The following is a 57,671-nucleotide window of genomic DNA, read 5'->3' on the forward strand; positions in this document are numbered from 1 at the left end:
GCGTACGCGTTTGAGACGCGGCTGGCGAGTTGGTGAAAACTCGGTGCTTGTTGTTTGACGGGTCGGTATCGCTTCGATGAAAGTTCGCTGAAGGGGTGCCGGTCCGTTGCTTTTCCGCGTAGGCTTCAGCCTGATATAAGGTTCGGGCGCAACAATGGCTGGCCGTGCCCGCAAGGGCAGGACCATTGGCGTGTTTGTGTTGGACGCGAGCATGAGGAGGTTGCTCATGGCGCAAACGAATGGAAAAGTTCCGCAGGTTGCGGGTGAAAAAACACAAGTGATGAGGCGTGGCGAACAGGTTTCGCCTAACGCGGCGGTGCCGGGCGGCGCTGGCGTTGTGCCTGGCGCGGCGCCGGCAGTTGGGCGCGCTGGGGCCGATGTCCCGCTGGACGCTGCGTCAGTGGAGGATTCCCCGGCTGAGCAGGTGGAAAAGGAGCGCGAGTTCCTTGGAGGGTTGCTTGAGGGGCTGTCGGTGCCGCAGGTGGCGGCTGGCGCGTTGGCGGCGGTGACGTCGATGCTGCTGTCGTCGAAGATCGGCATTGCCGGCTCGGTCATCGGTGTGGCCGTCGGTTCGGTGGTATCGACGCTGTCGTCGCAGATCTACAAGCAGTTTTTGCAGGCGTCCGCCGACAAGCTGCGCGAGCTGAGCCCGGTGGGCGATGCGGCGGGCGATGGCGTGGAAATGGCGAATGGCGCTGGCATTTCCGCTGGTCAAGCTAGCATGGCGGGCGCTACGCGCGTGATGGACCCCGCGGCGACGCGCTTGATGTCGCAGGTTGGCCAGCCTGGCGCGGCCGCCGGCTTTAGTGGGCCGGAATCCGCCTTTGCGGGCGCTACGCGCGTGATGGATCCTGCCGCCACGCGCGTTATGGGTCGGGATAGCGAAACGAACTTCGGCGTTTTGCCTGGCCAGAATGGCGAAACCGTGGTTATGAATCCCGCGAACGTCGACGGCGGGGCGAATGGCGCTGCGCAGGGCGCGGCGGGCGACGACGCTTTCGCTGGCTTTGCCGGTGCCACGCGCGTTGCGGCTACGGCGGCCGGCTCCGACGTTGCGGGCGAGACGCCCACGCGTACGGTGGACGACTTGCGCGCCGAGGGCGAGACGGGCGTGCTGCGCGGCCGCGCCGAGCATCTGCGCCGCCAACGCATGCAACGCGGGGTCATTGTGGTGTCGGTGGTGTCGTCCCTGGTGGCGGTGCTTCTTTGCGCGGGCATCATCAATTTGGTGACCGCCGGCGAAGGCGTCGGCACGAAGACCGAGCCGCTGTTCAGCGGCACTTCGACCGAGCAGTCGGCCGGTGCCGGTTCCGCGAAGTCGTCCAAGCAGCAGGCGGCAACCAGCGAGGGCGCGTCTGATAGCCAGTCGAGCGAGACGACGCAGAACCAGGGGAATCCGGTTCACCAGGATGCGACTACTTCCGAGTCCGGTGCGACCGATGCTGGGCAGCAGGGCAACGCTTCCGATTCCGCTAGCGGCTCTTCACAATCCGGCAGCTCCGCGGGCTCGGCCAGCGGCAATGCAAACGGGTCTGGTTCTGCTTCCGACTCGCAGGGTGCGGCGTCGGGTTCGGGCTCCTCGGGCTCGGCCAGCAGTTCCTCTTCGGGCGGTTCGGCATCTGGCAACGGCAGCGCCAGCGGCTCGGGTTCGGCCGACGGCTCTTCGCAATCCGGTAGCACTTCGGGCTCGTCGGGCTCCGCGAACGGCTCGTCAACGGGCGCATCCACATCCGACAACGCTTCATAGCAGGGTCACCGTGCTTCGCCAGCTTCTATGGTGTTGGCTGCGGCTGGCGCACGGGCGCTTCCGGCAATGCTACGATGGGCGCGAAACGTTGAAGCTGCGGCGCTGCCTGCCGCGCCGCCCGGAAGGAGAACCATGTCCCCAGATGAGAACGCCGCGCCCGCTGCCCCCGCGCCCTCAAAGCCGGCCGTGCCGCGCACGCGCGAGGATATTGCTGCGTCGCTGAAGGTGCGCACGCGTTGCGGAACGCCCACGGAGAAGCTTGAGGTCATCATGACGAAGGAGGGGCTCGACCGCATCGAGGCGGCCACGGTCATGGTCATCGGCCTGGGCGGCGTGGGCTCGAACTGCGTCGAGGCGCTGGCGCGCGGCGGCGTGGGGCACCTGGTGGTCATCGACCACGACATCGTCAGCCTGTCGAACATCAACCGCCAGGCCATCGCGTACCACAGCACGATCGGGCGCAAGAAACATGAGGTCGTGCGCGACATGGTGCACGATATCAACCCCGACTGCGAGGTGGAGGCGCTTGACATGTTCCTGCGCGCCGAGGACATCGAGCCGCTGCTCAGCCGCTATCTCGGGCGCGTTGACATGGTCATCGACGCCATCGATTCCGTGTCCGCAAAGCTGGCCATCGCCGAATTCGCCGACCGCACGGGCATGCCGCTGATTTCCTGCATGGGCGGCGCCAACAAGCTGCATCCCGAATGCATCGGATTCGCCGACATCTACGAAACGCGCAATTGCCCGCTGGCGCGCGTCATGCGCAAGGAATGCCGCAAGCGCGGCATCCGCCACCTGCGCGTGCTGTATTCCTGCGAGGAGCCGGTGAAGCGCCCGACGCTTGAGGGCGCCAGCCGCCGCGAGCGCACGAACATGGGCACGGCGTCGTTCATCCCGCCGATTTTCGGCCAAACCATCGCCGGCCGCGCCCTGTGCGAGATCGCCCAAGTGCCGGAAGCGTAGCTCGGAGGGGTTGTTGTGGGTGACAAGCTGTTCGACATGCACTGCCATCTGGGATTTTGCGAAGATGCGGCGCAGGCGGCGCGTGAGCTTGCGGCCGCTGGCGTCGGTGCGTTCTCGAACACGGTGACGTTGGCGGAGTTCGCTGCGCAGCAGGTGGCGCTTGCTGGCGCGGCCAACGTGCGCGTGGGCTGCGGCCTGCATCCCTGGTGGGTTGGCGAAGACGCAGCGGCCGACCTTGATGCCTTGTGCGCCGCGGTGGAGCGGCAGCGGTTCGTGGGCGAAGTCGGGCTGGATTTTTCGCCGCCACACGTTGCGACGCGCCAGGCGCAGATGGCGGTGTTGTTGCAGGTGGCGGACGTGTGCGGCCGCGTTGGCGGCAAGGTAGTGTCGCTGCATGCCGTGCGCGCGGTCGACGACGTGCTCGACGTGCTCGAAGGCACCGGCGCGCTTGCCGAGGCAGCGGGCAACGCGTGCATCATCCACTGGTTCTCGGGCACGTCCGACCAGCTCACGCGCGCGCGGCGGCTGGGCGCCTTCTTCAGCGTGAACCCGCGCATGCTGCAGTCGAAGCGCGGGCGCGCCTATGCGCAGGCCATACCCGGCAACCGGCTGCTGCTGGAGACCGACTTGCCCGCGCAGGCAGGTGCGTCCTGGGATGCTGAACGCGTTCGCCAACTGCTTGGGCAAACCGCGTGTCAGCTGGCCGAACTGCGCGGCGAAGACGTCGCCGACCTGCAAGAACGCATAGCGGCAACAAGCCGCGCGCTGCTTGAGGCATAGCGCCCGCCGCGGCCCGCCGCATCATCTATAATGCAAGCGCGATTATGTAGGCAGCATGGCGAAACGGAAAGGATAGCGAATGGCTTACGAGCATGTGACCAGCGCAAACGATGCGCGTTTGGCGCCGTATGCGCGCGTGCGCGACGCCGACCTTGCCGCATGGCCCGCATCTCCCGCCGGCCTGTTCATGGCCGAGTCGCGCGCGGTCATAGCCGCCGCCATCGACGCCGGCGTCCGTCCTCGTTCGTTTCTGGTCAGCGAATCCTGGGCCGACGACGCCGCCCCGCTTGCGGCCGTGCTGCAGGCGAAATGGCCCGCATGCCCGACGATGCGCGTGCCCGACCAGCTGTTCACCCAGGTCACGGGCTATAAAATCGTGCGCGGTCCCGTGGCCGCCTTCGAGCGTCCGGCACTTGCCGACCCGGCGGTGCTGCTTGCGGGCGCGCGTCGCGTGGCCGTGCTTGAGGACGTGGGCAACTACGCCAACATCGGCAGCGCGTTCCGCGCGGCGCACGCGTTCGGCATTGATGCCGTGCTGGTCACGCCCTCGTGCCACGACCCGCTGTTCCGCCGCGCCAGCCGCGCCAGCCAAGGCACGGTGCTGCAGGTGCCGTGGACGCGCATCGGCATGCAGCGCCAGTGGGCCGCCGAGGGCATCCCGCTGCTGCACGCCGCCGGTTTCAAGGTGGCGGCGCTGGCGCTTGAGGACCGCTCGCTGGCCCTGGGCGACCCGCAGCTTGCCGCCTGCGAGCGCCTGGCCATGGTGCTGGGCACCGAAGGCGCGGGCCTGTTCCCGTCCACCATCGCCGCCAGCGACTACACGGTGAAAATCCCCATGACCCACGGCGTCGACTCGCTCAACGTGGCCGCCGCCAGCGCTGTGGCCTTCTGGGAACTGCGCGTGCGATAGGGGCTAAGACGCATCCGTGCGTTGCCCTCGGCTGCTGAGCCGTCTTTCCCGCAGGCTCTTCCACTTTCCCTCGCATCGCGGTTTGCAAATCCTGCCAGGGAGCAAGCCGCCTCACTGCCGGCAGTCGGGAACCGCCCGCGACAACCCTAAGCCCCACTCGGCCCCCGCATGACCGGCGCGCAATTTCTGCCTGGTGACCCGATTCATCGGCGAACGGTTCGCCATTTCAGACTAGGCCAGCGGCTGCCTTGCGCGCAACGTTAGCCTTCGTTAAATCTTCTCATCTGGCTAGATTCCCGCCGGGTTTTCGCGTCCAATAGCGTATGATGGAACGCGTGCTCTCGAGGTGAGGGCGAGTGTTGCCGCCATGCAACGCGCAGTGTTACCCCCGTGCGAAAGCGCGGGAGAGAAAAGAGGATTTAAAATGGCGGAAGGTACTGTTAAGTGGTTTAACCCCGAGAAGGGCTATGGCTTCATCTCTCAGAACGACGGCGAAGACCTGTTCGTGCATTTCTCTGAGATCAAGATGGACGGCTTCAAGACCCTCGATGAGGGCCAGGCTGTGTCCTTCGATGTGACCACCGGCCAGAACGGCAAGCTCCAGGCAAGCAACGTGGTGCGTCTCTAACCCATTGCTTTTCTTAAACAGGATGCTGAAAGCCCTTGCGTGTGCTGCGCAAGGGCTTTTTTGATGCCTGTCGAACGAAGCCGAAACTGCCTGCGGGTTGAGGGGCGAATTCAGCCGAAGCGCGGGCGAACGCGCCCGCTGGTCGCCGGCGTTGCGATCGCCTGCTTGCGGGTGCTTAACGCCGCGCGCCGCCCAAACGCAAGAAAGCCGCCCCGAAGGGCGGCTTTCGCGTACTGCAAGGATTGTGGCTGCTGCGGGCTTGCGCACCGCATGCCGCATCCGTTACTCCAGGTTGGAGCCCTTCTTCTCGGGGAGGAAGAACATGACGATGAACGCCACGATGTAGATGCAGGCAACGCAGCCAATGGCGAAGCCGAAGCCGTGGCCCGCAGCGATGATCGGGATGACCACCGGGGCGGACGCGCCGCCGATGAAGCGGCCGGCGTTGTACAGCGCGGTCTGCGCCGTGCCGCGGATCTCGGTGGGGAACAGTTCGGCGATAAGCGTGCCATAGCCGCCGATCATGCCGTTAGCGAACATGCCCATGAAGAAGCCGCCGAACAGCAGCGCCGTGGGGTCGGTCAGCTGGCTGTAGATGACGATCATGGCAGCGGCGCCGATCTGGAACGTCCAGAACGCGGGGCGACGGCCGGCCTTGTCGGCCAGCCAGCCGAATACCGAGATGCCGATCATCATGCCGATGACGGTGACGGCCGTCCACATGCCGGTGGACGTCAGGCTCAGGCCCAGCTCGCCGTTGAGGTACTTCGGCAGCCACGTCATGATGCCGAAGTAGCCGGCATTCTGCACGGTGCACAGAATAATGATGATGATGGAGTACTTGATGCGCGTGGGCGAGTTGAACAGGCTGGCCAGGTTGCCGTGCTTCTTGCCGGACGCCTTGTGCTGCTCGTAGATGGGCGGCTCGGGCACGAACGCACGGATGATGATGGCGACGATCGCCGGCACGAAGCCGACGACGAACAGGCCGCGCCAGCCGAATGCGGCGATGATGGGCGCGGAAGCCAGCGAGGCAACAAGCACGCCGACCTGGAAGCCCAGGCCAACGGCCGACGTGGCCTTCGCGCGGTTCTCGGGGCTGGAAACTTCGGACGCGATGGCCATGCCCAGGCCGAACTCGGCGCCGATACCCAGGCCCGCCAGGAAGCGGAAGATGGCCATAAGCTCGAAGTTGGGGGCAGCGGCGGAGCACAGGGTGAACACGCCGAAGAAGATAACCGAGTAGGTGAGCACCTTGATGCGGCCAAGCTTGTCGGCCAGCGTGCCGAAGATCAGGCCGCCCAGAAACGCGCCGGCCAGCGTGATGGACGTGAGCGACCCGGCGGTGGTGTTGTCGACGCCGAACGTGGCGATGATGCCGGACAGCGCGAAGCTCAAAATCATGAGGTCCAGGCCGTCGAGCGCGTGGCCGATGGCCGCGGAGAACACGGCTTTGCCGGCGTAGTGCTTCATCTCAGAAGCTTTTTCTTTGTGTGGCATAGTGGTTTCCATCCCATTCCGCAAGTGAATAAACTTCCAATAAAATACTCTGCTATTGAATATTTTCAAGGGCATTTCCTGATATTTTTGCGCTTTGAAACAAAAATATTCTTGCGGACGAATAATGTGGGAATAGCTACGCAGCGCGCTTGGGAAAGCGTGCGAATCGAAGTGGCGGCGAAAGCTCGTGAAACGCCGCAGGTGATTCTACTCCTTGAGGAAGCGAAACGCTAGGGGAAATCGAAGGCTGCGGGACGCGGGCGCGCGATGCCGGCGCAAGGTGCAGGGGCGCTTCGGTTCGTCCCTTGCGTCGCATTTCGCGTTTCTGCCGGTGAAGTGCGGTTTCGGTGTTCGTTTCGGGCGCTGCGGCGCATTGGGCTACCATGCCGATATACGAAAGGGGCAGCTATGCGGCACGCTATTGAAGACGTTGAATACGCGGAATATCTTTTCGACCGGTTCTACGGCATCGGCAGTTGCGAATCCGGCGGCGTCACCCGGCTTGGCTATACCGAAGTCGAGGACGAGATGCACCGCACGTTGTGCGAACTTGGCAAGGAAAAAGGCTACGGCAACTTCGCCGACCAGGTGGGCAACACCTACTTGTACCGTATGCAGTACAGCAAGGACGAGCCTTACTGGCTGGTCGGCTCGCACCTGGATTCGGTGATCGAAGGCGGGCGCTACGACGGCGTGGCGGGCATCATCGCGGGGCTGCTGGTGATGAGCTGGGCCGAACGCGACGGCCTTGACCTGCCCATTCGCGTGGGCGCCATGCGCTGCGAGGAGTCCAGCAACTTCGGCAGAAGCACTATCGGCAGCGGCCTTATCACCAAGGAAATCTACAAGCACGACGTGGGCGAGGCCGTGAACAAGCAGGGCGAAACGCTACACGAAGTGTTCGACCGCAAGGGCTACAGCTTGACGCCCGATCGCATCAAAGGCATTAGCGAATACCTGGAATTGCACATTGAACAGGGAAAAGTCCTGGAAGAGTACGGCGATGCCGTCGGCATTGTGAGCACCATCGCCGGCCCGCGCCGCTTTAAGGTGCACGTGCACGGCAACGCGGAGCATTCCGGTGCCACGCCCATGGGCATGCGCGCCGACGCGCTAGCGGCGGCGGCCGAGATCATCCTGGAAGTTGAGGAGATCGGCAAGTCCGAGGCCATGCACCAGTCCGTGGCCACGGTGGGCGTCATCGTGAACCACCCCAACGCGCTCAACGTCATCCCCGGCGAGGTGGAGTTGGGCGTGGACATGCGCGGCATCGACGTGGCCAGCCTCGACCGCATGGAGGCGCGCCTGAAGGCGGCGTGCACGCGCATCTGCGAAAAGCGCCGCCTGAAGTGCTTCCGCGAGAAAACGTCCGACATCCCGCCTATCGAGATGTCGTCGGAAACGCAGCAAAAGCTGCTCGACGCGGCGAAGCGTTTGCGCATCCCGCATCGGTTGATGATCAGCGGTGCAGGTCACGATGCCATGTCGTTTGCACACATCTGCGACACAGGCATGGTGTTCATCCCGTGCGTGAAGGGCATCAGCCACAACAAGAAGGAGTTCGCCACCATCGAGTCGATCCTGGACGGCGCCATGGTGATGTACGAGCATTTGAAGGAAGAAGCGCAATGATTCTGGTGAAAGATGGTCGCGTCATCGACCCGGTGCGCGGTGTCGACGACGTGCTTGACCTGGTGTTGGACGGCGGCAAAATTGCGAAGATCGGCAAGTACCAGCGCTCGGAGGACTACGAGCGCATCATCGAGGCCAAGGGCTGCGTGGTGGCTCCGGGCCTGGTGGACGTGCACGTGCACTTCCGCGACCCGGGTCTGACGTACAAGGAGGATATCGAAACCGGCGCCGCATCGGCCGCAGCGGGCGGGTTCACCACCGTGGTGTGCATGGCGAATACGAAGCCGCCGGTGGACAACGCCGAGACGCTTGGCTACGTGCTCGATCGCGGGGCGAAGTGCGCCATCAACGTGCTGACGTGCGCCACCATCAGCCGCGGCATGCAAGGGCGCGAGCTGGTGGACATGGAAGAACTTGCTGCCTGCGGGGCCGCGGGCTTTACGGACGACGGCATTCCGCTGATGAACGAAGGCCTGGTCAAGAGCGCCATGGAGCGCGCGGCGAAGCTTGGCCTGCCGCTGTCGTTTCACGAGGAAGACCGCGCGTTCATCGAGTCGCCGGGCGTGAACCAGGGCGCGGTGTCGCGCGCGCTGGGGCTTGGCGGCGCGCCGGCGCTGGCCGAGAACGTGCTGGTGGCGCGCGACTGCATGCTGGCGCTGCACACGGGCGCGCGGGTGAACATCCAGCACATCAGCTCGGCGAATTCCGTGCAGCTGGTGCGCCTGGCCAAGGAGGTGGGCGCACGCGTGACGGCCGAGGCCACGCCGCACCATTTCTCGCTGACCGAGGACGCCGTGCTGGAAAAAGGCCCCCTGGCCAAGATGAACCCGCCGCTGCGCACGCAGGCCGATCGCTACGCCATCATCGAGGGCCTGAAAGACGGCGCGATCGACATCATCGCCACCGACCACGCGCCGCATGCTGCCGAGGAGAAGGCCAAGCCGTTCGCCGAGGCGCCCAGCGGTATCATCGGGCTGGAGACCGCGCTGGCGCTGGGCATCACGAACTTGGTGCGCAAGGGGCATCTGACGGTCATGCAGCTGATGGAGAAGATGAGCCTGAACCCGGCGCGGCTTTACGGCTTGGACAAGGGCACGATTGCGGAAGGCGCCGACGCTGACCTGGTGATTTTCAATGAAGGCGAACGCTGGGAAGTCGGCCTGGAGTTCGTGTCGAAAGCGGCGAATTCCCCGTTTGTGGGCGAAGAACTTTACGGCAAGGTGAAGTACACCATCTGCGCCGGACGCGTAGCGTACGAAGATAGGCAGGAATAGGGGCTTCGCTGGTTGAGGCGTGGCTTTCTTTGCTATGGGGCTTTCCTCACCAGCAGATAGCCTGTGGTGATCCACTGCACGGTGGCGGTGTCGACGCCGAACTCGACCATCAGCGTGGGGAACGTGATGTTCATGGCCGTTTCCACGACCACGCCAGAAAACGACATGATGCCGCACGCAACAACGGACAGGACGAACCGCGCATCAACGCGACGCTCAAACGAAGTGCTCATAGGGTAGTGCTTCTTTCAGGTGCAAATTGCGAACACGATGAGCGGCTCGGGGCGGGTGCCTGCGCGCGAACGACCAACGCCGTGCGGTTGGCCAGCGGCGCGCGACAGCGGCGCTGGCGAAGGCCGCGGTGCGAACCCGCAGCCATCGCGGGCATCCAATGGCCCCGGGCAAACTTACCTTTATGTCTCACTATCTATAATAGGCGCCCGCAAAAGCACGTTCCTGCCCCATCGGCGAACGAACGTTGACGGTTTAGCGAAATGGTCAACCTAAGCGATTTGCTAATCCGCATCGTTGTAACGCGCGCTTTTCGCTATTGCTGACTGTGAGCGTACTTGGCGCTTTTCCGTCTCTTTCAAATTGGTCACACGCTGTGTGACCAATTGATCAGACATTTCTTGTCGGATTTTAGGTGATGGAGGGAAGGGCGCAGCCATGAGATTTTCCAGACGCCGTCTGGAAAATCTCATCTTCGAAAGACTCACTTCGCAGAGGCAGCCTCTCGGTGGGCGGAGCTGCCGCTTGAAAGGCGCTTCTAGCTTTGGCCAAAGCGCCAGCAGTTGGCTTGCTATACTTTGAATTAATTGGCAAGCACCTGGTGCGATAAGATGCCGCTCAAAATTCGCCACCAGATTTGTGACGCCCGCCAAGCTACGTGAGAGGTCGTAAGCGATGGAAAGATACGATTATGCCGTCATGAAAATTGATGAGGACTTCTTTGAGAAGACGCTCGTCGATCATCTGCGCGATGAATTGGGCTATGAATATCTCCATGGCCCCAATGTGCCGCGCACTTCTGATGAATATCGCGATGCGTTTCTTCCCGGTGTCTTGCCAGCTGCCCTTAAACGAATCAACAAAGGCTTGCCTGATTCCGCTATCCAAGAAGCTGTGCTTAAGCTTTCGAATGTCGAAGGCGGTAGCCTTGAGCAGCGGAATGAGGTATTTACTGAGTATTTGCAATCGGGCGTGGAAGTTCGCTACTTCGATGGTAAGGAAGAGCGGGACGACATTGTGCGCTTGCTCGATTTCGAACGCCCAGACAATAACGTTTTCAATGTGGTTGACCAATGGACGTTTGTGGAGTATTCGGAAAAGCGTCCTGACGTGGTCGTTTTCGTGAACGGTATGCCGCTTGTGCTGTTCGAATTGAAAAGTCCTTCGCGGGAAGAAACTGATGCTTCGGATGCATACTTGCAGTTGCGCAACTACATGCACCACATTCCAAGCATGTTTGTGCCGAATGTTTTTTGCGTAATGAGCGACATGACCGAGACGCGTGTTGGAACGATTACCGCTGATGAGGACCGCTACGTTGCGTGGAAGTCAGTCGATGGCGACTACTCCGAAACTAAAGCAGCAACATGGAAAACCATGATTGACGGCATGATGCCGAAAGCGCGTCTTTTGGACATCATTCGCAACTTCGTATGTTTTAACGATTCCGGTGATCGAATCGTGAAAATCCTTGCCGCATATCATCAGTACTTTGGCGTGACCAAGGCAATTGAGCGCGCTGAGGAAGCCGTGAACGGTGATGGAAAGATTGGCGTGTTCTGGCATACGCAAGGATCGGGCAAATCGCTGTCGATGGTGTTCTTCGCACACTTGTTGCAAGCGCGGCTGAACAGCCCCACAATCGTTGTTATCACCGATCGCAACGACCTTGATGACCAGCTGTTTGGACAATTTGGCCGATGCAAGGATTTCTTGCGTCAAACGCCGGTGCAGGCTACTAGTCGTGAAAACCTGAAGGAATTGCTTGTGGGCCGTGAGGCTAACGGCATCGTGTTTACAACCATGCAGAAGTTTGTTGACGGGGATGAACCGCTTTGCGATCGAAGTAACGTTGTGGTGATGGTGGACGAGGCGCACCGTGGACAATACGGCATGACCGAAAAGATAGACGAAAGCGGCAAAATCTCGGTGGGCGCAGCGCGCGTAGTGCGAAAAGCACTTCCTAACGCCTCCTACATAGGATTTACGGGTACGCCAATTGCCTTGCAAGACCGTAATACGCGCGAAATCTTCGGCGATTACATTGACGTGTACGATATGACGCAGTCCGTTGAAGATGAATCCACTAAGCCGGTCTATTACGAAAGTCGTGTTGTAGCGCTAAAACTCGATGAAGGCACCCTTGCTAAACTCGACGCTACCTATGCCGAGTTTGCCGCGCAAGCTGACGAGGCAAGCGTGGAGAAAGCTAAGCGTGATACTGGCGGTCTGGATGCCATCTTTGGCGCGCCGGAAACGGTTGACACTTTGTGTCGAGATATCGTTGAGCATTATGAGAATAACCGCGCCGATGTTCTGGCCGGCAAAGCGCTCATTGTGGCTTACAGCCGTCCGATGGCCATGAAAATCTACAACAAGCTTCTCGAACTGCGGCCGCAATGGAAGGACATGCTGGGCGTGGTGATGACCATGTCCAACCAAGACCCTGAAGAATGGTTTGATGTTTGCGGCGGAGCAAAGCACAAGAAGGAGATGGAGCGGCGATTTAAGGACGACTCGGACTCGCTGAAAATTGCCATCGTGGTTGATATGTGGCTTACGGGCTTTGATGTGCCCGGCTTATCTACCATGTATGTGTTCAAGCCCATGAAAGGCTACAACTTGATGCAGGCCATCGCTCGCGTTAATCGCGTGTGCAAAGGCAAAGAAGGTGGCCTGGTTGTGGACTACATTGGTATTGCGCGCGCCTTAAAGCAAGCTATGAAGGATTACACAAATCGCGATCAGCATAATTATGGCGATATGAATGTGGCGGCTACAGCCTATCCCAAGTTCTTAGAGAAGCTGGACGTGTGCCGTGACCTGCTGTATGGGTTTGACTACCATGACGATATTTTTTCGGGCAATCGTGGCAAATTGGCTGACGCAATTGTCGAGGGCACCGATTGGCTGCTTGCTCCTGCCCGTGTCGAAGACATGGAGGACTTCCTTAATCAGTGTCAGCTCATGAACCAAGCGCTCAGCTTGTGCAAAAGCTTGGTTTCGGAAGAAAACCAGCATGAAGCGGCTTATTTTTCTGTACTGCGTGTACAGGTGCTGCGCCTGACCGGGCGCAAGGGCTCAGGTGGCGGTGGCATGACCTATGCCGAATTCAACCAGCGCGTGACAGCTATTTTGGAGCAGACCGTGCGCGCCGAAGGCGTCATCGATCTCTTCAACGAGAAGAGCGTCGAGATTTCGCTGTTCGATGAAAGCTTCTTGGCTGAGGTTGCTGCCATGAAGGAAAAGAACGTGGCGGTGGAAGCGCTAAAGCGCTTGGTTAAAGAGCGCGTGCGAGCTTACCAGCGCACAAGTGTGGTCAAAGCACGCAAGTTCAGCGAGCTTCTGCAGAGCACGCTGAATGCTTACCTTAATGGCATGCTGAGCAATGCTGAAGTTATCGAAGAGCTTGTGAAGATGGCTAAGGACATGATGGCTGATCGCGATGAGGCCGCCAAGCTTGGCCTGACCGAAGAGGAAATGGCGTTTTACGATGCGATTACCAAGCCCCAGGCAGTGAAAGACTTTTACGACAACGATCAGCTTGTTGCCATAAGCCGGGAATTAACTGAAGCAATGCGAAAGAACGCTACGATAGACTGGCAGAAGAAAGAAAGCGCTCGGGCGGGTATGCGTCGCGCCATAAAGCGCCTTCTGCGCAAGTACAAATACCCGCCTGAAGGCGTGGCAGATGCGACGGAAACCGTCATGGCGCAGTGCGAGCTGTGGGCCGACACGAAAATATACGAGTAAGGAATCTGCATGGCAAAGAAGAAAACGGACAACACCGCGGAAATTGGCTTTGAAGAGCAGATTTGGAAGGCTGCTGATAAACTGCGCGGAAACATTGACGCATCTGAGTACAAGAACGTGGTGCTTGGCCTCATCTTCCTGAAATATATTTCGGATAAGTTTGAGCAAAAGTATCAGGAACTTGTTGATGAAGGTGAAGGCTTCGAAGAGGATCGCGACGAATACACGTATGAGGGCATTTTCTATGTTCCGAAAGAGGCTCGTTGGGAAACAGTGGCTGCTGCTGCGCATATGCCCGAAATCGGCAAGGTAATCGATGAGGCTATGCGCAAAATCGAGGCCGAGAACGATAAGCTGAAGAATATTCTGCCGAAGAATTTTGCTCGTCAGGAATTGGACAAACGACGTCTTGGCGAAGTGGTTGACCTGTTCACCAACGTTCAAATGGCTGAGAAGGGCGACACGCGCGATATCCTAGGGCGTACCTACGAGTATTGCTTGGCTAAGTTCGCCGAGGCGGAAGGCAAGAACGCTGGCGAATTCTATACGCCGGCCTGCATAGTGCGTACGCTGGTGGAAATCATCGAGCCTTATCATGGTCGCGTGTATGACCCGTGCTGCGGTTCGGGTGGCATGTTCGTGCAATCTGCCGAGTTCGTTCGCAGGCATGCAGGCAACATCAATGACCTGTCGATTTTCGGACAGGAGAGCAATCCCACCACTTGGAAGATGGCTACGATGAATCTGGCCATTCGCGGTATTGATGCCGATTTGGGCTCGTGCAACGCGGATACGTTCTTCAACGATTTGCATAAGAATGAGCGGTTCGACTTCATTCTGGCTAACCCGCCGTTTAACCTGAAGGATTGGGGAGGCGATAGGCTGAAGGACGACCCGCGTTGGGACTATGGCATTCCTCCCGAGGGCAATGCAAACTTCGCGTGGGTGCAGCACATGGTGCACCATCTGAACGCAACCGGACGCATGGGCATGGTGCTTGCCAACGGCTCGCTTTCTAGCCAAAGCGGTGGCGAAGGGGACATTCGCAAGGCGCTCGTTGAAGCCGATCTCGTTGAAGGTATCGTTGCCATGCCTGACAAGTTGTTCTATAGCACGGGCATCCCTGTAAGCCTTTGGATCATTTCCAAGTCAAAGAAGCAAGCGGGCAAGACGCTGTTCATCGACGCTCGCGAAATGGGCACGATGGTAAGCCGCAAGTTACGTGAGTTTACGGAAGAGGATATCGCCAAGGTTTCGAAAGCGTTTGATGCCTTCCGTGACGGAGAGCTTGAAGAGGAAAAGGGCTTTTCCAAAGTTGCCACAATCGAAGATATCGCAAAGCAGGACTTCATCTTGACGCCAGGGCGCTATGTCGGCATTGCTGATGTTGAGGAAGATGACGAGCCCTTCGATGAGAAAATGGCGCGACTGACTGGTGAGCTGGCAAAATGCTTCGAGGAATCAAACCGCCTGCAAGAACAAATCAAAAAGAACTTGGAGGCAATCGGCTATGGAATCTAAGGATATAGTTCCCGCTCAGTCGGGAGATATCGTGATTTATCAGTCCGGTGCTGGCTTGCCAGAAGTAGAGTGCACGTTTCATGGCGACAATATGTGGCTCACTCAGGCGCAGATGATGGAACTGTATCAGGTTGCGAAGTCTACCCTCAGCGAGCACATCACGCATATCTTCGAGGAAGGTGAGCTCGATCCAGCGGCAGTTGTTCGGAAATTCCGAACAACTGCCGCTGACGGGAAGAACTACGACGTCTCCTATTATTCGCTGGAGCTGGTTATTGCCGTTGGTTACCGCGTGCGCGGTAACCGTGGGACACAATTTCGCAAATGGGCAACAATGCAGCTGAAGGAATACTTGCAGAAAGGATTCAACCTTAACGACAAGGCGTTGAAAAACGCTGGCGGAGGTACTTACTGGAAAGAGTTGCTTGCCCGCATTAAGGACATTCGATCCAGCGAGAAAATGCTTTACCGTCAGGTGCTCGATTTGTACGCCACTAGTATCGACTACGACCCGAAAACGCCGGAATCGATTTTGTTCTTCAAAACAGTGCAAAATAAGATTCACTATGCAGCGCATGGGCATACGGCGGCAGAGGTTATCATGCAGCGCGCCGACGCATCGCTTCCTTTCATGGGCTTAACCACATTCGAAGGGGATCAGCCTACGCGCGAGGAAACCGAGGTGGCGAAAAATTATCTTAGCGAAAGCGAATTGAAGCGTCTTAACAACCTCGTGTCGGCATTCTTCGATTTGGCGGAAATGCAAGCTGAAGAGCACCATCCCATGTATATGAAAGATTGGATTCGCGAGCTTGACGATTTTGCCGAGAGGTACGGAAAAGGCGTTCTCCAAGGAGCGGGCAAAGCGAATCACAAAGGCGCACTGACGAAAGCGCACAAGGAATACGATAAATATCGAGCACGCATCGCGGACGAAGAAAGCGCCGTTGACAAGGCGTTTCTTGAAGGCATAAAGGGCCTGCAAAAGCAGCTTAAAGGTGGCCGGTAAGTGATGATGTGGAAAGTTGGGCATATGAGGATTAGTTGCTTTGTGGCACTGATCGGGGAAAACCCGGAGGTCGGATATGGGATGTAAGGTTGCTCTAGGAGAGTTGTGCTCTTTCGCTAAAGGCGCAAGTGTCCCGCGTGTACGAATGCTTGACGAGGGGGGCTACCTCTACATCCATTACGGCGATTTGTATCGTGGATTTAGCATTCGAATAGATGTTGATGATTCGCAGAAGCCTATTCCGTATATCAGCAAAGACGAAAAAACTAGACCCACGCAGTGGCTTGAGGACAAAGATATTGTGTATGTCCTTACATCTGAGACTGTTGAGGATCTCGGGCACGCTTTCCTATTTAACAATCCAGGAGGAAAGAAGGCTGTTGCAGGGACAGAAACAACCATTGTACGAGTTACTAGGCGGGATCTTCTTTTGCCTGAGTATCTTAATTGGCTGCTGCAGTCGAACCATTTTAAGCGTGTCCTTAAGCAATATGTTAAGGGGATGAAGGTGTTCCGCGTTCATCCTAATGATTTGGCTCGTATCGAAATAGACCTACCGTCACTCGACAATCAGCGTCGAGTTGTGGCGGTGATGGACTCGCTATTTGACCGAGAGCTGCTCAACAATCGGATAAATGGCTATTTAGCTGCGTGAGGTCTACTTTCGAAACGTCGATTTCACCCGACATGAGTTTGGGGAGAAGAGCGTCACGGAGAGCGGCAAGCTTACGATTTTCTCGTTTATTGCAATCGATCTGTTTGAAAGCTGTTCCAATTTGAGCGGCAATTTCATTCCCGCATTCATCCGAAGGTACTAGTACAGCAATTTGCTCAAGGTCTACTGGTCTAATCGACGGAATGGTTGAAGTGCTTGTTTCGGCAAGCTGTTGGAGCGTCTTGGTAATTCTCGCATCTGTAAGTGCGAGGTAGACAAGCGGGGACATGATCGTATCGTTTGGTCGTATTACTGCGAAAGCTGTAGAGGCCAACATATGCGGCACCGGACCGTACAGCAATCCATAATGGTTTTGATTGGGCCTAACGGTTGAGTAGAGAATGTCACCGTCGGAGACCTTGCGACGAGCTCTGGCTGGAAGCTTTTCTTCGGCGAGATTGAAGTGCTGAAGCCCTGCCAGATCGTTTAGCATAAGGGCGCTGGTATCAATGTAGCTTACAGCACTCCAGTTTTCTTTAGGCGAATACGTTTCCGGATTGAATTCTGCTAAATCGCGCAGCGCGGCACTATCTGCATGTTCTTGCATTGCGTTCACATACATGGCGCGTGCCAGTTCTTCTAAATAGCCATTTAGCTTAGCGTTCATTTCGATTTTTGCCTGAATAGGAGCCAATATCGATGCGATATTTCGCTGCGCCATTTCGCTGTTTGACGGGATGGCGTAGCTCATGATCGCCGATTTATCACCTCGGGGCATTTTCGTGCCCTTTGAAGTTGCCATGACATAATCGAAAAATGCATCATCGCATAGAAGCCAGTAGAGGTAATCAGCGCTGCAGCGCTGGCTTGGCTGGAATACCAACACGTCATTCGAGCAGTATCCGTCAATATCGGCCTTCCAGATTTTCTTGAAGTATGGCCTAATGTTTGAAACCAACGTGTCGCCTTTGCGGAAGCAGGATACTTTCCCTTCGCTCGGAACAGATGCCGTCTTTGAAACACCGCCGCGATTTGGCCCCATGCTTTCGGTAGAAACATACAGGTCTTCGGCCGTGATTGATGCGGCGCTGGCTTTCTCGTTCCGGTACGAGCAAATCGTTTCGAGAGATTCTGTCATTCCAAGTACCTTCTGTGCGAAGCCTTCACGTTGTTTTGGTTCACCATGGCGTAGTGCATAGTGGTTTCTATTTTCGCATGGCCAAGCAGCTTTTGCACTTGTTCGATTGGCATTCCCTTATCAATGGCATGGGTCGCCAGCGTGCGACGAAATTTATGCGGGTGAACGCAATGAACGCCCGACGCTCTGCCGAGATTGCGCAACCTTAGTTCTACGGCACCTACCGTAATACGCCGACCCGATGGACCGAGCGAAACAAAAAGCGCCGAACTTGCATCAGCGCGGCTTGCAAGATACTCGACAAGATGCAGTTTGGCACGTGCATCAAAGTAAACGGGACGCTGTTTATTTCCCTTTCCCGTCACCAGGCACTCTCGCTCGTGGAAGTTGATGTCCCCTTTATTAAGGCGAACAAGCTCGCCAACACGCATGCCCGTCGATGCCAGCAAATCAACAATAGCAAGATCTCGTTTAGACTCGCAGGCGCCCCTAAGGGCCTCAAGTTCCTCATCACTAAAAACTTCTCTGGTAACTTGCGCGGTCTTGACTCGGCGAATACGACGCACGGGGCTCTTCACAATATAATCCTCGTCCTCCAACCACGAAAAGAAACTCGACATGATACGCCTAATATTATCGATAGTTACCTTACTGGTGTGACGCGTGACCTCATAATCGTTGAGGTACCGCCGCAGGTCATCACTTACCATCACGCCAATGGGCTTTCCGATTGCCGCTAACGCACGAGTAAGCGTATCTTCGTAATATCGAAGGGTACTGAGCGAGCAGCCTTCGACCTCCTTGGCTGTCAAAAACGTCTGTAACAGCGTTTTGTTCGCCTCCTGCTGCTTAGGCTCAAACGCGTGTTTCAATGCATCCCTCAGCCGTTTCAGCTGGCTCGACTTCAAGAATGGTTGCATCTCTAAAAGAATCGAATCAATAGCAGCTTCCATTGCTATCCTTTCATTGTGAGCAAAAGAGACAGTTCGAGCGGCATCCTACTGCATTCCCCTTATAGGGCGTTCTTTAGTTCTAGAATCTGATGTCATTCAAAGGAGGTAGATTTTGAGTGCAAACAGAACTGGAATTTGCCATATTTGCGGCGATGATGGGCCTCTCAGCTACGAGCATATTCCACCTCGTAGCATGGGCAATTCAAAGCCGGTAAAGTCTTATCGCGTTGCTGATATAGCTAAGAAACACGGCACTACTAACGTTCAATTCACTAGCGACATTCACTATCATCAGCACCAACGGGGTGTGGGATTCCAAACGATTTGTCGAAAATGCAACAGCTACCTCGGCAGACACTATGTCAAAGCCTACACAGGATGCATCAGCGAACTTGGCGCGTTGCTTCAAGAAGCAAAGAACGACAAGGACGGCAACGGAATCCACCTCGAAGCTCACAACATTCCGGTTTTAGCATTTACCAAACATGTGATCAGCAATTTTTGCAGCACCACGCAACCCGGGACAATGCTTGATTGCCGAGACTTCCTTCTGGATTGCGAAAACCGCAACCTACCCGACCGTTATCGACTCTTTATGTTTGCTGTCCCAGAGAACGGAACCTTCGTTTCTTCTGGATGGATACAACTTTTACTCAATGAAGAGGGCTTGAAGACGGCAAATCTGGCTTTTATAGCAACATATCCGGTTGGTTTCTACCTTTACGACGCGGAATCTTCCTCCGCGGAGCCCGATTCATCTAGATATGGATGCGAGATAACATCAATGGCAAAACAACCTTGGGGCGCCGAACCGAATTTCAGTATCGACCTGCCATACATGACGATCAGCAATTCCATCCCTGTGCCAATAAGTCAAAACCTCAAGTAAATGGCTATTTAGCTGCATGAGATCGACCTTCGAGACGTCGATCTCGCCAGACATGAGTTTGGGAAGCAGGACGTTCCTAAGGCTGATCAATTGCCGATTTTCAACCTTATTCAGTATCATCTGGTCAACTATGGGCTGCATCGATCTAGTCAGCCCATCGAGAACCAGCTGATTGGGAATTAGCACCTTCGAATCCGCCAGCGCGCTCCGCTTAATGTGCCCCATAGTTGTCGCTCGGTCTTTTGCCATAGCGATAAACTTACGAAGGTGATACTTGGTCCACATGTAATAAAACCAGCTCGGATAAGCTGCAGACGTGACTTTGAACAGATGTTGATTCAGGCCGGCATCTCCTCCAGCCCAAAAATCAAGCAGCAGCGTTCCTGACCACGAAAAGACAAGGTCACCGTCATGGACAAGGACGTCTTCATCAATATCGGACCGGCAACGCTCGGAGTCTGGTCCGCAGCAACCTTGTCCTAGCTCGCGTATCTTAAGAACAGGGAGGCCTGGATCGCCTGCCTTTGGCCGGAACTTCTGCATAGCGAGGCCATTCTTATAGTTAGCGATATCTAGCAGAGATGCTTCGTTCCAACCATCAGCATCTTCCAATAGCTTGCCGAACTTGGCGTCCAGCAACTCAGCTAAATAGCCATTTATCCGAGTGGCTACGATGTTCTTGCTTCTTGCTTCTTGCTTCTTGCTTAGCGACCGTTATGCGGTGAGACTTATCGTTCTTCCTTGTGCGTTCGATACACCTCGTCAAGCGTTTCGCCTCTGTCGTTTACCCATTCTATCCAGCCGTTTTGGCTTCCACCTAGTACGAATGCTGCTGCGGTGCTTGAGCTTCGGAAGGTGATGTCGTCTGTCAGTGTTGCGCGCCCGATTGTGCCGCCGAACAAATCCTCGCGAGCTTTGAGTGCGCCGTTGTTTTTGATGATGGGCTTATCTAGGGCAATTATGCTGCCAGCAAGCACGGTGAAGTGCCCCGTTTCCTTGCTGTAGCGCCCGTTTGCTCGAATGCCGTTTTTCTTGGTATGGAAAGTTTCGACTGAAGAGGGGCCAACTTCCAGACGGTCGAGGTCATAGCCGAGCACTTGCATACGCCACAATACACTTTCGTGCAATCGTTCGACCGACTGTTCTTTGTAGGGGCTTATTCGCGGATTCGGGCTTGCTGCGTTATCCGTTTCATAGCTGCCGTGCGTGCGCACGAAGTCGATGGCCTTGGCTTCAAGAGCGTCAAGGACGTCTCGATCGATATTGTTTTCGTTGTCCAGGAACATGACGGCGAGATTCCAGAATTCCTTCTTTGCCTTGTGGGCTTCAAGGCGTGCAAGTCCCTGGGTCGTTTGCCCAGCATATACGCGGCTGAGCACGCCGTGGTCTTCGTCAAGTAGATAGTAGACGCCCCTGTGTGGCAAGTCGGGAAGAGCTTTTGCTTGCGCAAGCTTCTCGCGTGGAACTACAACGGTAACCAACGATTCACCCTCGATGCGGCAGATGCGAATTCCGTCCGCTTCGCCGTCGATAAGCTGCATGGTTACGGTTTTGAGGTCTATCATTGAAGTTCCTTCGTGTGATGATTGGGCTAAAAGAATTATATAGTCGCAATCGTGTGCGACGGGCGTTCGTTGGGCTTTTATAGCCCGCATCCTTAGGGGCGTGGTTGCTGTTGTATGGTCGAGGCCATTTCGATGTGTTTGCGGCTGTGGCAGATAAAAAAGGAATCGCCAAAAGGCGATTCCTTGATTGAATAGAGGGCTATAGCAAGAACCCGTTGTCTTAATTACTTTCAGCAACTTGATAGTAGTCGGCTACCACTTTCACCGTTGCTGGGGGTTCTTGTACTGACGTGTAGCAATCGAGAACGATGGTCTCGCCGTTTAGCCAGTGGCTGGCGTACATTCCTGTTGTTTCGACTTTCACATTGCTTTCGTCGAACAGCTCGACCTTGAACGAGATGGTGTCGAAATCATATCCAGTATTGTTCGTCACCGTTGCTTTGCCAGTATAGGTCGAATACTGTTCGGTGAATTCTGGGACAATTGATGCTGCAAGCGATTCCACGGCGGCTTTTTCGTCATTCTCACGCGTGACTTTCTTGCCGTGGCTTACAAGATCGTTCAGGCTGTCTTGGTGCGAGCCTGATACGGTGAGTCCGTAATCGTCGACAAAAAGGCGAAGCAGTTCGGTTCGCTTGTCGTAGGCTTTTTGCCAATCTTGCGTACATTTATCCTTATCGGTTTCATAGAGCCCTGCGGCAGTGCGCTGGTCCTTCAGAGCGTTGATGTATGCAATCGCATTTTCTTGCAGTTTGCTGTCTTTGAATTGTGCTGTTTGATATTGCTCAACTTGAGATAGTTCGGCATCAACGATTTTCTCGTAGTACTCAACCGACTTTTCCGCGTTGGGCGACTGATTGACTAGCGTATCGCGAGCTTCGTAGCCTTTTGCAAGTGAGGCGATAAAGGCTTCGTCGGCATATTGAGGCTCGCTTTGATTTGGGCTTTGACTGGTGCAACCTGTCAGCAGGAGAGCGCACGCGATGATCGTGCATAGGGGGATAAGCACGTGCTTCTTCATGACCGCATCCATTTGACTACCTGCCTTAATTCGCTACAACAGCGTCTTTTTGTTCGCTGTCAAGCACATCGGGGTAGACGCTGCTGGAGAGTTCAGCTCCAGATTCGTCAACAATGCTGACGGTGCATTTGACGGGTTGGCCGGCAATTTGCTGGTACATGCAAGAAATGATTCCGGCTTGGAGAGGGGCGAAGGCTTCCCGCAGGCCAACTTGGCTGCTGCTGGTGGTTAGAGTTACGTTGGAAAATTGATCGTCGTACTGAATTGCGGTGATGGTTTGCCAGTTTTCGCTGTTGGGCATGCCGTCAAGCTGATTGGCGACGGTGTCGTGCATGCTATCCACTAAATCGTTGTACTTGTCGATGGACATGGTGACGGTGTACGACCCGTCTTCATTGGCGGTAATGTCCGAGTAGCCTTGCTCCTGCAATTTTGCCTGCACGTCTTCGGTTGCCTGGTCTTGAAAGTACATAGAGGGGAACGTCACCGTGCGAGTTGTTATGGTGGCTGCTTCCACGTTGCTGTTCTCGTCTTGCTCGCTTGTAACGTTGCCCGCGTTTTGGCTTGCGCAGCCCGCCATCGTCGCGCACAACGCACAAGCCACCGCTGCAGTTACAATGCCGGTACGTAATTGCTTCATTTTCATGCTGTTCCCACCTTCTCATGTGTGATTGATACTCTGAATGGTATCGATGTATCGATATTACCTGATGAGAAGCCCTACTGATGCGAAGGGTGCTACTTTGCGCTGTTGGCGGTGCCTAATCTGCTTGAGGTGGTTGTTTGTCGTCGGCGTCAATGAAATTGTTTGCGACTCGCTCTGTGGCATTCATCTCGAAGGGCATTTGGTTTGCGAGGTAACCGCCGTTAGTCCGGTAGTGCTATTATGCACGAGCGGCATAACTCGCCGTAGTCGTTCAGTCCGTTGCTCGTTTCGTTGATGCCGTGCGTCTGTATTTCGTTCGAAAGCGCGTCTTCGATGCGTGTCAACTCGGCATCGTCCAGGTTTTCGAGCGCCACGGGAAACCCTAATGTTCGCAGCAGGTTTTCCTGCGCTTCGGTAAGCGACTTCATTGCGGGTTGGTCTACCGCTCTTCGTTTTTCTTGCCATATGCTCGCACGTGGCGCAACAGCTTCAGGGCAAGCATTGTTGTAAGTGAAGCTATGACAGATATTGCGATTGTTTTCACGGGTTTATTCTCCTAGTTGATGCGTGCGTGCCGGCACTTCTCGAGTTTGCGCCTTTCGCGGCCTGTGCGAAATATCTGGAACGATACGAAGGCGATGATGAAGCCCCTGATGAAGTCTTCCACTGCTGCTCCTTATGCTGCGGGATGGTTGCTTGCCTGTGCTTTTCGCTTTGCTGTCTCTTGATATGCATCTCAGCTTAGCGGCTTTTCGCCTTGCAATCATTAGCCGACAGCTAATGCGTGGCGCTGGCTAGCGAGGGAAATCAACGGAAAAGGCCAGGCCGGATACGCGTTTGGCGATAGCGGAAAGTGGGGCGGTTATGCATAAGATGGGAACCGAATCGGGGCTTGATGCCTTCGCCGGGCGGATGCTTGCTGCCTTGTATGATGTCCGGGATGACGGGGGCAGCTTTGTTGCATCGCCGGCAAGTGCTTATGTGGCCCTTGAGGCGCTTGCGCGCGGCGCCGAGGGCGAAACGTTCGACGAGATTGATGCGACACTTGGCGGCGGCATGGCGCGCAAAGCTGCGCGTGACGCACTGTTTGGGGAGCAGGACGCCTATCAGCCAGACGATTACAGCTTTACGCTGGGCGTCTCAGTGTGGGCCGACCCTAGCAAAGCGCCTTTGCGTAGTCGTACGTTAAGTCGCTCAAAAGGCTGAATGCCGGTGCGCTCGCTGGCAAGCTGCGAAGCGGCGAAGTGCAATCGAAGATGGCGGACTGGATGGCCTGCAACACCGGCGGTAAGTTTGCCATCGCGCCCACTTTCGGGCCGGACGCGTCGCTTGTGCTGTTGAGTGTGCTGCATTTTAAGGACACATGGCTCGACCGTTTCGAGGAAGAAATCGAGCTGGAGTTCAACGCGCCCGGAGCGCCGCAAACCGTGCCCGCGATGGTGGGTCGGGGAAATTGCGGGTGGCTCATCGACGACGCGGATGGCATTGCGGTGCGATGGCCCATGATGTCGGGCGCGTCGGCCGTGTTCGCCATGCCGAGCGGCGCGGGCGAAATCGGTGGGTTTGTCAGCGGCGGAGCGGCGTGGCGGCTCATTGCTCACTGTCGCGACAAACAGGGCGCCGAACGCCCGGCGGGTGGGATCGACCTCATCGTTCCCGTGATTGATCTTGAGGCGGACGGCGTGAGTTTAGCCGAGTTGCTGAAGAGTATGGGCGTGCGCCGCGCGTTTTCGCCTGCAGCGCAGTTGACGGGCATGACGAAAGCGGATGCGAGAGTTGACTCGGTGGTGCAGAATGCGCAACTCAAGCTTGACCTTAACGGCGCGGAAGGCGTGGCGTTCACGTTTGTTGTGGCCGCTGCCGAAGCTGTTCCTGAGGAATGGCCGCCAGAGCCCGTGGAAGTGGTGTTCGGCCGCCCGTTCGCGTTCGCGCTGTTTAGCAGCACCGGCGCGCCTTTGTTCGTTGGCGTTTATGAGGGGACTGCGAGTGAGGATGTGCCGTATGGGCGCCGTCTTGCCAGCGCGTTGAGCGAATCGCGGAAGGACTTTGGGGAAGGCCGGTATTGCTCTAGCCGCGAAGATTTGCTAGCGGCTGCTGCGCAAAAACGGTAGCCCGTTCGTGTCCTGGTCGGAATTCTCTGGGCAATCGGTCGAGGGCACGGTGCGCATCGAATCATCCGGGCAGAAACGCAGTACGCCCCGACCTTCGAATTGGGACACGGGCGTTTCTATTTGCCAGAAGAGGACCAGAGGCTCCTGTTCGAAGACTGCCCTTGACGAGAACATATGTTCGATGATACTATTGGTTTTGTAAATATATCAAGTCTGATTGTGTCGGGAGATTGGGGCGCTGATGGACGTAAAAGAAGCGGTGCAGAAAGCAGCCGCGTATGTTGCGGAGATGGAATGCTTGTCTGGCGAAGGGGTAGAGGGCTCGCCCGTTGATGATGTGCTGCGAACTATTCGCTTTGCGGTCGAGGGAACAAAATTTGATATCGATAAGGGGCAATGGGTCATAGAGGTTGGGTTTGCTCGAAAATGGGACCAAGCAAGTGCGTCTCCGCTTGCGGGGCTTTCGGGTGCCCTAAAAGATAACCGAACGTTTAAAAATGTGCGAATCGACGACACAACTGGTAAGGTCGTCAGCTATGGCGGCTAGGATTGCCCTCGACGCGAATATTTTGTTGGTTCTTGCTTTCGGTTCTGTTGATGCGGGGCTCTTGGGAAAACGGCGTCGTGTTCGGGAATACTGTCCTGATGACTACAAGACAGCGTTGGATGTAGTTTCTGGATATCAGCAAATTGTCGTTACCCCAAATGTCGTCACTGAATGTTCCGATCTTCTTTCGGATGATGGTGATTTTCGCGAAAAGCAATGGCTTAAAGCTTTTCTCGAGCTCGACGAAAGGGCTTGCATCGAAGAATACGTGCCTAGCAAGGAAGCCGCATCGCTAGAGCAGTATCGCTATCTTGGAGTGGCGGATTGCTCCTTGTTGTCCCTCGTTGACGAAGATACCGTGTTGTTGACAGCGGATTCTAAGCTTTATTTGGCGGCGGCTGATTTGAGTCCTCGGTGCATGAACTTCAACCACATGAGGAATTTTCTGTAACTTGATTGCGACGGCATCACGCGAATTTCTGGTGTGCGGTTAGTTCGGTTGGAACCGAGTCGGATGGGGCCGAGCTAATGGGGTATTTGCGTGGTGCGGGTGAGCCTTCCTTGTGTGCGGCTTGCGGTCTGGGTTTGAGGCTGACGGGCTATGCCGGGTTTCGTCGGTTGGGGTGATCAGCGAACGTCTGTTTGGTAGTTTTGCTGTGAACATATTTCTGCGCGGCGAAACATCGTGTTAAAGTTTCACTCTTGGAAAACGGTCGCCGGCAATTCTGGCCCGGCGGCAACATCTTGCAGTGCGGCCTGCCTTGGCGCCGACGCGCTGCTGCGGGCAATAAACGGCAGCCGAAAGGGCGGCAAGCCGTACGGGAAACATCAGCATCGAAAGAGTGAGCATGGCAAAAAGCACGGCCAATTACGGCAACGACAGTATTCGGCAGTTGAAGGACGAGGAGCGCGTTCGTCTGCGCCCTGCGGTTATTTTCGGCTCCGACGGTTTGGACGGCTGCGCGCACGCCGCCTTCGAGATTCTGTCGAACTCGGTTGACGAGGCGCGCCAGGGTTATGGCAACCTTATCACGCTCACCGCTTTCGCCGACGGCTCCATCCAGGTGGAGGACAACGGTCGCGGCTGCCCGCTGGATTGGAACCCCACCGAAAAGCGCTTCAACTGGGAACTGGTGTTCTGCGAGCTGTACGCCGGCGGCAAATACAACAACAACGAAGGCGGCGACTACGACTTCTCGCTGGGCACGAACGGCTTGGGCTCGTGCGCCACGCAATACGCTTCCGAATACATGGACGTCACCGTGTGGCGCGACGGCAACAAGTATCAGCTGCACTTCAAGAAGGGCAAGGTCGTTGGCGCGAAGAAGAAGGCGCTGCAGGTTGAGCCCACGGACGAAACCCGCACGGGTACCACTATCAAATGGCGCCCTGACCTGGAAGTATTCACGTCCATCGATATTCCTGCCGAGTGGTATCGCGAAACGATGCGCCGCCAGGCGGTCGTGAACGCCAACGTCACGTTCCGCTTGCGTCTTGAGGGCTCGGAAGGATTCACTGAAGAGGAGTTCTGCTACCCGAAGGGCATCGAGGACTACGTGTTGGAAAAGGTGGGCGCTGACTACCTGACCGAGCCGTTCTTCATCCAAGCCGACCGCCGTGGCCGCGACCGCGACGACCTGCCCGATTACAACGTGAAGATCACCGCGTGCCTGTGCTTCTCGCGCACGTTCCAGATGCAGGAGTACTACCACAACTCGTCATGGCTGGAAAATGGCGGCTCGCCCGAAAAGGCGGCCCGCAGCGCGCTGACCAGCGCCATCGACTCGTACATCAAGTTGCAGGACAAGTACAACAAAAACGAATCGGCCATCAAATGGCAGGACGTGCAGGACTGCCTGGTGCTGGTGACGAACTGCTTCTCCACGCAAACGTCGTACGAGAACCAAACGAAGAAGGCCATCAACAACCGCTTCATCCAGCAGGCCATGACGGCGTTCTTCAAGGAGCGCCTGACCACGTACCTTATCGAGAACAAGGATGCGGCCAACAAAATCATGGAGCAGGTGCTCATCAACAAGCGTTCGCGCGAAAACGCCGAGAAAACGCGCCAGAGCATCAAGACGAACCTGCAGCAGAAAACCGACATGGCAAACCGCGTGCAGAAGTTCATCGATTGCCGCTCGAAGGACAAAGCGCGCCGCGAAATCTACATCGTAGAGGGCGATTCGGCTGCAGGCGCCATCCGCACGTCGCGCGATGCCGAGTTCCAAGGCGTTATGCCTGTTCGCGGTAAGATTCTCAACTGTCTGAAGGAGGATTACCCGCGCATCTTCAAGTCCGACATCATCATGGACCTGCTGCGCGTGCTCGGCTGCGGCGTCGAGGTCAAAGACAAGCGCATGAAGAACCTTGGCACGTTCGATCTGGACAACCTGAACTGGAGCAAGGTCATCATCTGCACCGACGCCGACGTTGACGGCTACCACATTCGCACGCTGATCCTCACCATGCTGTACCGCTTGGTGCCCACGCTTATCGATGAGGGCTACGTGTACATCGCCGAGTCGCCGCTGTACGAGATCAACTGCAAGGAGAAAACGTACTTTGCCTACACCGACCTGGAGAAGAACAACATCCTGAAGGAAATCGGCGACCAGAAATGCTCCATCAACCGGTCGAAGGGTCTTGGTGAAAACGACCCGGACATGATGTGGCTGACCACCATGAACCCCGAAACGCGCCGCCTTATCAAGGTGGAGCCCGAGGACATGGCCATTATGGAATCGATGTTCAACCTGCTTTTGGGCAACGACGACGAAGGTCGTAAGCGGCATATCGCCGAGCATGGCAAGGAATATCTCGACCAGCTTGACCTGCAGTAACGCGCTCGCGCGCTAAGCGCCATACGCAAATGAAGCACCCGGGTGGCCTGCGCGGCCGCCTCATATACGCATCAAGGGGAAACCGTGGCAAAGAAGAAAACGAAAACCGCACCGAAGAAAAAGCACGTCGACAATCCGAACGTCATCGGCCTGCACTCCGAGGTGGTGGCGCAGCCCATCACGCGCACGCTTGAAGTGAACTACATGCCCTACGCCATGAGCACGAACGTGTCGCGCGCGTTCCCGGAAATCGACGGGTTCAAGCCGTCGCACCGCAAGCTGCTGTACACCATGTACAAGATGGGCCTGCTCAACGGCGCACGCCAGAAAAGCGCGAATATCGTCGGTCAAACCATGAAGCTGAACCCCCACGGCGACGCCGCCATCTACGAAACCATGGTGCGTCTGGCCACGGGTAACGAAGCGTTGCTGGCGCCGTTCGTGGAATCGAAGGGCAACTTCGGCAAATACTATTCGGGCGACTTGAGCTACGCTGCCTCGCGTTATACCGAGGCAAAGCTTTCGCCTATCTGCGCCGAAATCTTCAGGGACATCGACAAAGACCCGGTGGATTTCGTGGACAGCTACGACGGCGCCATGAAAGAGCCGCGCCTGCTTCCCACCACGTTCCCCAACATCTTGGTGTCGGCGAACAAGGGCATCGGCGTTGCCATGGCGTCGGATATTTGCGGCTTCAACCTGAACGAAGTGTGCACGGCCACCATGTACTTCCTGGAAGACCCCGACTGTGACCTGCTGGAATACATGCCTGCGCCCGATTTCTCCACCGGCGGCGAAATTATCTACCGCCGCGAGGAAATGGAGCGCATCTACAACACGGGCACGGGCGGTTTCCAAATTCGCTCGCGCTGGCGCTACCTGCCCGACGAGCGAATCATCGAGGTGTACGAGATTCCCTACACCACGAAAACCGACATCGTCATCGAGCGCATCGTGAAGCTGTCGAAAGAGGGCAAAGTGCGCGAGATTGCCGATATCCGCGACGAAACGGACCTGTCAGGCCTGCGCATCGCCATCGACCTGAAGCGCGGCGTGGACCCCGAAATGCTAATGGCGAAGCTGTTCAAGTCCACCACGTTGCAAGATTCGTTCTCGTGCAACTTCAACGTGCTGGTGGACGGCTATCCGCGCGTCATGGGCGTGCGTCAAATCCTGCAGGAATGGGTGAACTGGCGCGTCGATTCCACGCGGCGCCGCATGAATTTCGACCTGGGGAAGAAAACCGACCGCCTGCACTTGCTGCACGGCTTGGAAGCCATCCTGCTTGACATCGACAAGGCCATCGCCATCATCCGCAACACGAAGCTGGAAGCCGACGTGGTGCCCAACCTTATGAAGGGCTTCGGCATCGACGAGGTGCAGGCCGAGTTCGTGGCTGAGATCAAGCTGCGCAACATCAACGAAGAGTACATCATGAAGCGCACGGCCGACATCGCCAACCTTGAGCGCGATATCGCCGAGCTGCGCGATACCCTTGCCAGCGAGAAGAAAATCAAGCAGGTCATTCATGACGAGCTGGCGCAGGTGAACAAGAAGTACGTCATGCCGCGCAAAACCGGTCTGGTGAACCCGTCCGAGGTAGTCGAGGTCAGCCTGGAACCCGAGGTGGAGGAGTACCCCGTCACCATGATGTTGTCGCGCGACGGCTATCTGAAGAAGATGACCGATCGCGTGCTGCGCAAGGCCACCACGCTGAAGTACAAAGATGGCGACGAGCCGTTCATCGAGTTCGAGTCGTTCAACACCCACGAGCTTTTGGTGTTCACGAACAAGTGCCAGGTGTACAAGTGCAAGGTGTCGTCGTTCGAGGACACGAAGTCGGCCCAGCTGGGGTCGTATCTGCCCACCGATTTGGACATGGATGCCGATGAAAGCGTCACGTGGGTTATCGACCCGGGCGACTATAAGACCGACGTGCTGTTCGCGTTCGAAAACGGCCGCGTGGCGCGCGTGGCGCTGTCGGGTTACGTTACGAAAACGAACCGTAAGCGCTTGAAGAACGCCATCTACGGCGGCAGCAAGCTGCTGTTTGCCACGGTTCTGACCGAAGAGCGCGACTTGGCGCTGGTGTCCAGCGATTACCGTCTGGTGAACTTCAACACATCGCTGCTGAAGACGAAGACCACGAACTCCACGCAGGGCGTGCAGGCGTTCACCGTTAAGGGCACCCGCACCGTTACCATGGTGGGCACGGCCGAGGAATTCCTGGGCGAGAAGGCGCCGCTTGACAAGTTCCGCGCCGCCAGCTTGCCTTCGTCGGGAGCGCCCATGAAGGAAACGGACATGAAAAGCCTGTTCGACGAGCTGTAAGGTGCTTTTGAGTTGCTAGCTTTCGAATGCTTCGTGTAGGATTGCGGCGAAGTCGGCGCCGGGCTTGGCGGCTTGTGCCAGCAGGGCGTCTTTTTGGTCGCGGGTGAGGCGCTTGAAGCGGTATTCAGCGCTCATGGCGTCGTGCTTCGTGGCGAATTGGGCAACGGCCAGCAAGTTGAGCGGCCCGCGGCCGCGCGTGTATTTTGCGCCGGTGCCTGCGCGATGCGCCGCCAAGCGCGCTTCAACGTCGGGCGTGTAGCCGGTGTACAGGCTGCCATCGGCGCATTCGAGCACGTACATGAAGTGCGGCTTTGCCGATTGCTCGGGTGTGGTATTCGGCGCAAGTTTGAGCTCTTTGCCCAGCTCAGTGGCTAGTTCTGGCAGAAGTTTCGCCATGGTGGCGTCGATGGTGCGCTTTTTCAGCTGGCATTCCCAGATCACGTGGACGCGCCAGCCCATGTCGGTCAGCTGGCGTAGGTTTTCTTCGTCGCGCTCGATGTTGCGAGCGAACTTCGCCTGCCAGTAGTCGGTGTTCATCTTCGGCGTGCTGGGGTTGCAGTGCGGGCAGCGGTGCCAGAAGCAGCCGCGTACCTCGATGGCCACGTGCTTGCCTGGCCAGGCGATATCGGGATGCCCCGGCACCTTCCATTGCAGGCGGTAGCCGCCCAGCCCGGCGGCGCGTAGGCGTTCGCGCACCACCAGCTCGGGTTTCGTGTTCGCGCGCTTGTTGCCCTGCATGCTTTTGTGCACCGACCAGCTAGACGCCGCTGGCGCCTCCACGCGCACCGTGGCGTATTGGACGCGCGGGCTGGCGGCTGTGCGCTTCTGCGCGCGCTCGTCGGCGCCGGGCGCGATGGGCACGCCGGCGGTGTCGTCGGCTGTTGCGCCGCGCGCTTCGCCGTTGGCGCTTTCGGCTGTGGAGTTGGTATTTTCGTTCGCGTAGTTGCCTTTGTTTGCAAGTTTACTTGCAATCGTAGGCTTGACTTCCGCTTTCGCGTTGGAGGGCTCGACTTCTGTTTTCGCGCTTTTCACCTGCACTTTCGCCGTGACGAAGCTGCGTTTGATGCCGCTTTGGGGAAGCGCTTCGCCCAGCGTGCCGTCGGCGGCTGCGGCCAGAAGCGGCGCAAGCTCGACGTGCCAGCGTTCGGTCAGCCGGTTGAGGCCCCATTGCGCGTTCGCGGGGCTTGTCGAGGGAAGCACGTGCGCCGCCAGCCCCACCTGCCATTGCAGGTAGCGCTTGTACAGGCGCCCGGCTGTGCCGCCGTTGCACACCACGGCGCCGATGTGCGCCGTTTCCAGCACGCGCTCGACCTGCGCCGGAACCACGTTTTTGATGCTGGCGTCGCTTGAGCCCTTGATGTCGCACGACTCGATGACGTCCCACAGCGCGATGCCGTGCGCCAACAGCAGCTGCTTCTTCGCTGCAATAGACTCGGCAAGCGAGGCGTGGTTGGCGGGGCCTTCGCCTTGCGCCGCTGTCTTGGTGGAACTTGCTTCGCCCCATTTCAGCGTAGCGGCCCGATGAATGCCGTTTACGCTGGTGGGGGGCAAGATCTGCTCGGTTGTCGTGTCGCGGTACGCAGACGCGCCGGCCGGTAAAGGCGTTGTCGCCATCGGCTCGCCCTCGTTTGGCGGAACGGGCTCGTCTAAGCAGGCGGCTATGACGCGCCAGAAGCGGTTTTGCGGGTTTCCGTAGTAGAACGCGTTTTTGCGCGACTGCACCGAGGGGAACGACCCGAGCACGAGGATGCGCGAGCGGTCGTCGAACACAGGCTCGAACCCGTGCGAGATATGTTGGTAATCGGACATGTGGCTAAGTATAGCGAAACGTGCCGAGGTGCTTTCGATAACCATTTTCGGGATGCTACATAAGCCGCTCAGCATGCCAGGCTCGGCGGGGGATAGGGGGAGGGTTCGCGTTAAATCACATACATGAGCCGGTTTTGAACGCAATAGGGTGAAAAAGTCCTTTACGTATGTGATTTAACGTCGCCTAGTCGCGCTAAGTCCCAAACTCGAGGCAATTTTTAACCGATTTCCGTTCGGAAAGTCGTCGAGTTTGGGACTTGTGCCGCCTACGCCGGGTTCTCGTGGATCATGATGTGCTTGACGGTGGGGAAGGTGCGCTCGACGGCATCGTGCGCGGCCTCGGCAATGGCGTGCGCGTCCACCAGGCGCAGCTGCCCGTCCACGGCGATTTCCGCGTCCACGTACACCTTGCTGCCGAACTTGCGCGTGCGCAGGTTGTCGATGCTCACCACGCCGGGCTGTGCCAGGATGCAGTCGCGCACCTCAAGCTCGAACGTGGGCGCGCACGGCGTGTCCGTGACCTTGTCCACGGCGTCGCGCAGCACCTCGTAGGCCACCTTGAAGATGATCAGGCAGATCACGGCCGAGGCCAGCGGGTCGCACACGCCCCAGCCAAGCATGGCGCCGCCGATGCCCACCAGCGCGCCGATCGACGACAGCGCGTCGGAGCGGTGGTGCCATGCGTCGGCCATGAACGCGTCGGAGTTCATCACGCGCGCCCAATGCCGCGTGTACCAGAACATGCCTTCCTTCACCACGATGCTGACGATGGCGGCCGAAAGCGCCAGCCAGCCCGGCGCCGCGGCGGTTTTGTACGCGCCGGTGACGATGGACTCCACGGAGGCGAACCCGATGCCCGCGCCCGTGGCGGCCAAGATGAGGCCAAGCGCCATGGACGCCAGGCATTCGAAGCGCTCGTGGCCGTAGGGGTGGCTTTCGTCGGCGGCGCGCTGCGATAGGCGCACGCCCACGAACGCGATGGCCGTGGCGGCCACGTCGGACAGCGAGTGCACGGCGTCGGAGACCATAGCGGCCGAGTTGCCGAAGATGCCCGCGAATAGCTTGAACGCCGACAGCGCGACGTTGCCCGTCACGCCCACGCCCGCCAACTTGTTCGCGATGCGCCGCTCGTCGGCAGGCGAGGGGGAGAACTCGACGGGTGCGGCCGGCTTGTGGGTATTGGGGTTGACAGGAGAGCTTTCTGCGCCGTTTGTGGGCGCGGGGTGCGGCGAGCTTGCGGCGGGCTTGCCTTCTGCGTCGGCGGTGTGCTGCACGGTCTTCGCCGTCGGGGAATCTTCGTTTATGTCGTTCTGTTTGATGGTGCTCATGGTCGGTCGTCTCCTGGTAGCCGGGTTCGTTACAGCTCTTGCTTAGCTGTGCCGGTTCCAGGGCGCTTACTATATAAAGAAAGCGCGCCCGCGGGAACCAGCTTACTGTCCCGCAGACGCGCGCGTGCGTTTCTGCTGCCTGTTTGTGCAGGCCCGGCTCCATGGCGGCGCGCGCCACGGCCTGATCAGATTGCGCTGTTGAGCTCGCGCCCTGCGGCGGTTCGGCGCCGGCCCTGCGGCCGTGCGCGCCCGCGCCACCAAGACGCAATGCAGTGCAAAGAGCACCCTCATAGTAAGGCTCGCGCCCTGGTATGTCACCGGTTACTTGCCAGTTGTGAAGGCTTTGCGACGCCCCGCCCGGCGCAGCTGTTGTGCAGGTGGTTGAACTTTGCCGCCAGGATGCTGGACTTTGCCCGTTCCTGTGAGGTGGCGGGATTTTGCTGCGGGGATGGATGGGTCCTGCTGCTAGATTTCGTAGAGCCGAGCGAAAGCTCGGTCCGCACAAAAGAGCGCGAAGCGCGACACAGAATTTTGCATCCATGCGGCTTCAAAATGGTGACGCGCCCTTCGGGCGCTGTCTGATTGGGGCGGAGCTCCGCCCCAACGAAATCTGGCAGCCAGTTGGTCGCCTTCGCCATCCTGGCGCTGGCTTGGCGCTACTTTTCCCGCTTCGCCAGTTCGGCGGACATGGCGTCGAGGTCGGCGGCTTGCATGAGGTCGATGAGCTGCTGCTGGGAGTGCACATCGAGCTTCGTATAAATATGGTAGGTATGCGTGTTCACCGTGCCTGCCGATATGAGCAGTTCTTCTTGGATGCGCGCGGCGGTGCGGCCGAGCGACAGCAGGTGGAACACGTCTACCTCACGCTTCGACAGGCCGTAGTAGGAGCCGATGATTCGGCAGCGTTCGAGCAGCGGTTTCTTGCGCTTCGTCGGTGCCGCGGCTGCAGGCGCGGCACCGTCCACGCGTCCTCGCTCTCTTTGCTGCGTACAGCTTTCTGCGTTACAACTTCGGCATCGTTGCAGGTCGTCGGGCACGCTTGCACGCAAGTTCCCATTCGCGTTGCCGCTTCTCGTCGCAACCCCAGCCGGCCCTGCAGCGCCCGCGCCGCCGGATACCCGCCCGGCTGTCGTGTCTCCCTTCACGACCTTCGCGTCGCCCGCAACGCCGCTTGTCACAGCTCCTGTTCTTATGTACCCGCCGGGGGACATGCCCATCTCAACGCCGCTCGCTGTCGCAGCTCCTATCCTCGCACTTCCGTCCGAAGTCGCTGCCATGTTGTTTTCCAGCAACGTCTGCGGGCTTTCGCCGTACAGCTCGGAGTCGTACAGATTCAGGTCGTTCTCGGTGAACACGTACAGGTAGGAGAATACGATGGCGCCGATGGCCAGGCCCGATGCCAGCACCAAAAACGAATGGCTCATGGCGAAGCTGCCGGAAAGCGCGCGGGACAGCAAGCTTCCCGCAATCACGCCGATGGCCAGCGTGGCTCCGCGGCCTATGCTGAACACCTGCACGAACGTGTACTGAAAGCGGTTGGCTGCGTCGCACAGCGTCACCCATACGACGATTTCGAACACCGTGTAGCCGATGGTGACCAGCAGGTAGGGTAGCGAGGTCCCCATGCCCAGCGACGGCGCCACCACGAACCCTAGCACGCACACCAAGATGACCGGCTTGTACAACAGTTTGATGGAGAATCGTTTTCCCAGCGTGATGACCAGGGTGAATAGCGCAACGGCCACCACCGCGCCTATGGCGAATAGCGTCGCGTAGCCCAGGTCGAACGCGTCGGCGCTGTGCACCGAATACGTATCGCGCATGAAGCCGGTGGCCACGCCCAGAATAAGCGCCGCAGTTATGAACTTTGCTACAAGTTTGCCGGGGATGCTCTCGCCCATGGGCTCAGGCTGGCGCTCCTCTGCCTGCGCGAGGGTGATGGAGCTCGCCGTTTTGATGCAGGCTTCGGCGGCGAAGGGCAGGGCGAACACGATGGGCGTGTAGAACGCCCCTGGCGTCAAGAACACCGCCATGGTGGCCGCCGCGGCGATGGCCGTTGCGATAAGCGTTTCCAGCGCGCACGTCCGCGTGTCGGTTGCGCGGTACGCCCGTCCCAGGTCAAGCAGGACCAGCGCCGAACCCAAACCTGTTCCCACGCCGGCGACGGCCACCGTCAGCTGCCCGGGTAAGGCCGCTCCCAGGCTCGGCAACGCAATCGGCGCGATTCCCGCTGCGCACAGCATGGGCCCGACGAGGAACCCTCCGCGCGCGTCGAGCAACGCAGTGACGCGCTGGTGAACCGCTCCGGCGCACAGCAGCGCGGCGGCGAGCGTGATCACCGACACGAGGTAGACCATTTCGCTCGTTTCCCAACGCTGCTCCGGCGCGATGCCGCGGAACAGCACCGAGCTGAAAAACAGCAGGCATATCCAGGTTCTGTTGCAAGCGTAGCCGGCGCAGCGCCAAACTGACGCCGCCCGCGTTTTCGTCATGCCGCTTGGCGCGGCTTCCCCGTTTCCCATTCGCATCCCCCTCTTGGTGCGTGGCGCCCATTGCGCGGCATCAACCTCCCCTTGGCCGCCGCAGCGCCTTTTCCAACATGGCCATTATGCCGTCAAACGGTCGTGAATTTCATCATAAACCCTTTATGATTTTGCGCTGACGTGGGGTTATTTCATAAAGCGTTCATGATGCGCCTGCCGTTTCCGCTCCGTATAGTCGGCCTCGTGAACGGCGATGGGGCGTTGGCCGGCAAGGTTGGCCCGCCGAGGGACACCGCCGTCTTGGGGATACAACCAACGACAGAAGGAGGAGGAAATGGCGAAGCTGAACGTCTCGCGACGCACGTTCGTGAAGATGACCGCGGCCACCGCGGCCGTTGCCGCCGTCGGCGCGACCGCTGGCTCGGCGCTTGCGGAAGAGCCCTACACCGCGGCGGACAGCACCGGGCAGGTGCGGCGCATCCGCTCGTGCTGCCGCGGCTGCGGCAAGATGGAATGCGGCGTCTGGGTGACCGTGGAAAACGGCCGCGCCGTCAAGATCGAGGGCGACGAGAGCGCCCCGCATTCCATGGGAAGCTGCTGCGCGAAGTCGGTGTCGTCCATTCAGGCGTGCTACCATCCCGACCGCCTGCGCTATCCCATGAAGCGCACCCAGCCGAAGGGCGAGGACCCCGGCTGGCAGCGCATCAGCTGGGAGGAAGCGCTCGACACCATCGTCAAGGGCATCGAAAACGTCAAGGCGAAGTACGGCGGTGAGTCGCTGTTCACCATGGGCGGTACCGGGCGCATCTGGTGCATGAGCCCGTACGCCGGCTACGGCAGCTGGTTCATGACGCCGAACACGGCCGTGGCCTGGCAGGTGTGCAAGGGCCCGCGTCACTTCTCCAGCGCGCTTACCAGCGAATACAACCACAGCTGGTCGGCGTCGGTCGAGCGCCCGTCGGTCTACACCATCTGGGCCTCCACGCCCGAGGTGTCCAACTACGACGAGGCCGGCCGCTCGGTCACCGACGAGGTGTTCCAGGCTGACACGTTCATCTCGGTGGACCCGCGCACGACCGCGCTCGGTAAGGAAGCCGATATCCACCTGGCCCTGCGCGCCGGCACCGACACGGCGCTTGCGCTGGCCATGTGCGACGTCGTCATCAAGCACGACCTGGTGGACTGGAAGTTCGTTCGCCGTTGGACGAACGCGCCGTTCCTCGTCGTCGACGACAAGGAGCCCTCGGGTCCCGAGATCCCGCACATCTTCCACGGCCCGAACATGATCAAGACGAAGCTTCTGACCCAGGCCGACCTGCAGGAAGACGGCAGCCCCTACAAATATATGGTGTGGGACAGCGCGTCGGGCTCGCTCAAGTGGTTCAACGCCACCGGTCAGCGCGCCGCGGCCGACCCGACTTACGACCCGGCCGCCGACCCGGAGTGCAACTGCTGGGAAGGCGAGCAGCCGTGGAAGCGCTATGACGGCACGGGCCACAAGGACACCTGGTCGCGCCGCAACTTCAAGGGCATGGAAGGCCAGGCGAACCTGCGCGAGGGCCAGTCCCAGGCATGGCTTCCCGACGAGGACGACTTCGAGTCCATCGACCCGGCGCTGCTCGGCAGCTTCGAGGTGACGTTCAAGGACGGCAGCAAGCACACGGCCATCCCCGTGTGGCAGAAGTTCGTCGACCGCTGCGACGAGTACGCTCCGGAGAAGGCGGCGAAGATCTGCGAGCTTGACTCGGCGCTCATCGAGAAGGCGGCGCTTGCCTACGCCACGCGCAAGGACCCGCGTTGGGGCAACGGCGGCATCCTGTACCAGCTGGCCATCGAGCACCATGGCAACTCCATCATGAACTGCCGCGCCATCGAGCTTTTGACGTGCATCACTGGCAACACCGACGGCCCGGGCGGCCAGCGCGGCGCCACGAAGATCGATGTCAACTACATGGGCAACTTCTCCGACCAGTCCTACAACGCCAACATCGACAGCCAGCTCAAGCACCCCGAGATCATGGCGAAGCAGCTTGGCCGCGACGAGCATCCGCTGTTCGAATGGTGGGGGCTGTGGGGCAACGCCAACAGCATCTGGAAGGCCGGCGTCACCGGCGACCCGTACCCGGTTAAGGGCGGCGTGTGCCAGTCGGGCGACTTCATGAACATGGGCAACACCACCATGGCGTGGGATTGCATTAAGCAGCTTGACTTCTTCTTCGACATCGACCTGTGGCACCATCCCACCTCCGAGCTTGCCGACGTCATTTTGCCGTGCCGCCATTGGCTTGAGGTTCCCTGCCCGCGCCAGTCGCAGGGTTCCGGCGGTGCGCTGGGCGCATGCGTGCCGTGCGTGGAGCCGCTGGCCGAGACGTGGTACGACCCCGAGATTGTCGAGGCGCTGTACAAGCGCGTTGGCATCCCGTGGGGCTGGGATGATGACAACCCGTATCCCACGCTTGAGGAAAAGCTTGACTACGTGGTGCGCGAAGTGGCTCCCTCGTGGAAGGACTATGTGGAGCAGTTCGAGGAAAACGGCTGGTGGGACGTTAAGAAGCTGCGCCCCGACGACTGGGGCACGTACCGCCGCTACCAGACGGGCTTCATGAAGAAGAGCTACACCGAGGCGCCCAACGAGCACAATGTCATCCCCGGCTTCAACACGCCCACGCAGAAGCAGGAGATCTGGTGCACCGTCATGGAGACGTACTGCGGAGCCGAGGACGCGCTTCCCGATTACCGCCCGAACCCCGACAGCCGCGACCGCAACCCCAAGTTGTGGGAGGAGTACCCCGTGCAGTGCCTGACCGGCCGTCGCATCCCCGTGTACTTCCATAGCGAGCATCGCCAGCTGCCGTGGTGCCGCGAAGTGTGGCCCGCGCCGCGCTGCGAGATCAATCCCGACGACGCGCGTGAGTGGGGCATCGAGCAGGGCGACTGGGTGTGGATCGAAAGCCCGCACGGCAAGATCCGCCAGACGGCCGACCTGTTCTACGGCGTGCCGCACGGCGTCATCAACTGCGAACACACGTGGTGGTTCCCCGAGTGCCCCGCGCCCGAGCACGGGTGGCGCTACTCGGCGGTCAATCAGCTGGTGAACAACGACATCGACGACCCCCACTGCGGATCGTCCATCGTGCGCGGCTACCCGGTGAAGGTGTACAAGGCCGAAGAGGGCTGCCCCGATGGCATCATCGCCGACGCGAGCGACCCGCGCCTGAAGCAGTGGCTGCCGGTGTACGAAGGGAGGGATGAATAATGGCGCATTATGCGATTGCCACCGACCTGAACAGGTGCGTTGCCTGCATGGCGTGCAACGCGGCCTGCAAGATGGTCAACAACGTGCCCATTGGGTCGTTCTGGAACAAGGTGCTGCGCATCGGCCCGTCCGAAGGGCTTGAAGGAGGTGACAAGCCGGGGCGCGACTTCTACTACCTGCCGGTGCAGTGCCAGCATTGCAAGGACCCCGAGTGTGTGAAGGTGTGCCCGACCGAGGCCAGCCACGTGATGCCCGACGGCACCGTGCAGATTGACAAGGCCAAGTGTATCGGCTGCCAGTTCTGCGCGATGGCCTGCCCTTACGGCGTTCGCTATTTGAACGAGGAAGAGCGCGTGGTGGAGAAGTGCACGCTGTGCGAGCAGCAGATTGCCCAAGGCGAGCTGCCGCAGTGCGTGAAGAACTGCGTGGGCATGGCGAAATGGTTCGGCGACGCCGACGGCGACATCCGGGACTTCCGGGGTGTGCGCGGCGAGACGATCGGCAGCTTCTGTGAGGAGTTCAGCGACGCCGATGTGCATCACCTGCCCGACGTGGGCAACAAGCCGTCGTTCTTGTACATCCTGCGCGACCATACGTGGAAGGGGGAGGAATGATGACGAATGTGGTTGTTTGCCTCCCTGGTGCGACGACGGCAGGGAAGCGCCTGATGGCGGGTGTGCTTTGCGGCGCCGCGGGTTGCGATGTTTCGGCGGGTTGCCGGTGCGCCCGCCCCGGCGCGGGGCTTGTCGGCGCGGCTGCGTTCGGGAAGGGCGGTGAGCAGTAATGGAACTGCAATGGCCTTTGATCCTTTTCACCACGCTGACGGCGTGGGCCTGCGGCGTGTTCGGCTGCCAGGGCGTGCTGGCGCTGAAGGGCGCTGGCAAGAAGTCGCAGCAGCTGCTGGCCGTGGTGTCGTGCGTGCTGCTTGCGGTTGGCGGCATCTGCGTGTTCTTCCACCTGCAGCACTGGGAGCGCATCTTCAACGGCTTCGGCCACATCACGTCCGGCATCACGCAGGAATTGATCGCGATCGTGGTGTTCGTGGTTGTCGCGGTGGCTTACTTCGTGATGGCGCGCAAGAGCGCCGACGGCGGCACGCTGCCGAAGTGGGTGGCCGTGCTGGCGATCGCGATCTCGGTCGTGCTGGCCGCCGTGTGCGCGCACAGCTACATGATGCCGGCGCGCCCGGCGTGGAACTCCGTGCTGGAGGTGCTGTCCATCGTGGGCGCGGCCTGCCTGCTCGGCCCCGCGACGGTGGCCGTGGTGCTGGCCGCCAAGGGCGAGGACACGCAAGCGCTGGGTATGCCCGCAATCGTCGGTTCCGTCATCGGCGCCGTGTGCACGGCAGCCTACGCCGCCTACGTCCAGATGAGCGCGGGCTCGTTCACCGAGGTGGGCTACTACTTCGACCCCACGCACCCGACCAAGGCCATGGTGGACGCCGGCGCCGCCATCGGCGACCAGGCGCTGCTCCTGTGGCTCGGCGCGGTCGTGGTCGGCGCCATCGTGCCCCTGGCCTGCTGCCTGCTCGCCAGGAAGAAGGGCGACGCGGCAAGCTGGAGGCTCTTCGGCGCGGTTGCCGTGGTCGCCGCCCTGGCCGGCGCCATCTGCCTGCGCGTAGCTTTCTACGGCGCGGGCCTGAGCGTCTTCATGTTCTACTAGGGCGTCGCCGAAGTGGGACGAAGGGACAGTCCCTTCGTCCCACTCTCGGGCGGCTCGATTCCGCCGCCCGGCCCCCGTAGGGCCGAGCGAGAGCTCGGCCCCAACAAGGGAGCGCGAAGCGCGACGCCAATTCTCCAATCGCCCGCGCTCCCTGGAAATCGGTGACGCGCCCTTCGGGCGCTACCTGATCGGGGCGGAGCTCTCGCTCCGCCCTACGGAAGTAGGCGGCTGGCGGGCGATTCCCGTTGCCCGCATGACAAGCGACCTGTCCCCTTGTCAGGTTGGCCCTACGAAAAACGGTCACGCCGGCCGGCCCCTCCCCGGCGGCGTGGCGGCTTTTGAAAACTCAACCCAGCAAGCTGCCCCTCCATATTTCCAGCTTGCTTTTTCAGCGGCCCCTCGTGCCTGGAGACTTTCCGTCCCCCCACCCCTTGCAAACGGGAAAGTCTTCAGGCGCAAGGGGCCGTTTTGCGTTCTGGAGCGTGAGCGGTCGCCCGGCTTGTGCCCTGTCGTTTCGGGCTTGCATACCTATCGTGCCTCGCCTAGGCCATGGGCTTGCGCCTCGCCCGGCGCAGCCATCCGACGCCATTGGGCATTGCCGAGCGCTACCCGCCCTTGCTGCCTTTTCCATCGCCGCGTCAAGCCCTTGTTGCGGACATGTTGGAAAATCGTTCGTTTGCACACCCGTTTGCCGAAAATTCTCGGCGATTTTCGCGGTGGAAAACTGCCCGTTTTTCGCCGCTTGAAAAACCCTGTTCTTCGAATGCCCACCGGGGATTTTGCCGTTTTCCCGTCGCGGTGGAAAACAACTCACACCCCCTATCCATGGATTTTTGAAGCCAAGAAAACACAATATATGGTGGCGAAATGACGTATTATAAGGACACCGACCAAGCGGCCCGAAAGGGACGGGGCCGCAAAATTTCACGAAATTTCCGAACGCGCAGGTCACGCCCTGCCTAGGGTTCTGCGCGCGGAAAATGGTAACAAAGGCAAGCGCCCGCAGGGGCACGTGGAAAGAACGATTAAGGCGCCCGCGCGGGCGTCTGCAGCAAGCAAGAAGGGTGTGAGCGGCATGAAAATCATCAAGCGCAGCGGCTCCGAGGCGACGTTTGACATCAGCAAGATCGTCAACGCCATCAAGGGCGCCAACGGGGAAGTTGCCCCCGAGGAGCGCCTGACCGACGATCAGATCGCGCTGGCGGCCCACAGCGTCGAGTGGCTGTGCAACCGTTCCGGCCACACTGTGTCCGTCGAGGAAATCCAGGACATGGTGGAAAACCAGATCATGGCGCAAGGCCGCTACACCGTGGCGCGCAAGTACATCATCTACCGCTACCTGCAAACGCTCAAGCGCCAGTCGAACACCACCGACGACAAAATCCTGTCGCTTATCGAATGCAACAACGAGGAAGCCAAGCAGGAGAACTCGAACAAGAACCCCACGGTGAACTCCGTGCAGCGCGACTACATGGCCGGCGAGGTGTCGAAGGACATCACCATGCGCCTGCTTCTGCCCGCCGACGTGGTTGAGGCCCACAACGAGGGCATCATCCACTTCCACGACTCGGACTACTTCGCTCAGCACATGCACAACTGCGACCTGGTGAACCTGGAAGACATGCTGCAAAACGGCACCGTCATCTCCGGCACGCTCATCGAGCGCCCGCACAGCTTCTCCACCGCATGCAACATCGCCACGCAAATCATCGCGCAGGTGGCCAGCTGCCAGTACGGCGGCCAGTCGATCTCGCTGACGCATCTGGCCCCGTTTGTCGAGGTCAGCCGCCAGAAAATCCGCCGCCAGGTGCTGCAGGAAATCAACGCGCTCGGCCTTGAGGCCAACACCGACCGCATCGCCGACGTGGTGGAAACGCGCCTGCGCGACGAAATTCGCCGCGGCGTGCAAACCATCCAGTACCAGGTGGTCACGCTCATGACCACCAACGGCCAGGCCCCGTTCGTCACCGTGTTCATGTACTTAAACGAAGCGCGCAACGAGCAGGAAAAGCGCGACCTTGCCATGATCATCGAGGAAACGCTTGCCCAGCGCTACGAAGGCGTGAAAAACGAGGAAGGCGTGTGGATCACGCCGGCGTTCCCCAAGCTCATCTACGTGCTTGAGGAAGATAACATCACCGAGGACAGCCCGTATTTCTATCTCACGAAGATGGCGGCGAAGTGCACGGCCAAGCGCATGGTGCCCGACTACATCTCCGAGAAGAAGATGCGCGAGCTGAAGCTTTCCAAGGGCGAAACCGAGGGCAACGGCGATTGCTACACGTGCATGGGCTGCCGCAGCTTCCTGACGCCCGACCGCACGGGCAACGGCTACGACAACGTGGCCAACGCCGGTAACTACCAGCCGGGCAAGCCGAAGTACTACGGCCGCTTCAACCAGGGCGTCGTCACCATCAGCCTGCCCGACGTGGCGCTGTCTTCGCACGGCGACATGGCGAAGTTCTGGGAGATCTTCGACGAGCGCCTGGAGCTGTGCTACAAAGCGCTCATGTGCCGTCACGAACGCCTGAAGGGCACGCTGTCCGACGCTGCGCCTATCCTGTGGCAGTACGGCGCGCTGGCGCGCCTGAAGAAGGGCGAGCCCATCGACAAGCTGCTGTACGGCGGGTACTCCACCATCAGTCTGGGCTACGCCGGCTTGTACGAGTGCGTGAAGTACATGACGGGTCACAGCCACACCGACGCCGAGGGCACGCCGTTCGCCATGGAAGTTATGCAGCACATGAACGACAAGTGCAACGAGTGGAAGGCCGCCACGAACATCGACTTCTCGCTGTACGGCACGCCGCTTGAGTCCACCACGTACAAGTTCGCGAAGGCCCTGCAGCGCCGCTTCGGCATTATCCCGGGCATCACGGACAAGGGCTACATCACGAACAGCTACCACGTGCACGTCACCGAGCAGATCGACGCGTTCGAGAAGCTGAAGTTCGAAAGCAACTTCCAGCGCTTAAGCCCGGGCGGGGCCATCAGCTACGTCGAGGTGCCGAACATGCAGGACAACCTGAAGGCCGTTATTCGCGTGATGCAGTACATTTACGACAACATCATGTACGCCGAGCTGAACACGAAGTCCGACTACTGCCAGGTGTGCGGCTACGACGGGGAAATCCAGATCGTCGAGGACGACGGCAAGCTGGTGTGGGAGTGCCCGAAGTGCGGCAACCGCGACCAGGAGAAGCTCAACGTCGCCCGCCGCACGTGCGGCTACATCGGCACGCAGTTCTGGAACCAGGGTCGCACCCAGGAAATTCGCGACCGCGTGCTGCACCTGTAGGGAAGCGTCGGCGGCTGCTGGGTCGTTGAAACTTGCGGAATGCGAAGCGCCCGTCCATTGCGGACGGGCGCTTTTTTGCGTTTTGTGGGGCGGCGAAGGTGCGCTTTCAAATTCCGAGCGGGATGGTACCCTTTCATGCGGTGCATTTTTCGGTAGTGCGACGTTGCGGGGGAAGCGAAGTGGGAAAGCAAAGCGGGAAGGGGTCGACGCGGTCGTTCGCTTTGCTGTGCGTTGCTTCGTTTTTCATGTACGGCGTGAACAACGTCATGATTTCGCGCGCGCCGCTTGCGGTGATGGGCATGGGCGCGTCGGCTGCTGCCGCGGGCTTCCAGGGGACGTTCTTCATCGTGTTCGCCATTGTGCTGCGCACGGTGCTTATGCCGCTGACCAGCAGAATCGGCACGAAGCGGCTGATGATTCTGGGTGCGGCGTCGTTTGCCGCGGCTTCAGCGCTGTTCCCGTTTTGCGCGACGTACGGCATGTTTCTGGCGGTGCGCGCGGTGCAAGCGGCCGGCTTGGCTGTGTTCTGGCCGCTTTCCGTGTCCTCGGTGGTGGATGTGTCCGACGAGGGCAACGTGGGCTGGCGGTTGGGCGTTTCGCGGTTCGCTACGTCGGCGTCCATGGCCGTGGGGCCCTATGCGGCGTTCGCGCTTGGCGACGTCATGGGCACCGGCTGGCTGTACGGCGCGCTGCTTTTGGCATCGTGCCTGGCCATCGTGGCGCTTGCGGCCTGCAAACTGCCCAGCGATGCGCATGGCGAAGGGGCCGGTGCGGCGGGCAAGTCCCGCGTGGCTCGGCCGCCTCGGCGGGGTGCGCTTGCGCAGTTCGGGGGCGGCGGTTTGTGGCTGGCGGGCGTCCTGCTGGTCACGCTGGTGGACTCCGCGGCGGCGGGCCTGGTCATGCACTTCTCGGCTATTGCGGTTGGCGAATTCGATGGCAGCCTGAACGCGGCAAGCTATCTTTCCCTGTACAGCATCGGCGGTATGATTGCTAGTTTGCTGCTGGGACGTGCGCTTGACCGGGGGAAATGCGGCATCGTGTTGCCGGCGTGCATCGCATCGTTCGGGCTTGGCGTGCTGCAGCTGGGCTTGCCGCATGCAAGCTTCGTCGGCCTGGCGGTAGGCGGCGTGCTTGCCGGCGTGGGCAACATGGGCGTGGCGCTGTGCTGCATGGACATCATCACGCGCCGCGCGCCGCTGCGCCTGCGCGATACGGCGCTGGGGTATCGCCAAAGCTGCGTGGACATCGGTATCGCCGTGGCCGCCACGGCGTTCGGCGCCGCATTCGACGCCGCGCCCGCTAATTACGTGGTGTTCCTGGCCTGGGGCGCCATCATGCTGTGTTTCGCTGTCGCGGTGTGCATAAACCTCGCTCGCGCCGCAAAGACCCGGGGTGGCAAGTAGCGCAGGGCGCACCGCTGGTAACCTAGGGCAAAGGCAAGGCGGGCGCACTGCTGGCAACCCGGGACAAGGGGAAGGCAGGCGCGCCAGCAAGGCGGGTGCACCGCTGGCGAAACTGGGACGAAAGCAGGGCGGGGCGCACTGCTGGCAAAAAGCCGGGACGGGAGGACGGCGGGTACGTTAGTAGTGTGGGTGTTGCTGACAACCTAGGGCAAAGGGGCAGTCTCTTCCCCTAGCTTCGTTGTTTCGAGTGCTGCAAGTGACCCGAAAAGCCTGGCGAAGGGACAGCCCTTCGCCCTGGTTTTCGTTACCGCTTTGTTGTTTGCCGTTACCTTCCATCTACTGCCGCGCTAAAACGGCCTGTCTCCCACCGCACCGATTACCCTCATCGAACTTGGGCGCGCGAAAGATCAAGTGAAAAGGTGTGGCGGCCGGCAGGGCGTGCTGAAACCGGGACAAGGGGGACAGTCCCTTTGTCCCGGTTTTCGTTGTCGTGTCGTAACTTTTGCGGTGCGTCCGCCTGTCGGCTGGCAACTGCTGGCTGTATTGCGACAGCGCAGTCGAATTCGTGAAAACGTGCACGTTTTCACGAATTTCGGGCATGTTGCGGTGCGCAGGACGCTTTTTGAGCGCTCTTGCACAGCGCAGCTGGCTGTTCGGTGTCGCGAACGATGCGATATGGCGAACGAACGAGCGTTTCTGAGCGTGGTCGGCAAGATTTCACCCGCTGCTAGTGTTCGATGTGCCCCGAAATTCGGAAAATCGTGCACAAAATGGAGTCCTGGAAAACGCTGTGCTTGCCGTAGACGGAGCGGTTACAAAAAGGCTCTGTTAGACCGGATTGGCACATTGCCCCAGCATGCGCTCCACCCTTCGTGCCGCAAACTTTCGTTCGTTTTGGCCAAAAGTGGACAATCCGAGCGAAAGTTGGCGGGCGGGTCGGATGCGGGGGCTTCTGGGAGGGGAACGTCGTGCTTGCTGCGCCATTGAGGTTGCGAGCAATAACGCGAACGGAGAATGCCGTTCGAACTGGGATAAGGGGACGCCTTCTTCTGTCCCGGTTTGCAGCTACCGTGATCGCCCCACTTGCCTTGCCCGCGCCTGTTTGCGGCGGGCTTTTGCGCCGTTTCCTCGCTTGTTTGTTTCGGCTTGTTTGCTTTGTCGGTTTCTCGTTTTCTTCCGGGTACAATGGGTGCAACTTGTGGTGCGGCGCTGCTTGAAGGCGGCGACTGCGGGAAGCGGTGGGCGGTGCTGCCAAGCGGCTGATGTTGCGCGGCGCCACAAGGAGTTGCGGTTGGTGGCCGTTGATGGGGCAAAGGGACTGTCCCTTTGCCCCATCTGACAGAGTAACTTGAAACGCGGCGGCGCCTGATGCTGCCGCTGGTGTCGGGAGGGTATATGGGAATGCTTGCGAAGCCGTTGAACCGCGTGCTGTTTTTCGTGTGCGTGCTGGTCACGGGTGCGCTGGCCGGCGCGTTCGTGTGGGCGTTCTTCTTCTGCATGGACATCGGCATCGAGTTCGCGTGGCATACGCTGCCCGAGGCGATCGGCGCGGCGGTCGGCGGCGCGCTGCCGGGCATGGAGCCGGGGCGCTTCGGCGTGGCGGCGTGGCCGCTGGTCATGTGCGTGGGCGGCGGCCTGGTCATCGGGCTGTACGACAAGTTTGTGGGCTTTGCGCCCGAAGAACTTTCCGACGTTATGGGACAGGTGAAAAGCGAAGGCCGCTACCCCTACGACCACCTGGGGAAACGCTCGATCGCGGCGCTGTTGCCGCTGCTGTTCGGCGGCAGCATCGGCCCCGAGGCGGGGCTTACCGGCGTCATCGCGGGTCTGTGCACGTGGGTGGGCGACCGCATGCGCCGCTTCGGCAGCGATTTCCGCGCCATGACCATGGTGGGCACGCAGGCGGCGCTGACGGCCGTGTTCACCGCGCCGCTGTACGGGTTTGCCGCGCCGCTTGCCGGCACGCCCGACGGGCGCGCGACCGCGGGCGCCGGCGCGGGCGACGAGGTGGACATCGTGCTGCCGAAAGCGCAGAAAACGGCGGTGTACCTGTGCGCGGTGGCCGGCGCGCTTGCCGCGTTCGTGGGGCTTGGCCAGGTGTTCGGCGGCGGGGGAGGCCTGCCGCGCTTCACGGCCGCCAACGTCGGCGCGGCCGAGCTGGCGTGGCTGGTGCCGCTGGCGCTTGCGGGCACCGCGGCGGGCTGGGCGTTCCACGCGTCCGGCGGCGCAACGCAGGTGCTCGCGCGCAAAATGGGCGCGCGTCCGGTGGCGAAAGCCCTGCTGGCAGGCCTAATCCTGGCGCTGTGCGGCATGGCGCTGCCCTACACGATGTTCGCCGGCGAGGCGCAGGCCACCATGCTGCAGACGGCGTACGTGGCCATCCCGGCCGGCGCGCTTATTGCCACGGGGTTCGTGAAGGCAGCCGTCACGCCGCTATGCATCAACCTCGGTTGGCGCGGCGGGCATTTCTTCCCCGTCATCTTCTCGGGTATCGCGCTTGGCTACGGGTTTGCGCTGCTCAGCGGCGTCGACCCGGTGTTCTGCGTGGCGGCGACAACGGCCGCGCTGATGGGCGCGGTCATGCGTCAGCCGCTCATGGCGGCGCTGCTGCTTATCATGTGCTTCCCGCTGAAAGGCGTGGTGGTCATGCTGGCCGCCGCCGTCATCGGCGCAGCCATCCCCCTGCCAAAAGTTCTGCGGGTGAACTAGCGAAAGGAACGTCATGCGGAAGTTGCGGATGCTGATCGAGATTGAGCGCCAGGCGGGGTTTGGGCCGATCACGGCGGTGTTTCTGGCCGTGTTCGCGCTGTGCTCCGTGGCGGTGTGGCTGGCCGACCCGGCCACGAACACGCTTGGCGACGGCCTGTGGTTCAGCTTCCAGGCCGTGTCCACCATCGGCTTTGGCGACATCACGGCCGCCGGCCCGGTGGCGCGCGTGACCACCGTCGTGCTCAGCGTGGTCAGCATCTTCTACATCGCGCTCATTACCGGTGTGGTGGTCAGCTACTGCAACGCCATGGTGCGCGCCCGCCAAGAGGGCACGCTCGCGCACTTCATGGACAACCTCGAGCGCCTGGAGGACATGACCCCCGAAGAGCTGGCCGCATTCTCCCAACGCGTCCACGAATATCGAAACCGCAGGTAGCAGGGGCGCGTGCTCGCATTCAATTTCTCGCGAAAACGTCCACTGTTTGCCAAAATTTGGAGAAGCTGAACGAATCGGGGACAAATTTCGCCGAGGCTGAAAAGCCGCAAAGCGAATCGTGCTTGCTGTTTCGCGAACGCTTTTCAGCATCCGTAAAACACCAGGTCACAGGCTTGCATCACTTCTATGGTTGGCGAAGCCCGTCCTTTGCTGCACGCAGTTTCCCGCAGAGCATTCAGGAACGCAAAAAACTGTCCAACAGTGGCCATAATTTCGCGTTCCTGAACACTGCGATGCCCGGGCTCCTCGGAGGCACCCGGACGTTTTTGAGTGCGCGGAAGTAGGGGGCTGGCGAAGAGCGCGTTAGTGGCCGCTCGGAACGGCCGACGGTGCCTCCGGGTGCCGTTCCGCATGCATAAAACGCCCGGGCCCCTGGTGGGTGCCCGGGCGTTACGTTAGTTCGCGAGCGTTTACCGACTTGCGAGCGTTACCGGCTTGCGGCCTAGTTCCCTGGCTGCTCACCGGTGATGATGGCGTGCAGGATGTTGCGGCGGCTCAGTGCGCCCACCAGCTTGCCGGCGCCGTCGACCACCGAGACGCCCGTGGTGTCTGTGGCGGCGATAAGCTCGACCACTTGCCCCATGGTGGCGTCGTCGCGCACGCACGCGGCACCCGCCTTCGCGCGCTTGCCGTCGCGCACCAACGCCACGATCAGCACCACGGCCACGCCGGCCAAAAGCGCCGTTATGCAGAACGCCGCATGGTAGCCGAAGAACGTGTTCTCCAGCCCGGTCAGGCTGGTCGTGTTCGCCGAAACCGTGGCCGCAACCGACACCAGAAGCGCGGTGCCGAACGACGCGGCCACCTGGTTCATGGTGTTGCCAGTGGATTGCGCGTGCTGGATGGCGTCGTTGGGCAGCGAGTTCACGCCCCACGTGTTCACGGGCGTCATGGTGAACTGCATGCCGATGGCCATGACGGCGTAGACGACCGCCACCGCCACGATGGGCGTGTCGATTTGCAGGCTGACGAACCCGATGAGGCCCACGGTGATGCCCGCGGCGCCCGCCAGCACCGGGCGGCGCACGCCGTGCTTGTCGAACAGGCTGCCGGCGAACAGGCCGGTGAATGCGCCGATGACGGCGCCGGGCAGCATGGCGATGCCGCTGACGGTGGCCGTGTGCCCCAGCACGCCCTGGATGTACAGCGGCATGATGGTCTCCACGCCGATAAGCGCGGCCTGAAGCGGCGCGATGATGATGACCACCGCTTCGGTAAGCGCATAACCCGAGGTCAGCCATCGAACCGTGGTGGAATCAACGCCCATGTCGCCCATGATGGTGGGCAGCGCTGGCGTCATAAGCGTTGCATTCAGCACGGCCAAAAACGCGCCGGACAAAAGCACCGCCATCATGCGGAATTCCTTCTTCGAAATGCCTAAACCCATGAAACCTCCTGTCGGCAACGATGGCGACAGGAGGCCGCCGTCGATTGACAATTAACAAATGACAAATATCAAGCGAAAAGGATACCCCCTCGTTATTGACATTCATCAACCGTACACACAAAATGGCAAAAGAAATGGTTTTGCCAGACCAGGGTCGGATGAAGGCCGGGGCGGGGTTGGACGATCCGATTGCCCGATGGACGAACCCACCCCGTTCCGCCCCGCTCACCGGTCCCAGCCATCGCGCGCGTCGACCCCGGTCTAGCCGAGCTAACAGGATCAATGGCCGCCGCATTTCGGTGCACACCGCCGATGCGCCCGGCCGATAGGTAGGTTCGCATGACCAGCAACGAAAACGCGGAAGATTTACGGGGCCGCCTGGCGCCCGAGGAAGTGGTGCTTGACGCCATGGGCGCCTACGAGGGCCTGGCCCGCTGCGCCATCATGCGCAGCCGCGGTGACGGGCTGTCGAAAACGCAGACGGACATCATCATCCGCTTGTCGTTTTGCGGGAAGTCCAGCATGACGTCTCTGGCCGATGACCTGGCCGTTTCCAAAGAGCACATCACGCGTGCCGTCAACGCGCTCATCGAGCGGGGCCTGGTGGAGAAGCATCGCAGCACCGAGAACTTCCGCCTGGTGAAGGCGTCGCTTACCGAAGAGGGCACGGCCATGGCGCACACCATCCGCATGGCGTCCATCGAACGCCTGAACGAGCGCCTGGCGAAAATTCCGCCCGAAGACCGCGAAGCGCTGCTGGAAGCCTCTGAGCAGGCCCAAGCCATCATCAACAAGATTCTCACCGCATAGCGCAGGGACGGGCGGCGCGGTTGCCTGGGCATGTTATTGCGTTAAATCCTCCCTTGCAGTGCATGGCTGACAACAGCGCTTCTCCCGTACACCCGACACCCCTCGCAGCTCTAAGCTCTATAATCACCGCAATACCATCCGCGAGAGAGCCTGGGCGGGTGGCGGCGCTCTCGCGATGTGGAAGTCCCGTGGCGCCGCCATCCACCCAGGCGGCAGGGACTTCCGCAACCATGAGCGGAAAGAAGAACAGACGGGCCCCGTCCGCCACGCCGTGGGACGACCTGCCCGAAAGCCAGATCACGCCGTCCCAGGCCATCGTGAAGGCGGCCCGCGACGGCATCTGCTCGTTTCGCCGCGAGCGCTTCTCCGGGGACGCCGACTTCTTCAACGGCTACCCCAGGAGCGAGTGCCCGCGCTGCGGCTCGGCCAAGGCCAAGCGCGACGGCGCCAACCGCAACGGGGTCCAGGTCTACCGCTGCCTGTTCTGCGGCAGGACCTCCACACCCCGTCGCCGGCACCATCTTCGACGACTCGAAGCTGCCGGTCGCGGCGTGGGCCGACTTCATCTTGCAGGCTCTCCCTCGAGAGCGAGGCCTACAACGCCAAGCTGCTCAAGGAACTCCCAGACGAGCTCGACCCGCTCGAGCCGGTCAACCGCCCGTGCTTCCTGCTGAAGTGCTTCCCGAGGGCGCACTCCGGCTTCAACAGGGACAACATCCAGGGCTTCCTCAACCTGTTCTCGGTCGCCACGAACCCACCTTCCGACAAACTGGAGAAGGCCGCGTTCGCGCTGGATCGGGCGATGCGATGCCCGAAAACGCTGCGCTTCCGCGACTTCTACAACGTAAAGACCAGGTCAGATGGCAGTGGGGATGAGAATTGAGCCATGCACTGCAAGGGAGGATTTAATTGCGTTTCGTGTGGTGCGTTGCATTTGGTGATTTGTCCGGGCTTCGTGGAGTCGTATCGTAAGGAACCTGATATTTGTCGCTAGGTTTTGCCGATTCCAATTGGCGTTTAAACTGGCAGACATGGTGCAAGTTGCAGCGCGAACGGCGGCAGCGGGCGTGGGCGCAAAAGACGGCAACCGGCGCTGACGCCGCCTGGTCGGCCCCCAACCAGTAAGGACATCATGAGCAACATCGAGAACAAGGCGAACACCGCCGCCACCGAAAACCCCAACGTGGCCGCTTGGCTTGCCGGCGCGCCGGCCGACGTGTGCGACACCACCGAGCGCCTGCTGGCCGAAGTGGCGGGCCTTCGCGCAACGCAAACCATCTACCCGCCGCAGGACGACATTTTAAACGCGCTGGCGTTCACGGCGCCGGCCGACGTGCGCGTGGTCATTCTGGGGCAAGATCCCTATCACGGCCCGGGGCAGGCCATGGGCCTGTCGTTTTCCGTGCCGCAAGGGTGCAAGCTGCCGCCCAGTCTGCGCAACATGTACAAGGAACTGGCCGCTGACTTGGGGTGTTCGCAGCCGGAAAGCGGCGACCTCACGTCGTGGGCGGCGCAAGGCGTGCTGCTGCTCAACACCACGCTCACCGTGCGCGAGCACGCGGCGGCGTCGCACGCCAAGCTGGGCTGGCAGGTGCTCACCGACCACGTGGTGCGCCGCTGCCTGGAGCTTCCGCAGCCGGTGGTGTTCCTAACCTGGGGAAAGCACGCCATCGACCTAGTGGCGAAAGCTCGCGCGCACGTGCAGGGCGCAGCGAGCTCTTCTCGCACGGAATTGCGGACGGTTTCGCATACGGTGTCTGGTGCTCGGGCGCCTGAAATCGTAGCTGCGCCAACGCCCGAGGGCGCAGGCGTCCTCGGCTTGTCGCCTCTTGCAAGCGCAGGCGTTCTTGCGAACAAGTATGTGTTGGCGTCCACGCATCCCTCGCCGCTGTCGGCCAACCGCGCCACGGCAACACTGCCCGCCTTCATGGGATCGCGCCCCTATTCCCAGGTCAACCGCATCCTACAACAAGAAGGCGAACCCCCCATCAACTGGCAAAGCGTCTTGGGGTAGGGACCGTGCCCGCGCGCGGGGCTATCTCCCGAATCTTCTAGGACTCCCAGATCTTCCGAATCCCCCATATCTTCCGATTCCCCGTAGGGCCGAGCGAGAGCTCGGCCCAGCCAAGAAAGCGCTGAAGGCGTTAACAAAATCGCTTGCGAGCAAGCTGCTTCATGAATGATTGGGTAAAGTTTCGACGGTTACCGAAAAAGCGTTCAAGGGTTCTAGACTGGTTTCCTGCGTCATAAGCAAGAGCGGCTCGCTCTATCGTGCAAACATAGTCTGCGACTTGAAGCAGCCTGCGAGCGCTATGGTTGGCATCTCGATAGTCGGCAACGTTTTTAGCCAGAACGAAGTCGAGCGCATCGTGCAGGGCGACGCTGACTGCGCTTTGGCCGTCGTCGTAATAAACGGAAATCGTATCGAGCCCTTGGAAGAAAGCGAGATGATCGAAAACGAGTGCGGCCAAATCGCGACGGATTTTTGATTCCAGCTCTATTTTGTTGTGAGTGTCGGAGGCGTCGTACCGGAGCGAGAAATACGAGAAAGGAAGCGTGCGCACAAGCCGGGAAAACTGAGCCAGAAGGCGCTTTCTATCTCCGGGAGAAACGCTTCGATATGCTTCGTTTCCGTGCAGGAGGTCTTTACCGTGAAACGGTATGTCGTCAAGTGCCGATTCGGCTAGTCTCTTCCGATATTGCTCGATTGGCGTAGCGATGTCTGCGACATGATCGTGGAGAACGACTGCGATGAGGTAGATTCCTTCTGACAAATCCTGATTCCCTGTTTCGTCGATATGCAGGTTCAAGCGATTTGTCACATTGCCTCCGTATATGAAAAAGGCGAGGTACGAACCTCGCCGCTCTGACACCTGCAAGGCAATATGCCTATTCGGTACGTTGATTATCTCATGAAGCATGTCGAGTCAGCAAGAGATGTGGAAGAAAATCATTCAGTGGGGAAGAGCGAGATGTTGCTGGGGCGCCGTGGCGATGTGTGGGCATCCGCGCACAAAATCAGTGACGCGCCTTCGGCGCTGTTTTGGACTGGTTGAGCTTTCGCTCAACCCTACGAAATCTGGTCGAAAGGATTTCTGGCCTGCGGTTTTGTTGGAATTTGCAGCCCAACTCTTGAGGAATCGGGTTGCAAGGTAATCTGACCTGCGGTGTTGGTGAGACATCGAATTCGATCTGCAGCGCTGAGCGAAAGCACGCCTAGCAGAAAGCGCCAAAGGCGTGCCGCTGGCTTTTCTCGTCTGGGGTTGGCACGATTTCGGACTTACCGAATCCCCGAACAATCGCGCGCGAATTTTCGGCACGATTTCGAACTTTCCGAGCTTCTCAACTTGCTCATGCGAACTTTTTGGGCAGGAAGTTGTACTTTCCGAATCTGACAACATCGAATCGAGTGGATCAAGGCCCGGAAAGTTCAATTTCCTGCCATTTTCAGCTTCCCCGATGTATCTACCCCCGGAAAGTTCGGTTTCGTGCCATTTGCACGAAACCGCCGGCGCACTCCGACGCCCGCGCGTTCTCGCGTTGCGCTTCCGTGCGCATACGAAAAACGCCGGTGTGCTCCCGCGCTCCCGCTCCCGCGCTCTTGCACAAACGCCGGCGCTCCCGCTCCCGCGCACCCGCGCCCGCACGCAAAACGCCGGCGCCCCTCCCACACACTGTGCCCGCGCCCTCTCCCAAAACGAAGGCGAGACGGGGTTTGTGCCCCGTCCCGCCTTTCTGCGTCCCGATATCTCAACAGGCTGCCTTTGTGGGCGCGCCCGCTGTCGGTTGGTTTTTGGATGCCGCCCGCGCCTTCTGGTTGCGGCCGGCATCCGATTGCTGGCCGCTTTGCCAGCTTTGCGGCCCATTGGTGGCGGGCCATCGAGCTGGTCGGCATCCGCCGTGCCGCCTGCTCGCAGCTTGCGCGCTGCTTGCAGGCGCGGGCCTGCAGCTCGTCGGCTTACGGTTGCGCGACCTGGGGCCGCGCAACCAACCGCAAACTACCTACTTGCGAATGACCTTCTGGCCGCTCTCAAGTTCCTTGCGTGCCCAGTGGCCCCAGTGGTACAGCGCGTCGGCTTCGGACACGGTGCCGTCGCCGAACATCAAGCGATGCGTGCCGCGGTAGGGCTGGAAAATGCCCGCGCCCAGGAAGATGTGCGCCAGGCCGAACACGGCGATCAGCAAAAAGCCCAGGTCATGCAGCCATAGGATCACGCCATACGCGCCGCCCAGGCTGATAACGGAAGACCCGATCACCAGCAGCACGCCCGTGACGCCCATAAGCGCGCCGGCAAGCCACAGCATGCCGTCGGCGAAGCGCTGGCCGGACTTCACCTCGTCCTGGTCGGGCATGTGAATCCACTTCGCCATGAACAGGTACGGGAAGAACAGCAGCATCCACTTCTTGTCGTCGGAATTCCACTTCGCGAACAGGTTCTTGAAGATGTGCGCCACGCCCTTCGGCGCCGCAATGGCGCTGATGAGCGGCACCAGCACGAACACCGCGCCGATCACGCGATGCGACATGCGGATGGCGAACACGGTGTCCGCGCCTGCGGCCTGGCCCAACGCGGGCACGAACACGAACAGGCCGGAGATGCACAGCAGAATGCAGGCGATGATGGTGATGCCGTGCGTCCAGCGCGCCTGACGCGAGTGGCGCACGATGCGCTTTTCGCCCAAACGGCGCGCGTCGGCTTCGTGCTGCTTCAGAAACTCCCTGTCGGCAGCTAGCTGATCAGGGGAAACGCTCACGGTCTTGCTCATTACCGGCCTCCCTTCTTGCCGATGTTCTCGGTGATGTGCTCCATCACCGACATCTCGTCCTGCCCATCGCCGTGCTTAACCACCGCGCCGGTGGCAACGTCGATGGTGTCCTTCGTGGCCGGGTTGTACGCCAGCTTATCGCGCTTGTAGCCGGCGGCCAGGCCGAACATGGCGGCCAGTCCCACGACGGTAAGACCGCTCAGCGCGCCTGTGATCGGCTTCATGACCTGCGTCATTGCCACCGTGGCCGAAACCTCCGGGTTCTCCGGCAGCTCGTAGCGGTCCAGCGGATACTTCAGCACGTGCAGCACGTGCGCGCCGCCGATCTGGTCGGCGCCGTACAGGCTGGCGTCGGCGAACCCGCGCCCGCGCAGCACTTCCACGCGCTCTTGCCCGTAAGCCAGCATCTCCTCGCGCGTGCCGAAGCGCAGCGCCTGCGGCTGGCATGTGGACACGCACGCCGGCGCCATGCCGTGCTCGACACGGTCGCCGCAGCCCGTGCACTTGTTGATGACGGCGCGACCCAAAATGCCGTTATCGCCGTCGTAGCGCGGCACGTCGTAGAGGCAGGCGTCAAGGCAGTACTTGCAGCCCACGCACCTCGACTGGTCAACTTCTACAAAGCCCGTGTCCTCGTTGCGCACAAGCGCGCCGCCCGAGCACACCGCGGCGCACGGCGCATCTTCGCAATGCATGCACGAACGGCGGCCAAACGCCCACTCAACCGGCTTCTGACCTGCGCCATCGCGCTCGTCGAATGTCATGATCAGGCGCGTGGTGCCATTGAGGTCCGGCGGGTTTTGGTACGTGCCCGTGAAATCTTCCTTCGCGTTCGCGCCCTTCATGTACGACGGCAGGTTGTTCCAGCATTTGCAGGCAACCTGGCAGCCTTTGCAACCCGTGCACTTCGAGGAATCGAACAAAATTGCCATCTCAGTCATCTTTCGCTCCTTCCCCTTATGCCTTCTCGATGTTCACGAGGAACGCCTTGTACTCCGGAATGAAGCTGTTCGGGTCGCCGACGTTCGGCGTCAGGTCGTTCACCATGTTCGTGTCCGATCCGTGCACGCCCGCCCAGCCATAGTGGTGCGTCATGCCCACCAGGTGGCGCTTCTCGCCGTTGATGGTCATGGGCTTCACGCGCTTCGTGACCACGGCGGGAATCTCCACCGAGCCGCGGTTGTTCCACACGTGCACCATGTCGCCGCTCTTGATGCCCTTTTCGGCGCCCAGCTCCTCGGAAATCTCGATGAACTGCGCGGGCATGGACTCGATGAGCGCTGGGCACATGCGCGTCTGGCCGCCCGTCTGCCAATGCTCGGTGACGGAATACGTGGTGGCCACGTACGGGAACTCCTTGCAGTCGGCGTGCGCCGTGGACTTGTTCTCGGCGAACTTGATGCAGGGGTTGGACAGGTGTCCGTTGATGATGTTCTTCTCAAGCGGGCTTTCGAAGGGCTCGTAGTGCTCGGGCATGGGCGCGTCCACCATGCCGTAGCTGATGAGGCGCGCGTTTTGCTCCCACGTCATGAAGAACGCGTTGTTGTTCGGCGGAATCGGCTTGCCGCCCTTGACGGCCACGAAGTCGGCGTTGTCGTTGAGCTCCCACTTCT

45 protein-coding genes and 1 riboswitch (1 of these 46 cut by a window edge) are annotated in these 57,671 nt (G+C 59.8%); of the genes, 29 read left to right on the forward strand and 16 right to left on the reverse strand.

What is annotated here, in order from left to right; translation table 11 throughout:
• The first annotated feature begins 280 nt into the window (after positions 1 to 280).
• The 5 genes from ET524_RS10805 (at position 281) to ET524_RS10825 (ending at position 5,031) form a co-directional block, all read left to right on the forward strand.
• Positions 281 to 1,747 (forward strand): hypothetical protein, encoded by a 1,467-nt coding sequence (locus tag ET524_RS10805; protein ID WP_129425770.1) that lies wholly within the window; start codon positions 281 to 283, stop codon positions 1,745 to 1,747.
• A 132-nt stretch (positions 1,748 to 1,879) separates the two neighbouring features.
• Positions 1,880 to 2,713, forward strand: coding sequence for a tRNA threonylcarbamoyladenosine dehydratase (locus ET524_RS10810; RefSeq protein ID WP_129425772.1), 834 nt, complete (start codon positions 1,880 to 1,882; stop codon positions 2,711 to 2,713).
• A 15-nt stretch (positions 2,714 to 2,728) separates the two neighbouring features.
• The gene (locus ET524_RS10815; RefSeq protein WP_129425774.1) at positions 2,729 to 3,493 is read left to right on the forward strand and encodes a TatD family hydrolase; all 765 of its coding nucleotides are present in this window, start codon (positions 2,729 to 2,731) and stop codon (positions 3,491 to 3,493) included.
• Positions 3,494 to 3,572: 79 nt separating this feature from the next.
• On the forward strand, positions 3,573 to 4,403 hold the full coding sequence (locus tag ET524_RS10820) for a TrmH family RNA methyltransferase (protein WP_129425776.1): 831 nt from the start codon (positions 3,573 to 3,575) through the stop codon (positions 4,401 to 4,403).
• A 424-nt stretch (positions 4,404 to 4,827) separates the two neighbouring features.
• Positions 4,828 to 5,031, forward strand: coding sequence for a cold-shock protein (locus ET524_RS10825; RefSeq protein ID WP_042436473.1), 204 nt, complete (start codon positions 4,828 to 4,830; stop codon positions 5,029 to 5,031).
• 282 nt (positions 5,032 to 5,313) lie between these two features.
• Here the strand turns inward: ET524_RS10825 and ET524_RS10830 are convergent, their stop codons facing one another.
• Positions 5,314 to 6,531, reverse strand: a complete 1,218-nt coding sequence (locus ET524_RS10830; protein WP_201738789.1) for an MFS transporter — start codon at positions 6,529 to 6,531, stop codon at positions 5,314 to 5,316.
• Between ET524_RS10830 and ET524_RS10835 the strand changes: the two genes are divergently transcribed.
• The 3 genes from ET524_RS10835 (at position 6,523) to ET524_RS10845 (ending at position 9,437) form a co-directional block, all read left to right on the forward strand.
• Entirely contained in the window at positions 6,523 to 6,765 is a 243-nt protein-coding gene (locus ET524_RS10835) for a hypothetical protein (protein WP_129425778.1), read from the forward strand. The genes ET524_RS10830 and ET524_RS10835 overlap by 9 nt on opposite strands.
• 174 nt (positions 6,766 to 6,939) lie before the next feature.
• Positions 6,940 to 8,163, forward strand: a complete 1,224-nt coding sequence (locus tag ET524_RS10840) for a hydantoinase/carbamoylase family amidase (protein WP_129425780.1) — start codon at positions 6,940 to 6,942, stop codon at positions 8,161 to 8,163.
• On the forward strand, positions 8,160 to 9,437 hold the full coding sequence (locus tag ET524_RS10845; RefSeq protein ID WP_201738790.1) for a dihydroorotase: 1,278 nt from the start codon (positions 8,160 to 8,162) through the stop codon (positions 9,435 to 9,437). Before ET524_RS10840 ends, ET524_RS10845 begins: the two co-directional genes overlap by 4 nt.
• A gap of 32 nt (positions 9,438 to 9,469) precedes the next feature.
• Here the strand turns inward: ET524_RS10845 and ET524_RS10850 are convergent, their stop codons facing one another.
• On the reverse strand, positions 9,470 to 9,670 hold the full coding sequence (locus ET524_RS10850; RefSeq protein ID WP_201738791.1) for a hypothetical protein: 201 nt from the start codon (positions 9,668 to 9,670) through the stop codon (positions 9,470 to 9,472).
• Between the two features lie 697 nt (positions 9,671 to 10,367).
• On the opposite strand from ET524_RS10850, the gene ET524_RS10855 reads away from it, so the two are divergent.
• From ET524_RS10855 to ET524_RS10870, 4 genes are all read left to right on the forward strand, one after another.
• On the forward strand, positions 10,368 to 13,421 hold the full coding sequence (locus ET524_RS10855) for a type I restriction endonuclease subunit R (RefSeq protein WP_236648312.1): 3,054 nt from the start codon (positions 10,368 to 10,370) through the stop codon (positions 13,419 to 13,421).
• A gap of 9 nt (positions 13,422 to 13,430) precedes the next feature.
• Positions 13,431 to 14,942 (forward strand): class I SAM-dependent DNA methyltransferase, encoded by a 1,512-nt coding sequence (locus ET524_RS10860; RefSeq protein ID WP_129425784.1) that lies wholly within the window; start codon positions 13,431 to 13,433, stop codon positions 14,940 to 14,942.
• A complete protein-coding gene (locus ET524_RS10865) occupies positions 14,932 to 15,951 on the forward strand; it encodes a virulence RhuM family protein (RefSeq protein WP_129425786.1) in 1,020 nt (339 codons plus the stop codon). Before ET524_RS10860 ends, ET524_RS10865 begins: the two co-directional genes overlap by 11 nt.
• A gap of 76 nt (positions 15,952 to 16,027) precedes the next feature.
• Positions 16,028 to 16,606, forward strand: a complete 579-nt coding sequence (locus ET524_RS10870) for a restriction endonuclease subunit S (RefSeq protein WP_129425788.1) — start codon at positions 16,028 to 16,030, stop codon at positions 16,604 to 16,606.
• On the opposite strand, the gene ET524_RS10875 is transcribed toward ET524_RS10870, so the two are convergent.
• Complete coding sequence (locus tag ET524_RS10875; RefSeq protein ID WP_129425790.1) at positions 16,572 to 17,744, reverse strand: restriction endonuclease subunit S; 1,173 nt, start codon at positions 17,742 to 17,744, stop codon at positions 16,572 to 16,574. The two genes, ET524_RS10870 and ET524_RS10875, sit on opposite strands and share 35 nt — an antisense overlap.
• A complete protein-coding gene (gene xerA / locus ET524_RS10880; RefSeq protein WP_129425792.1) occupies positions 17,741 to 18,697 on the reverse strand; it encodes a site-specific tyrosine recombinase/integron integrase in 957 nt (318 codons plus the stop codon). Before xerA ends, ET524_RS10875 begins: the two co-directional genes overlap by 4 nt.
• 112 nt (positions 18,698 to 18,809) lie before the next feature.
• Here xerA and ET524_RS10885 point away from each other — a divergent pair, with 112 nt between their 5' ends.
• The gene (locus tag ET524_RS10885) at positions 18,810 to 19,586 is read left to right on the forward strand and encodes a hypothetical protein (protein WP_129425794.1); all 777 of its coding nucleotides are present in this window, start codon (positions 18,810 to 18,812) and stop codon (positions 19,584 to 19,586) included.
• 728 nt (positions 19,587 to 20,314) lie between these two features.
• Here the strand turns inward: ET524_RS10885 and ET524_RS10895 are convergent.
• From ET524_RS10895 to ET524_RS10910, 4 genes are all read right to left on the reverse strand, one after another.
• A complete protein-coding gene (locus tag ET524_RS10895) occupies positions 20,315 to 21,151 on the reverse strand; it encodes a GIY-YIG nuclease family protein (protein ID WP_129425796.1) in 837 nt (278 codons plus the stop codon).
• A gap of 220 nt (positions 21,152 to 21,371) precedes the next feature.
• Entirely contained in the window at positions 21,372 to 22,172 is an 801-nt protein-coding gene (locus ET524_RS10900; RefSeq protein WP_129425798.1) for an FxLYD domain-containing protein, read from the reverse strand.
• Between the two features lie 25 nt (positions 22,173 to 22,197).
• Positions 22,198 to 22,818, reverse strand: coding sequence for a hypothetical protein (locus ET524_RS10905; protein WP_129425800.1), 621 nt, complete (start codon positions 22,816 to 22,818; stop codon positions 22,198 to 22,200).
• Positions 22,819 to 23,039: 221 nt separating this feature from the next.
• Positions 23,040 to 23,246, reverse strand: a complete 207-nt coding sequence (locus tag ET524_RS10910; RefSeq protein WP_129425802.1) for a hypothetical protein — start codon at positions 23,244 to 23,246, stop codon at positions 23,040 to 23,042.
• 436 nt (positions 23,247 to 23,682) lie between these two features.
• Here ET524_RS10910 and ET524_RS12075 point away from each other — a divergent pair, with 436 nt between their 5' ends.
• The 6 genes from ET524_RS12075 to ET524_RS10940 all read left to right on the forward strand — a co-directional run bounded on the left by ET524_RS12075 (position 23,683) and on the right by ET524_RS10940 (position 30,650).
• Positions 23,683 to 24,024, forward strand: coding sequence for a serpin family protein (locus tag ET524_RS12075; RefSeq protein ID WP_201738792.1), 342 nt, complete (start codon positions 23,683 to 23,685; stop codon positions 24,022 to 24,024).
• Between the two features lie 38 nt (positions 24,025 to 24,062).
• The gene (locus ET524_RS10920) at positions 24,063 to 24,929 is read left to right on the forward strand and encodes a serpin family protein (protein ID WP_129425804.1); all 867 of its coding nucleotides are present in this window, start codon (positions 24,063 to 24,065) and stop codon (positions 24,927 to 24,929) included.
• A gap of 241 nt (positions 24,930 to 25,170) precedes the next feature.
• Positions 25,171 to 25,476 (forward strand): hypothetical protein, encoded by a 306-nt coding sequence (locus ET524_RS10925; protein ID WP_129425806.1) that lies wholly within the window; start codon positions 25,171 to 25,173, stop codon positions 25,474 to 25,476.
• Positions 25,466 to 25,927: a PIN domain-containing protein gene (locus tag ET524_RS10930; protein ID WP_129425808.1), complete on the forward strand. Its 462-nt coding sequence runs from the start codon at positions 25,466 to 25,468 to the stop codon at positions 25,925 to 25,927. The genes ET524_RS10925 and ET524_RS10930 overlap by 11 nt, the downstream gene beginning before the upstream one ends.
• A 397-nt stretch (positions 25,928 to 26,324) precedes the next feature.
• Positions 26,325 to 28,319, forward strand: coding sequence for a DNA gyrase/topoisomerase IV subunit B (locus ET524_RS10935; RefSeq protein WP_129425810.1), 1,995 nt, complete (start codon positions 26,325 to 26,327; stop codon positions 28,317 to 28,319).
• Between the two features lie 84 nt (positions 28,320 to 28,403).
• On the forward strand, positions 28,404 to 30,650 hold the full coding sequence (locus ET524_RS10940; RefSeq protein WP_129425812.1) for a DNA gyrase subunit A: 2,247 nt from the start codon (positions 28,404 to 28,406) through the stop codon (positions 30,648 to 30,650).
• A gap of 15 nt (positions 30,651 to 30,665) precedes the next feature.
• Here ET524_RS10940 and ET524_RS12200 read toward each other — a convergent pair whose 3' ends face one another.
• The 3 genes from ET524_RS12200 to ET524_RS10960 all read right to left on the reverse strand — a co-directional run bounded on the left by ET524_RS12200 (position 30,666) and on the right by ET524_RS10960 (position 36,309).
• The gene (locus tag ET524_RS12200; RefSeq protein ID WP_408005796.1) at positions 30,666 to 32,459 is read right to left on the reverse strand and encodes a GIY-YIG nuclease family protein; all 1,794 of its coding nucleotides are present in this window, start codon (positions 32,457 to 32,459) and stop codon (positions 30,666 to 30,668) included.
• A 266-nt stretch (positions 32,460 to 32,725) separates the two neighbouring features.
• Positions 32,726 to 33,787 (reverse strand): cation diffusion facilitator family transporter, encoded by a 1,062-nt coding sequence (locus tag ET524_RS10955; protein ID WP_129425814.1) that lies wholly within the window; start codon positions 33,785 to 33,787, stop codon positions 32,726 to 32,728.
• A 103-nt stretch (positions 33,788 to 33,890) separates the two neighbouring features.
• Positions 33,891 to 33,986, reverse strand: a riboswitch (NiCo riboswitch).
• Between the two features lie 457 nt (positions 33,987 to 34,443).
• Positions 34,444 to 36,309: a LuxR C-terminal-related transcriptional regulator gene (locus ET524_RS10960; RefSeq protein WP_161566705.1), complete on the reverse strand. Its 1,866-nt coding sequence runs from the start codon at positions 36,307 to 36,309 to the stop codon at positions 34,444 to 34,446.
• A gap of 295 nt (positions 36,310 to 36,604) precedes the next feature.
• On the opposite strand from ET524_RS10960, the gene ET524_RS10965 reads away from it, so the two are divergent.
• The 7 genes from ET524_RS10965 to ET524_RS10995 all read left to right on the forward strand — a co-directional run bounded on the left by ET524_RS10965 (position 36,605) and on the right by ET524_RS10995 (position 49,034).
• Complete coding sequence (locus ET524_RS10965; RefSeq protein WP_129425818.1) at positions 36,605 to 39,526, forward strand: molybdopterin-containing oxidoreductase family protein; 2,922 nt, start codon at positions 36,605 to 36,607, stop codon at positions 39,524 to 39,526.
• Positions 39,526 to 40,140, forward strand: coding sequence for a 4Fe-4S dicluster domain-containing protein (locus ET524_RS10970; RefSeq protein ID WP_129425820.1), 615 nt, complete (start codon positions 39,526 to 39,528; stop codon positions 40,138 to 40,140). Before ET524_RS10965 ends, ET524_RS10970 begins: the two co-directional genes overlap by 1 nt.
• A 169-nt stretch (positions 40,141 to 40,309) precedes the next feature.
• Positions 40,310 to 41,188, forward strand: a complete 879-nt coding sequence (locus ET524_RS10975) for a dimethyl sulfoxide reductase anchor subunit family protein (RefSeq protein ID WP_129425822.1) — start codon at positions 40,310 to 40,312, stop codon at positions 41,186 to 41,188.
• Between the two features lie 1,075 nt (positions 41,189 to 42,263).
• Complete coding sequence (gene nrdD / locus ET524_RS10980; RefSeq protein ID WP_129425824.1) at positions 42,264 to 44,486, forward strand: anaerobic ribonucleoside-triphosphate reductase; 2,223 nt, start codon at positions 42,264 to 42,266, stop codon at positions 44,484 to 44,486.
• A gap of 179 nt (positions 44,487 to 44,665) precedes the next feature.
• Entirely contained in the window at positions 44,666 to 45,889 is a 1,224-nt protein-coding gene (locus ET524_RS10985) for an MFS transporter (protein ID WP_161566706.1), read from the forward strand.
• A 1,395-nt stretch (positions 45,890 to 47,284) separates the two neighbouring features.
• Positions 47,285 to 48,598, forward strand: a complete 1,314-nt coding sequence (locus ET524_RS10990) for a chloride channel protein (protein WP_129425832.1) — start codon at positions 47,285 to 47,287, stop codon at positions 48,596 to 48,598.
• 13 nt (positions 48,599 to 48,611) lie between these two features.
• Positions 48,612 to 49,034, forward strand: a complete 423-nt coding sequence (locus ET524_RS10995; protein ID WP_129425834.1) for a potassium channel family protein — start codon at positions 48,612 to 48,614, stop codon at positions 49,032 to 49,034.
• A 502-nt stretch (positions 49,035 to 49,536) separates the two neighbouring features.
• On the opposite strand, the gene ET524_RS11000 is transcribed toward ET524_RS10995, so the two are convergent.
• A complete protein-coding gene (locus ET524_RS11000; protein WP_129425836.1) occupies positions 49,537 to 50,481 on the reverse strand; it encodes an MFS transporter in 945 nt (314 codons plus the stop codon).
• A gap of 339 nt (positions 50,482 to 50,820) precedes the next feature.
• On the opposite strand from ET524_RS11000, the gene ET524_RS11005 reads away from it, so the two are divergent.
• The 3 genes from ET524_RS11005 to ET524_RS11010 all read left to right on the forward strand — a co-directional run bounded on the left by ET524_RS11005 (position 50,821) and on the right by ET524_RS11010 (position 53,305).
• On the forward strand, positions 50,821 to 51,291 hold the full coding sequence (locus tag ET524_RS11005; protein WP_129425838.1) for a MarR family winged helix-turn-helix transcriptional regulator: 471 nt from the start codon (positions 50,821 to 50,823) through the stop codon (positions 51,289 to 51,291).
• 230 nt (positions 51,292 to 51,521) lie between these two features.
• The gene (locus tag ET524_RS12225; protein ID WP_456242897.1) at positions 51,522 to 51,965 is read left to right on the forward strand and encodes a transposase; all 444 of its coding nucleotides are present in this window, start codon (positions 51,522 to 51,524) and stop codon (positions 51,963 to 51,965) included.
• A 458-nt stretch (positions 51,966 to 52,423) separates the two neighbouring features.
• Positions 52,424 to 53,305, forward strand: coding sequence for a uracil-DNA glycosylase (locus ET524_RS11010; protein ID WP_129425840.1), 882 nt, complete (start codon positions 52,424 to 52,426; stop codon positions 53,303 to 53,305).
• Positions 53,306 to 53,435: 130 nt separating this feature from the next.
• Here ET524_RS11010 and ET524_RS11015 read toward each other — a convergent pair whose 3' ends face one another.
• The 4 genes from ET524_RS11015 to ET524_RS11030 form a co-directional block, all read right to left on the reverse strand.
• Positions 53,436 to 54,101, reverse strand: coding sequence for a hypothetical protein (locus tag ET524_RS11015; protein WP_129425842.1), 666 nt, complete (start codon positions 54,099 to 54,101; stop codon positions 53,436 to 53,438).
• Between the two features lie 1,192 nt (positions 54,102 to 55,293).
• Positions 55,294 to 56,058, reverse strand: coding sequence for a cytochrome b/b6 domain-containing protein (locus ET524_RS11020; RefSeq protein WP_129425844.1), 765 nt, complete (start codon positions 56,056 to 56,058; stop codon positions 55,294 to 55,296).
• Entirely contained in the window at positions 56,058 to 56,999 is a 942-nt protein-coding gene (locus ET524_RS11025; RefSeq protein WP_129425846.1) for a 4Fe-4S dicluster domain-containing protein, read from the reverse strand. The genes ET524_RS11020 and ET524_RS11025 overlap by 1 nt, the downstream gene beginning before the upstream one ends.
• 16 nt (positions 57,000 to 57,015) lie before the next feature.
• Positions 57,016 to 57,671: the 3' end of a molybdopterin-dependent oxidoreductase gene (locus tag ET524_RS11030; protein WP_129425848.1), read on the reverse strand. 2,560 nt of this gene lie beyond the right edge of the window; only the last 656 of its 3,216 coding nucleotides appear in the window; the start codon falls outside the window, past its right edge — the gene reads right to left on this strand; the stop codon is at positions 57,016 to 57,018.

Source organism: Senegalimassilia faecalis (genome assembly GCF_004135645.1).
In the GTDB taxonomy this organism is placed as follows: domain Bacteria; phylum Actinomycetota; class Coriobacteriia; order Coriobacteriales; family Eggerthellaceae; genus Senegalimassilia; species Senegalimassilia faecalis.

Excerpts from the sequence above, each read along its gene's own strand:
- ET524_RS10965 (WP_129425818.1), top strand. The coding sequence starts at position 36,605 with ATGGCGAAGCTGAACGTCTCGCGACGCACGTTCGTGAAGATGACCGCG.
- ET524_RS10970 (WP_129425820.1), top strand. The coding sequence starts at position 39,526 with ATGGCGCATTATGCGATTGCCACCGACCTGAACAGGTGCGTTGCCTGC.
- ET524_RS11025 (WP_129425846.1), bottom strand. The coding sequence starts at position 56,999 with ATGACTGAGATGGCAATTTTGTTCGATTCCTCGAAGTGCACGGGTTGC.
- ET524_RS10830 (WP_201738789.1), bottom strand. The coding sequence starts at position 6,531 with ATGCCACACAAAGAAAAAGCTTCTGAGATGAAGCACTACGCCGGCAAA.
- ET524_RS10840 (WP_129425780.1), top strand. The coding sequence starts at position 6,940 with ATGCGGCACGCTATTGAAGACGTTGAATACGCGGAATATCTTTTCGAC.
- ET524_RS10860 (WP_129425784.1), top strand. The coding sequence starts at position 13,431 with ATGGCAAAGAAGAAAACGGACAACACCGCGGAAATTGGCTTTGAAGAG.
- ET524_RS11010 (WP_129425840.1), top strand. The coding sequence starts at position 52,424 with ATGAGCAACATCGAGAACAAGGCGAACACCGCCGCCACCGAAAACCCC.
- ET524_RS12075 (WP_201738792.1), top strand. The coding sequence starts at position 23,683 with ATGCATAAGATGGGAACCGAATCGGGGCTTGATGCCTTCGCCGGGCGG.
- ET524_RS10960 (WP_161566705.1), bottom strand. The coding sequence starts at position 36,309 with ATGGGAAACGGGGAAGCCGCGCCAAGCGGCATGACGAAAACGCGGGCG.
- ET524_RS10925 (WP_129425806.1), top strand. The coding sequence starts at position 25,171 with ATGGACGTAAAAGAAGCGGTGCAGAAAGCAGCCGCGTATGTTGCGGAG.
- ET524_RS10825 (WP_042436473.1), top strand. The coding sequence starts at position 4,828 with ATGGCGGAAGGTACTGTTAAGTGGTTTAACCCCGAGAAGGGCTATGGC.
- ET524_RS11005 (WP_129425838.1), top strand. The coding sequence starts at position 50,821 with ATGACCAGCAACGAAAACGCGGAAGATTTACGGGGCCGCCTGGCGCCC.
- ET524_RS10855 (WP_236648312.1), top strand. The coding sequence starts at position 10,368 with ATGAAAATTGATGAGGACTTCTTTGAGAAGACGCTCGTCGATCATCTG.
- ET524_RS11000 (WP_129425836.1), bottom strand. The coding sequence starts at position 50,481 with ATGGGTTTAGGCATTTCGAAGAAGGAATTCCGCATGATGGCGGTGCTT.
- ET524_RS10875 (WP_129425790.1), bottom strand. The coding sequence starts at position 17,744 with ATGACAGAATCTCTCGAAACGATTTGCTCGTACCGGAACGAGAAAGCC.
- ET524_RS10930 (WP_129425808.1), top strand. The coding sequence starts at position 25,466 with ATGGCGGCTAGGATTGCCCTCGACGCGAATATTTTGTTGGTTCTTGCT.
- ET524_RS10870 (WP_129425788.1), top strand. The coding sequence starts at position 16,028 with ATGGGATGTAAGGTTGCTCTAGGAGAGTTGTGCTCTTTCGCTAAAGGC.
- ET524_RS10900 (WP_129425798.1), bottom strand. The coding sequence starts at position 22,172 with ATGAAGAAGCACGTGCTTATCCCCCTATGCACGATCATCGCGTGCGCT.
- ET524_RS10995 (WP_129425834.1), top strand. The coding sequence starts at position 48,612 with ATGCGGAAGTTGCGGATGCTGATCGAGATTGAGCGCCAGGCGGGGTTT.
- ET524_RS10990 (WP_129425832.1), top strand. The coding sequence starts at position 47,285 with ATGGGAATGCTTGCGAAGCCGTTGAACCGCGTGCTGTTTTTCGTGTGC.
- ET524_RS10975 (WP_129425822.1), top strand. The coding sequence starts at position 40,310 with ATGGAACTGCAATGGCCTTTGATCCTTTTCACCACGCTGACGGCGTGG.
- ET524_RS10865 (WP_129425786.1), top strand. The coding sequence starts at position 14,932 with ATGGAATCTAAGGATATAGTTCCCGCTCAGTCGGGAGATATCGTGATT.
- ET524_RS10910 (WP_129425802.1), bottom strand. The coding sequence starts at position 23,246 with ATGAAGTCGCTTACCGAAGCGCAGGAAAACCTGCTGCGAACATTAGGG.
- ET524_RS12200 (WP_408005796.1), bottom strand. The coding sequence starts at position 32,459 with ATGTCCGATTACCAACATATCTCGCACGGGTTCGAGCCTGTGTTCGAC.
- ET524_RS11020 (WP_129425844.1), bottom strand. The coding sequence starts at position 56,058 with ATGAGCAAGACCGTGAGCGTTTCCCCTGATCAGCTAGCTGCCGACAGG.
- ET524_RS10810 (WP_129425772.1), top strand. The coding sequence starts at position 1,880 with ATGTCCCCAGATGAGAACGCCGCGCCCGCTGCCCCCGCGCCCTCAAAG.
- ET524_RS10935 (WP_129425810.1), top strand. The coding sequence starts at position 26,325 with ATGGCAAAAAGCACGGCCAATTACGGCAACGACAGTATTCGGCAGTTG.
- ET524_RS12225 (WP_456242897.1), top strand. The coding sequence starts at position 51,522 with ATGAGCGGAAAGAAGAACAGACGGGCCCCGTCCGCCACGCCGTGGGAC.
- ET524_RS10850 (WP_201738791.1), bottom strand. The coding sequence starts at position 9,670 with ATGAGCACTTCGTTTGAGCGTCGCGTTGATGCGCGGTTCGTCCTGTCC.
- ET524_RS10955 (WP_129425814.1), bottom strand. The coding sequence starts at position 33,787 with ATGAGCACCATCAAACAGAACGACATAAACGAAGATTCCCCGACGGCG.
- nrdD (WP_129425824.1), top strand. The coding sequence starts at position 42,264 with ATGAAAATCATCAAGCGCAGCGGCTCCGAGGCGACGTTTGACATCAGC.
- ET524_RS10905 (WP_129425800.1), bottom strand. The coding sequence starts at position 22,818 with ATGAAAATGAAGCAATTACGTACCGGCATTGTAACTGCAGCGGTGGCT.
- ET524_RS10805 (WP_129425770.1), top strand. The coding sequence starts at position 281 with ATGAGGCGTGGCGAACAGGTTTCGCCTAACGCGGCGGTGCCGGGCGGC.
- ET524_RS10845 (WP_201738790.1), top strand. The coding sequence starts at position 8,160 with ATGATTCTGGTGAAAGATGGTCGCGTCATCGACCCGGTGCGCGGTGTC.
- ET524_RS10895 (WP_129425796.1), bottom strand. The coding sequence starts at position 21,151 with ATGATAGACCTCAAAACCGTAACCATGCAGCTTATCGACGGCGAAGCG.
- ET524_RS10820 (WP_129425776.1), top strand. The coding sequence starts at position 3,573 with ATGGCTTACGAGCATGTGACCAGCGCAAACGATGCGCGTTTGGCGCCG.
- xerA (WP_129425792.1), bottom strand. The coding sequence starts at position 18,697 with ATGGAAGCTGCTATTGATTCGATTCTTTTAGAGATGCAACCATTCTTG.